Annotated in this window: 49 protein-coding genes and 3 pseudogenes (1 of these 52 running past the window's edge); 20 read left to right on the top strand and 32 right to left on the bottom strand. The window is 55.2% G+C overall.

From position 1 onward, the window contains the following. Window positions 1-233, top strand: the 3' end of a protein-coding gene (locus tag JQF37_RS28585) for a DUF2868 domain-containing protein (RefSeq protein ID WP_130205827.1). Its footprint begins 1138 nt before the window's first position; the window shows 233 of its 1371 coding nt (coding positions 1139-1371); its start codon lies beyond the left edge, outside the window; it ends in the stop codon at window positions 231-233. Then, window positions 226-1590, top strand: a complete 1365-nt coding sequence (locus JQF37_RS28580; protein ID WP_130205825.1) for a GTPase/DUF3482 domain-containing protein — start codon at window positions 226-228, stop codon at window positions 1588-1590. Before JQF37_RS28585 ends, JQF37_RS28580 begins: the two co-directional genes overlap by 8 nt. Window positions 1591-1704: 114 nt before the next feature. On the opposite strand, the gene JQF37_RS28575 is transcribed toward JQF37_RS28580, so the two are convergent. From JQF37_RS28575 to JQF37_RS28545, 7 genes are all read right to left on the bottom strand, one after another. Next, window positions 1705-2262, bottom strand: coding sequence for a phosphonate degradation HD-domain oxygenase (locus JQF37_RS28575; RefSeq protein WP_130205823.1), 558 nt, complete (start codon window positions 2260-2262; stop codon window positions 1705-1707). Beyond that, window positions 2262-3395, bottom strand: coding sequence for a TIGR03364 family FAD-dependent oxidoreductase (locus JQF37_RS28570; protein WP_130205821.1), 1134 nt, complete (start codon window positions 3393-3395; stop codon window positions 2262-2264). Before JQF37_RS28570 ends, JQF37_RS28575 begins: the two co-directional genes overlap by 1 nt. Window positions 3396-3510: 115 nt before the next feature. After that, window positions 3511-4536, bottom strand: a complete 1026-nt coding sequence (locus JQF37_RS28565) for a putative 2-aminoethylphosphonate ABC transporter substrate-binding protein (protein ID WP_130205819.1) — start codon at window positions 4534-4536, stop codon at window positions 3511-3513. Window positions 4537-4575: 39 nt separating this feature from the next. Beyond that, window positions 4576-6300, bottom strand: coding sequence for a putative 2-aminoethylphosphonate ABC transporter permease subunit (locus JQF37_RS28560; protein WP_130205817.1), 1725 nt, complete (start codon window positions 6298-6300; stop codon window positions 4576-4578). Then, window positions 6300-7376 carry a putative 2-aminoethylphosphonate ABC transporter ATP-binding protein gene (locus JQF37_RS28555; RefSeq protein ID WP_130205815.1) on the bottom strand — a complete coding sequence of 359 codons (1077 nt, stop codon included), beginning with the start codon at window positions 7374-7376 and terminating at the stop codon, window positions 6300-6302. Before JQF37_RS28555 ends, JQF37_RS28560 begins: the two co-directional genes overlap by 1 nt. 249 nt (window positions 7377-7625) lie before the next feature. Beyond that, the gene (locus JQF37_RS28550) at window positions 7626-8489 is read right to left on the bottom strand and encodes a LysR family transcriptional regulator (protein ID WP_130205813.1); all 864 of its coding nucleotides are present in this window, start codon (window positions 8487-8489) and stop codon (window positions 7626-7628) included. Between the two features lie 16 nt (window positions 8490-8505). After that, a complete protein-coding gene (locus JQF37_RS28545) occupies window positions 8506-10809 on the bottom strand; it encodes a heavy metal translocating P-type ATPase (protein ID WP_204149902.1) in 2304 nt (767 codons plus the stop codon). Between the two features lie 85 nt (window positions 10810-10894). Between JQF37_RS28545 and cadR the strand changes: the two genes are divergently transcribed. Continuing rightward, the gene (gene cadR, locus JQF37_RS28540; RefSeq protein WP_090466519.1) at window positions 10895-11344 is read left to right on the top strand and encodes a Cd(II)/Pb(II)-responsive transcriptional regulator; all 450 of its coding nucleotides are present in this window, start codon (window positions 10895-10897) and stop codon (window positions 11342-11344) included. Between the two features lie 149 nt (window positions 11345-11493). Here cadR and JQF37_RS28535 read toward each other — a convergent pair. The 10 genes and pseudogenes from JQF37_RS28535 to JQF37_RS28490 all read right to left on the bottom strand — a co-directional run. Continuing rightward, a pseudogene (locus JQF37_RS28535) lies at window positions 11494-11808 on the bottom strand (thymidylate synthase); the annotation flags it as partial. 472 nt (window positions 11809-12280) lie between these two features. Continuing rightward, window positions 12281-13573 (bottom strand): DUF1566 domain-containing protein, encoded by a 1293-nt coding sequence (locus JQF37_RS28530; RefSeq protein ID WP_204149901.1) that lies wholly within the window; start codon window positions 13571-13573, stop codon window positions 12281-12283. A 77-nt stretch (window positions 13574-13650) separates the two neighbouring features. Beyond that, window positions 13651-15318 (bottom strand): DUF262 domain-containing protein, encoded by a 1668-nt coding sequence (locus JQF37_RS28525; RefSeq protein ID WP_204149900.1) that lies wholly within the window; start codon window positions 15316-15318, stop codon window positions 13651-13653. Between the two features lie 62 nt (window positions 15319-15380). Beyond that, entirely contained in the window at window positions 15381-15746 is a 366-nt protein-coding gene (locus JQF37_RS28520) for a histone-like nucleoid-structuring protein, MvaT/MvaU family (protein WP_204149899.1), read from the bottom strand. Window positions 15747-16498: 752 nt separating this feature from the next. Then, window positions 16499-19732 carry a hypothetical protein gene (locus JQF37_RS28515; RefSeq protein WP_204149898.1) on the bottom strand — a complete coding sequence of 1078 codons (3234 nt, stop codon included), beginning with the start codon at window positions 19730-19732 and terminating at the stop codon, window positions 16499-16501. A 187-nt stretch (window positions 19733-19919) separates the two neighbouring features. Beyond that, window positions 19920-20633 carry a hypothetical protein gene (locus tag JQF37_RS28510; RefSeq protein WP_204149897.1) on the bottom strand — a complete coding sequence of 238 codons (714 nt, stop codon included), beginning with the start codon at window positions 20631-20633 and terminating at the stop codon, window positions 19920-19922. A 150-nt stretch (window positions 20634-20783) separates the two neighbouring features. Further along, complete coding sequence (locus JQF37_RS28505) at window positions 20784-21899, bottom strand: hypothetical protein (protein ID WP_204149896.1); 1116 nt, start codon at window positions 21897-21899, stop codon at window positions 20784-20786. Between the two features lie 54 nt (window positions 21900-21953). After that, entirely contained in the window at window positions 21954-22754 is an 801-nt protein-coding gene (locus tag JQF37_RS28500) for an abortive infection family protein (protein ID WP_204149895.1), read from the bottom strand. Between the two features lie 175 nt (window positions 22755-22929). Continuing rightward, window positions 22930-26235, bottom strand: coding sequence for a UvrD-helicase domain-containing protein (locus JQF37_RS28495; protein ID WP_204149894.1), 3306 nt, complete (start codon window positions 26233-26235; stop codon window positions 22930-22932). A 2-nt stretch (window positions 26236-26237) separates the two neighbouring features. Beyond that, window positions 26238-27203: a hypothetical protein gene (locus tag JQF37_RS28490; protein ID WP_204149893.1), complete on the bottom strand. Its 966-nt coding sequence runs from the start codon at window positions 27201-27203 to the stop codon at window positions 26238-26240. A 144-nt stretch (window positions 27204-27347) separates the two neighbouring features. On the opposite strand from JQF37_RS28490, the gene JQF37_RS28485 reads away from it, so the two are divergent. Beyond that, window positions 27348-28439, top strand: coding sequence for a TauD/TfdA family dioxygenase (locus tag JQF37_RS28485; protein ID WP_204149892.1), 1092 nt, complete (start codon window positions 27348-27350; stop codon window positions 28437-28439). Window positions 28440-29111: 672 nt separating this feature from the next. On the opposite strand, the gene JQF37_RS28480 is transcribed toward JQF37_RS28485, so the two are convergent. After that, window positions 29112-29579, bottom strand: coding sequence for a transcriptional regulator (locus tag JQF37_RS28480; protein ID WP_007897758.1), 468 nt, complete (start codon window positions 29577-29579; stop codon window positions 29112-29114). A 192-nt stretch (window positions 29580-29771) separates the two neighbouring features. Between JQF37_RS28480 and JQF37_RS28475 the strand changes: the two genes are divergently transcribed. From JQF37_RS28475 to JQF37_RS28455, 5 genes are all read left to right on the top strand, one after another. Then, window positions 29772-30500 carry a metallophosphoesterase family protein gene (locus tag JQF37_RS28475; RefSeq protein WP_204149891.1) on the top strand — a complete coding sequence of 243 codons (729 nt, stop codon included), beginning with the start codon at window positions 29772-29774 and terminating at the stop codon, window positions 30498-30500. 539 nt (window positions 30501-31039) lie between these two features. Then, entirely contained in the window at window positions 31040-31717 is a 678-nt protein-coding gene (locus JQF37_RS28470; RefSeq protein WP_239142542.1) for a hypothetical protein, read from the top strand. Window positions 31718-31799: 82 nt separating this feature from the next. Then, the gene (locus tag JQF37_RS31580; protein ID WP_239142541.1) at window positions 31800-32156 is read left to right on the top strand and encodes a hypothetical protein; all 357 of its coding nucleotides are present in this window, start codon (window positions 31800-31802) and stop codon (window positions 32154-32156) included. 81 nt (window positions 32157-32237) lie between these two features. Next, window positions 32238-33515 carry a serine--tRNA ligase gene (gene serS, locus JQF37_RS28460; protein ID WP_204149890.1) on the top strand — a complete coding sequence of 426 codons (1278 nt, stop codon included), beginning with the start codon at window positions 32238-32240 and terminating at the stop codon, window positions 33513-33515. Window positions 33516-33557: 42 nt separating this feature from the next. After that, window positions 33558-33908 (top strand): antitoxin Xre/MbcA/ParS toxin-binding domain-containing protein, encoded by a 351-nt coding sequence (locus JQF37_RS28455; protein WP_204149889.1) that lies wholly within the window; start codon window positions 33558-33560, stop codon window positions 33906-33908. 277 nt (window positions 33909-34185) lie between these two features. Here JQF37_RS28455 and JQF37_RS28450 read toward each other — a convergent pair whose 3' ends face one another. Together JQF37_RS28450 and thyA are read right to left on the bottom strand one after the other, a co-directional pair. Further along, the gene (locus tag JQF37_RS28450; protein WP_204149888.1) at window positions 34186-34377 is read right to left on the bottom strand and encodes an MbcA/ParS/Xre antitoxin family protein; all 192 of its coding nucleotides are present in this window, start codon (window positions 34375-34377) and stop codon (window positions 34186-34188) included. Between the two features lie 210 nt (window positions 34378-34587). Further along, window positions 34588-34869, bottom strand: a pseudogene (thyA, locus tag JQF37_RS28445) (thymidylate synthase); the annotation flags it as partial. Window positions 34870-35173: 304 nt separating this feature from the next. Here thyA and JQF37_RS28440 point away from each other — a divergent pair. Both JQF37_RS28440 and JQF37_RS28435 read left to right on the top strand, forming a co-directional pair. Further along, window positions 35174-36232: a hypothetical protein gene (locus JQF37_RS28440; protein WP_033897013.1), complete on the top strand. Its 1059-nt coding sequence runs from the start codon at window positions 35174-35176 to the stop codon at window positions 36230-36232. A gap of 250 nt (window positions 36233-36482) precedes the next feature. Further along, a complete protein-coding gene (locus JQF37_RS28435; protein WP_078473494.1) occupies window positions 36483-37547 on the top strand; it encodes a hypothetical protein in 1065 nt (354 codons plus the stop codon). On the opposite strand, the gene JQF37_RS28430 is transcribed toward JQF37_RS28435, so the two are convergent. Continuing rightward, the gene (locus tag JQF37_RS28430) at window positions 37544-38089 is read right to left on the bottom strand and encodes a sce7726 family protein (RefSeq protein WP_033897012.1); all 546 of its coding nucleotides are present in this window, start codon (window positions 38087-38089) and stop codon (window positions 37544-37546) included. The genes JQF37_RS28435 and JQF37_RS28430 overlap by 4 nt on opposite strands. 736 nt (window positions 38090-38825) lie before the next feature. On the opposite strand from JQF37_RS28430, the gene JQF37_RS28425 reads away from it, so the two are divergent. From JQF37_RS28425 to JQF37_RS28410, 4 genes are all read left to right on the top strand, one after another. After that, window positions 38826-39089: a hypothetical protein gene (locus JQF37_RS28425; RefSeq protein ID WP_110725006.1), complete on the top strand. Its 264-nt coding sequence runs from the start codon at window positions 38826-38828 to the stop codon at window positions 39087-39089. Then, window positions 39086-39838: a hypothetical protein gene (locus JQF37_RS28420; RefSeq protein WP_204149887.1), complete on the top strand. Its 753-nt coding sequence runs from the start codon at window positions 39086-39088 to the stop codon at window positions 39836-39838. Before JQF37_RS28425 ends, JQF37_RS28420 begins: the two co-directional genes overlap by 4 nt. Before the next feature lie 99 nt (window positions 39839-39937). Beyond that, entirely contained in the window at window positions 39938-41536 is a 1599-nt protein-coding gene (locus JQF37_RS28415; RefSeq protein ID WP_204149886.1) for an AAA family ATPase, read from the top strand. Next, window positions 41529-42617, top strand: coding sequence for a UvrD-helicase domain-containing protein (locus tag JQF37_RS28410; RefSeq protein ID WP_204149885.1), 1089 nt, complete (start codon window positions 41529-41531; stop codon window positions 42615-42617). Before JQF37_RS28415 ends, JQF37_RS28410 begins: the two co-directional genes overlap by 8 nt. Before the next feature lie 850 nt (window positions 42618-43467). On the opposite strand, the gene JQF37_RS28400 is transcribed toward JQF37_RS28410, so the two are convergent. The 4 genes from JQF37_RS28400 to JQF37_RS28385 form a co-directional block, all read right to left on the bottom strand. Continuing rightward, window positions 43468-44181, bottom strand: a complete 714-nt coding sequence (locus JQF37_RS28400) for a hypothetical protein (protein ID WP_204149883.1) — start codon at window positions 44179-44181, stop codon at window positions 43468-43470. A 537-nt stretch (window positions 44182-44718) separates the two neighbouring features. Further along, entirely contained in the window at window positions 44719-45504 is a 786-nt protein-coding gene (locus tag JQF37_RS28395) for a phosphoribosyltransferase (protein ID WP_239142540.1), read from the bottom strand. Window positions 45505-45689: 185 nt separating this feature from the next. Next, window positions 45690-46493, bottom strand: a complete 804-nt coding sequence (locus tag JQF37_RS28390; RefSeq protein ID WP_204149882.1) for a hypothetical protein — start codon at window positions 46491-46493, stop codon at window positions 45690-45692. Between the two features lie 142 nt (window positions 46494-46635). Continuing rightward, window positions 46636-47781 carry an HNH endonuclease signature motif containing protein gene (locus JQF37_RS28385; protein WP_204149881.1) on the bottom strand — a complete coding sequence of 382 codons (1146 nt, stop codon included), beginning with the start codon at window positions 47779-47781 and terminating at the stop codon, window positions 46636-46638. A gap of 1435 nt (window positions 47782-49216) precedes the next feature. Between JQF37_RS28385 and JQF37_RS28380 the strand changes: the two genes are divergently transcribed. Continuing rightward, the gene (locus JQF37_RS28380) at window positions 49217-49777 is read left to right on the top strand and encodes an arsinothricin resistance N-acetyltransferase ArsN1 family B (protein ID WP_153331634.1); all 561 of its coding nucleotides are present in this window, start codon (window positions 49217-49219) and stop codon (window positions 49775-49777) included. A gap of 26 nt (window positions 49778-49803) precedes the next feature. On the opposite strand, the gene JQF37_RS28375 is transcribed toward JQF37_RS28380, so the two are convergent. From JQF37_RS28375 to JQF37_RS28345, 7 genes are read right to left on the bottom strand one after another with little or no spacing between them, the layout of a single operon-like run. Then, entirely contained in the window at window positions 49804-50877 is a 1074-nt protein-coding gene (locus JQF37_RS28375; protein ID WP_204149880.1) for an ArsO family NAD(P)H-dependent flavin-containing monooxygenase, read from the bottom strand. A gap of 29 nt (window positions 50878-50906) precedes the next feature. After that, window positions 50907-51329 (bottom strand): arsenate reductase (glutaredoxin), encoded by a 423-nt coding sequence (gene arsC, locus JQF37_RS28370; protein WP_204149879.1) that lies wholly within the window; start codon window positions 51327-51329, stop codon window positions 50907-50909. A 20-nt stretch (window positions 51330-51349) separates the two neighbouring features. Beyond that, complete coding sequence (gene arsH / locus JQF37_RS28365; protein ID WP_204149878.1) at window positions 51350-52063, bottom strand: arsenical resistance protein ArsH; 714 nt, start codon at window positions 52061-52063, stop codon at window positions 51350-51352. Between the two features lie 47 nt (window positions 52064-52110). Beyond that, window positions 52111-52581, bottom strand: a complete 471-nt coding sequence (locus tag JQF37_RS28360; protein ID WP_033902850.1) for an arsenate reductase ArsC — start codon at window positions 52579-52581, stop codon at window positions 52111-52113. 16 nt (window positions 52582-52597) lie between these two features. Continuing rightward, window positions 52598-53881: an arsenic transporter gene (locus JQF37_RS28355; protein ID WP_033902851.1), complete on the bottom strand. Its 1284-nt coding sequence runs from the start codon at window positions 53879-53881 to the stop codon at window positions 52598-52600. A gap of 24 nt (window positions 53882-53905) precedes the next feature. Beyond that, entirely contained in the window at window positions 53906-54262 is a 357-nt protein-coding gene (locus JQF37_RS28350) for a metalloregulator ArsR/SmtB family transcription factor (RefSeq protein ID WP_032856860.1), read from the bottom strand. Beyond that, window positions 54259-54681, bottom strand: a complete 423-nt coding sequence (locus tag JQF37_RS28345) for an arsenate reductase ArsC (RefSeq protein ID WP_033902852.1) — start codon at window positions 54679-54681, stop codon at window positions 54259-54261. The genes JQF37_RS28350 and JQF37_RS28345 overlap by 4 nt, the downstream gene beginning before the upstream one ends. Before the next feature lie 129 nt (window positions 54682-54810). Here JQF37_RS28345 and arsN2 point away from each other — a divergent pair, with 129 nt between their 5' ends. The 4 genes and pseudogenes from arsN2 to JQF37_RS28325 all read left to right on the top strand — a co-directional run. Next, window positions 54811-55272: an arsenic resistance N-acetyltransferase ArsN2 gene (gene arsN2, locus JQF37_RS28340; protein ID WP_054895963.1), complete on the top strand. Its 462-nt coding sequence runs from the start codon at window positions 54811-54813 to the stop codon at window positions 55270-55272. Between the two features lie 180 nt (window positions 55273-55452). After that, window positions 55453-55800, top strand: a complete 348-nt coding sequence (locus JQF37_RS28335) for a metalloregulator ArsR/SmtB family transcription factor (protein WP_032856864.1) — start codon at window positions 55453-55455, stop codon at window positions 55798-55800. A gap of 38 nt (window positions 55801-55838) precedes the next feature. Then, window positions 55839-56924 (top strand): NAD(P)/FAD-dependent oxidoreductase, encoded by a 1086-nt coding sequence (locus JQF37_RS28330; protein WP_153368000.1) that lies wholly within the window; start codon window positions 55839-55841, stop codon window positions 56922-56924. Window positions 56925-56960: 36 nt separating this feature from the next. Then, window positions 56961-57515: pseudogene (locus JQF37_RS28325) on the top strand (MFS transporter); the annotation flags it as partial. Window positions 57516-57671 lie beyond the last annotated feature (156 nt).

Below are 57671 nucleotides of genomic sequence, written 5' to 3'. Positions count from 1 at the left end.
CGCGCCTGGCCATCGCCTGCGATCCACGGCGCTCGCCGGATCGCGGCAGTCTTGCGCTGATCGCCGAACTGGCCCGCAGCGCCAGCGCCACCCGCGTCTGGTTGCTGCAAGCACCACCCGGTGAAGCGCTGGACGCCGAGCGCCTTGGCGACTGGCACGTGGCGTTGCAACAACTGGAGCTGCCGTTTGCCGATTGCGCACCGCTCAATTGGCTGGAGACGGGTCATGACTAAACCGCTGAAGCTCGCCGTCGTCGGCCACACCAATGTCGGCAAGACCTCGTTGCTACGCACCCTGACCCGTGACGTCGGCTTTGGTGAAGTGTCCCATCGCCCCAGCACCACGCGACACGTCGAAGGCGCGCGCTTGTCAGTCGACGGCGAGCCGTTGCTCGACCTCTACGACACCCCCGGCCTGGAAGACGCCATCGCCCTGCTCGATTACCTCGAACGCCTGGAGCGCCCCGGCGAACGCCTCGACGGCCCGGCCCGGCTGGCTCGCTTCCTCGAGGGCAGCGAAGCACGACAGCGTTTCGAGCAGGAAGCCAAGGTGCTGCGGCAATTGCTCGCCTGCGACGCCGGCCTCTATGTGATCGATGCCCGCGAGCCGGTGCTGGCCAAGTACCGCGATGAACTGGAAGTGCTGGCCGGTTGTGGCAAACCGTTGCTGCCGGTGCTGAATTTTGTCAGCAGCGCCAACCACCGCGAACCGGCCTGGCGCGAAGCCCTGGCGCGCCTCGGCCTGCATGCGCTGGTGCGTTTCGACAGCGTCGCACCGCCCGAGGATGGCGAACGCCGACTCTATGAAAGCCTCGCGCTGCTGCTCGAACATGCCCGTCCGCAGCTGGAGCGTTTGATTGCCGACCAACAGGCTCAACGCCGGGCGCGTCAGCAGAGTGCGCTGCGTTTGATCGCCGAGTTGTTGATCGACTGCGCTGCGTGCCGGCGCAGCGTGGCCAGTGATGCCGAGCAGGAACAACAGGCCATCGGCGAATTGCGCAAAGCCGTGCGTCAACGGGAGCAGCGCTGCGTCGAAGCCTTGCTCACGCTCTACGCTTTCCGCCCGCAGGATGCGGCGGCCAGTGATCTGCCGCTGCTCGATGGTCGCTGGGGCGATGACCTGTTCAACCCCGAGACCCTCAAGCAACTGGGCGTGCGGGTCGGCGGTGGAATCGCGGCCGGCGCCGCCGCCGGGGCTGGCGTCGATTTGCTGGTCGGCGGCCTGACCCTAGGCGCAGCGGCACTGGCCGGGGCCATCGCGGGTGGTGCCCTGCAAACCGCGCGCAGTTACGGTAGCCGGTTGTTGGGCAAGATCAAGGGGCAGCGCGAACTGACTGTCGATGACAGCGTGTTGCGGTTATTGGCGCTACGCCAACGGCAACTGCTGCACGCGCTGGACGCGCGAGGGCACGCGGCGATGGACAGCATTCAAGTGGCCACGCCCCAGGACAAGACTTGGCGCGAAGGCAAACTGCCGGAAGCCTTGAACAAGGCGCGGGCGTATCCGCAATGGTCGTCGCTCAATCCCCATGCGAAGTTGAATCAGGCGGAGCGGCAGGAACAGATCGAAGTCTTGGCAAAAGATTTATAGCGTCTGGTCTGACGCCATCGCGAGCAGGCTCGCTCCCACAGGGGATTGGTGCCAGTCACAGATCCAATGTGGGAGCGAGCCTGCTCGCGATGGCCGCGACTCGGTGCCAGCGGTTTACGCCGCCAACAGCCGCGATGCCTTGTCCTTCAATACCGCCAGATCAATGACCGGCACATGCATCTCTTTGGCCTGTTCATCCCAGTGGCGCATGCGCAGACTGACCGCGCACAACGGATCCTGTTCGAACACCTGGGCCTGCGCCTCGGTCATCACCCCGCCCTGATACTCCAGGGTCCGGCGACTGGCTTCACTCAAGCGTTCGTAATACCCCGGCTCCCTGAGCGTCAGATAACGCTTGGCCTGAACGTGATACTCCACCAGACGCGCCATGCGTTCGCTGAAGCCAACGCTGCGCAGGTAGTCGGCGCCCAGCCGCTCATGACTGACCACGCCGAAACCACCCATGTTCTCCGCGCCTTCGCTGCAGATATGCCCGATATCGTGAAAGAACGCCGCCAGCACCACTTCGTCATCGAAGCCTTCGGCCAGCGCACACTGCGCGGCCTGGGACATGTGCTCGATCTGCGACACCGGCTCGCCGATGTAATCGCTGTCGCCAAAGCGCTCGTACAACCCGAACACTTCGGCGATCACTTGCTCATGACGCGCCATCAGATTTCTCCCAGAACAGTGGCCACGTTGCGCTCGGCCATCGCCGGCCCGACGCTCATGCCGACGCCGGTGTGCATCAACGCCACACTCAGACCATCAGCCGGGCGCAGGAACGAAAACGGCCCCGGCCCCCGTGAACCATAGACACCCTGCCAGCGCTCAACCACTTGCACCTTGCAGCCCAGCGTCTGTTCGGCCAGCTCGATCATCCAGTCGTCGACCTGTTCGGCATTGAAGGGCGATGGATCGCGGCCGTAATGGTGGGAGTCACCGATGATCAGCTCGCCATAGGGCGTCGGGCTGATCAGCAGGTGAATGCCGTTTTCGTGCAGATGCGGCGCGTCCCGCAGGATCTCCGCCCGCACCGCCGCCGCTTCCGGCAAATTGGAGAAGGCGCCGTAATGCACGCAACTCAAACCGGTGAGCAAGGCGTGTTGCAGGTTCAGCTTGATTTGCGGTCGGGCGCGGAGCATTTGCAGGCGGCAGATTTGCGGATCGAGTTCAGCGATCTGCTCGGCCAGCAAGGTCTGATAATCGTGGCCGGAACAGACAATGATCTGCCCGGCGCTGAAACTGCCGGCCGTGCTGTGCAAGCGACCCGGCTCGATATCGCGCACCAGCGTGGAAAAGTGGAACTCGACGCCCAGGTCGCGGCGCAGGAAATCGATCAGCGCCGGAATCGCTTCGCGCGAATACAGCTGCTGGTCGTCCATGCCGTGCAACGCGGCGCGGTGGTGGCGAAATTGGCCGTCGTACAGATCGCGCAATGCAGCGCCGCGCAGCAAGTCGACGCGGTAGCCGTGTTCAACGGCGCGGCCCTGGCAGAAGGCTTCAAGCAACTGTTCTTCGGCCTCGGTGCGGGCGAACAGGTACGAGCCATTGCGCTTGAGTTGCAAGCCGGCGAGTTGCGCCCAGTCGCCCCAGATGCCGCGACTGGCGCGGGCCAGCTCCAGCATCGGACCCGGCGGTTGGCCGGTGACCAGCGCCTGGCCGAAGTTACGCACCGAAGCGCCGACGGGCGTTTCGCTGCGTTCGAAAACCGTGACCTTGAGACCGCGTTTGGCGGCGGCATACGCGTGGGACAAACCCAGGATGCCGGCGCCGACGATCAGCATGTCGTTGTGTTGTGTCATTAAGAGATACCTTAAATTCGAGACCGCTTTCGCGAGCAGGCTCGCTCCCACAGGAGAGCGCATTCCAATGTGGGAGCGAGCCTGCTCGCGAAGAGGCCCTGTCAGCCGATGAAGATTACTTGGCCACGACTTTCTCGGACTTGCCGTCATAGCGCTTGCGCCATTCGGTCAGGATCTCGTCGCGGTTTTTCGAAGCCCAGGCGAAGTCGTTCTTGATCAGGCGCTGCTCATAATCGGCCGGCAACTCGGTCTGCGGCTTGGCGATGCCCGGTTGTGCAAGGACGGCGAAGTTCTCTTTGTAGAGCTCCATGGCCTCCGGGCTGGCCGAGAAGTCCGCGAGTTTCTTCGCTGCGTCTTCGTGTGGCGTGCCTTTGATCACGGCGGTGGCTTCAATTTCCCAGCCCAGGCCTTCTTTCGGCAGGATGATGTCCAGCGGCGCGCCTTGGCGCTTGAGCTGTACGGCCGGGTACTCGAAGGAAATACCAATCGGGAACTCGCCGGCGGCCGCCAGTTTGCACGGCTTGGAACCGGAGTGAACGTACTGGCCGATGTTCTGGTGCAGGCCGTCCATGTAGGCCCAGCCCTGCTTCTCGCCAAAGGTTTGCAGCCAGGCGCTGACGTCGAGGAAACCGGTGCCGGACGAAGCCGGGTTCGGCATCACGATCTTGCCTTTGTACTCAGGCTTGGTCAGGTCTTGCCAGCTCACTGGCTTGCTCAGGCCCTGCTTCTCGGCTTCGACGGTGTTGAAGCAGATGGTTGCAGCCCAGACGTCCATGCCGACCCAGGCAGGCGGGTTGGCGGCGTCGCGGTAGTTGCCGCCGATCTTGCCCAGATCCTTTGGCGCGTAGCTTTGCAGCATGCCTTGCTGATCGAGGATCGCCAGGCTGGAAGCAGCCAGACCCCAGACCGCGTCAGCTTGTGGGCGGGCTTTTTCGGCGAGCAGTTTGGCGGTGATGATCCCGGTGGAGTCACGCACCCACTTGATTTCAACGTCCGGGTTGGTCTTTTCGAACGCTGCCTTGTAGGCGGTCAGCTGTTCAGCTTCGAGGGCGGTGTACACCGTCAACTCGGTTTTCGCCGCATAGGCGTTCAGGCTGAAAGCGGTGAGGACAGCAGCGGCCAGGGCCATAGGCTTGAACATGATCTTTTCCTGTTTTTGAGTTGACGGGGTTGTACGCAATCAATGACCGGGCGCGGTCTGCCGCCAGGCCTGGGAGCGGCGCAGCAAGCCGCGCGAAGCCCAGGCCAGCAGCAGCGACACGCCCGCCGAGGTGAACAGAATCAGGGTCGACATCGCCGCTGCGCCGCCGACGTTGCCGGCGTCATCCATGTTCAGCACCGCCACCGCCGCGAGGATGGTGTCGGGGCTGTAGAGGAAGATCGCCGCCGAGACGGTGGTCATGGCCGAGACGAACAGGTAGCGCACGATGTCCAGCAGCGCCGGCAGGCAGATCGGCACGGTGACGCGCAGGTAGTGCCGGTACAGCGGCGCCTTGAGCGACAGCGCGGCGGCTTCGAACTCGGCGTCGAGTTGGCGCAGCGCGGTGGTGGCGGTCATTTGCGCGGTGGTCAAATAGTGAGCAATGGTGCAGACGATCAGCAGCGTCATGGTCCCGTAGAGCACATGCAGCGGGTTGCCGGTGAGGTTGAAGAAGAAGACGTACCCCAACCCCAGCACCAGGCCCGGCACGGCCATCGGCACGAAACTGAGCATGCGCAGGGTCAGGTTGAGGCCGCGCTGCCCCTTGGTCTTTTCCATCAGGTAGGCGCCGGTGAAGATCAGCAGGCTGCCGATCAATGCCGTGCCCAGGGCCATCTTCAGGCTGTTGCCATAGGCCAGCCAGCCACCGCCGGCGGTTTCGTTGAACTGGTAATGATTGAGCGACAGCGACAGGTTGTACGGCCAGAATTTCACCAGCGAGGAGAACACCGCCATGCCGAACACCAGCAACAGCGCGGCACTGATCAGCAGGACGATGGCCAGGTAGCAACCGTCGCGCCGCTTCGATGGCGCCGGCTTGAACACCTGGGCCCGCCCGCTCATGGAGTCGCCGTGGCGACGGCGCAACCAGGCATCGACACCGAAGCTGAACAGCGCCGGCAGCAGCAACACCATGCCAATCAGCGCACCGCGACCAAACTGTTGCTGACCGACGACGGCCTTGTAGGCTTCCAGCGCCAGCACTTGATAGTCGCCACCGACCACCACGGGCACGCCGAAGTCGGTGATGGTCAGGGTGAAGACCAGGCAGAACGCGGCGAATACGGCTTGGCGGGTCGCCGGCCAGGTGATGCTGCGGAAGGCTTTCGCCGGACTGGCGCCCATGCTGGAGGCGGCATCGAACAGCCGCGCATCCGCCAGGGACAAGGCCGACAGCAGAATCATCAGGGCGTGTGGGAAGGTGTAGATGACTTCACCGAGCACAATGCCCCAGAAGCCATAGATGTTGTCCGAGAGCAGGCCACGCAACAGGCCCTGGTTACCGAACAGGTAAACCAGCGCGATCCCCGGCAGCATCGATGGCGCCATCAAGGGCAGCAGGGAAATGCCACGCCAGATGCCCTTGGCCGGGATCAAGGTGCGTTGCAGGGCATAGGCAAACAGGTAGGCCAGCGGTACGACGATGGCCGCGACGCTGAGGGAAACTTTCAGGCTATTGCCCAGCAACCAGTGGAAATTCTCGCTGGTCACCAGCTCCCTGGCGGCGATCCAGCCACCGCCCTGCCCGGCTTCAGAACTGAACCCGCGCCAGAAAATCGCCAGCAACGGCATCAACACCGCGACGCCCAACAACACCAACAGAAGGACTTTGCCGCCGACCACGAACAACCGATCGCCGATCTCGGCACGGGAGGTCTGCCGCACCTGCTTGTGTGGCAGAGGCAGCGCGATATTGGCGCTCATCAGGCGAAGACCTGCAGGCTGCGCGGTGGCAAGGCGACCATGATCTGTTGCGACCCCAGACGCGGCATGGCTTCCGGTGCCAGTTCGGCCAGCAGTGCGTGCCCTGGCAGTTGATCGAGTTCGAAGCTCATGCGGCAGCGATTGCCGAGAAAGGTGATTTCGCGAACCTTGGCCGGGAACAGGTTTTCTTCATGCACCGGCGGGTTGACGTTGATCGCTTCAGGGCGACAGAACAAACGCCCCGAAGCACTTTTGGCGCTGCCATCGGCCAGGCGCACGTTCATGCCGCCGACCCGGGCGTGACTGTCACCGCTGCGATGGAAGGGCAGCCAGTTACCCTGGCCGACGAACTCCGCCACGAATGGCGTGGCCGGGCGGTTGTAGATTTCCTGTGGGGTGGCGTATTGCTCGACCTTGCCGTTATTCATCACGGCAATGCGGTCGGCCATCAGCATGGCCTCGTCCTGATTGTGGGTGACCATCAGGGTGGTGATGCCGAGGTTGCGTTGCAGCTGACGCAGCTCCGTGCACAGATGCTCGCGGACCCGAGCGTCGAGAGCCGACATCGGCTCATCCAGCAGCAACAGCGAAGGTGCCGGTGCCAGGGCGCGCGCCAGGGCAACCCGTTGCTGCTGACCACCGGACAACTGGCCTGGGTACTTTTTCTCACTGCCGCTCAGGCCGACCAGTTCCAGCATCTGAGCGACCCGGCGGCGCATTTCATCGCGACCACTGCCGGCGAGGCCGTAGGCAATGTTCGCTTCGACCGTCAGATTGGGAAACAGTGCGTAGGACTGAAACAGAATGCCGTAGTCCCGTGCCTGGGGCGCCAGGTGGGAAACGTCGCGATCACCCAGGTACAACTCGCCGCTGTCCTGCTTTTCCAGCCCGGCGATGCAGCGCAGCAAGGTGGTTTTGCCACAGCCCGACGGGCCGAGCAGACACACCAGCTCACCGGCCGCCACGTCGAGGGAAACGTTATCCAGCGCAGTGAACGCGCCAAAGCGTTTCTGGACGCCACGCACTTTCATGGGTGCGCCCGGGTTGGTCAGGGCAGTTGCGATCGAGTTGTTCATGGACGGGCCTCATCTGGCAGATGAGAGCCATCCTAGAATTGTAATGAGTCCGTCATGTGGCAGTAGGGCAAAAACGGCCGATAGTGGTATTCGAGGATTTTGGTTCAGGTGATGTGTTGTCCGGGCCGACGCCTTCGCGGGCAAGCCCGCTCCCACAGGGTTCTCCAGTGAACACAGATCTTATGAACACCAACGACACCTGTGGGAGCTGGCTTGCCAGCGAAGAGGCCAGCACAGGCAACACAACTCTCAGGCCGGCGCCATTTCCTGCGCCAGCCCCAGAAACGCCGCTGGCAGCCGTGCGTTTTTCCGCTCTTTAAGGCAGTACAAATACTCGGGGATCTGCGGTGCATTCTCGATGGTCAGCACCCGCAGCTGCGGGTCATGGGGGACTTCCTGGCGGGCAATGATGCTGATGCCGATGTTGCGCAGCACCGCCTCACGGATCGACTCGCGACTGCCAATCTCCAGCAACGGCCCGAAACACACGCCTGCGCCAGCGAGCAGTTCCTCGGTCAGGCGACGGGTGGTCGAGCCCGGTTCTCGCATCAGCAAAGTGTGCCCCGCCAGTGCCCTGAGCGGCACATGATCGTGCACCGCCAGCGGATGATTGCGATGCACCGCCAGCACCAGCGGATCGCTGCCAAGCACCCGGCGAATCAACCGCGCATCCTCCAGCAGTTGCGAGGATGCCGCGACATCGACCCGATACTCCTCTAGCGCTTCGAGCACTTGTTGCGAGTTGCCGATTTCCACCGACACTTCCACCTGGGGCAGACGCTCGCGAAAGGTCTTCACCAGATCGAGGATGTAATACGGCGCCGTGGCCGCGATGCGCAGCGCGCCTTGAACCTGGCCGCTGTTGCGCAGGAAAAACTCGATGTCGGCTTCCTGCTGCATCAGCGCCTTGACCATCGGCAACAGCCGCGCGCCCTCGTCGCTGACGCTGAGGCGGCGGCCGCCACGGTAGAACAGTTCTACCGAGTACTGACTCTCGAGGTTGCGAATCTGCGTCGTCACCGTCGGTTGGCTCAGGCCGAGCTTTTTCGCCGCCAGGGTAATGCTGCCCAGGCGGGCCACCATGTAAAAAGCCTTAAGCTCGGCACTCAGCACACCCGCCCCTCTTCTTCTACTTGCGCAACAGGCGCAAACCGTTGAACACCACCAACAGGCTCACGCCCATGTCGGCGAACACCGCCATCCACATGGTAGCGAGCCCGGCGAAGGTTACCCCAAGAAAGACCGCTTTGATGACCAACGCCAACGCGATGTTCTGTTTGAGGATGCTCGAGGTTTGCCGTGACAGGCTAATGAACGCCGGGATTTTGCGCAGATCGTCGTCCATCAGGGCGACATCGGCGGTCTCGATGGCGGTGTCGGTACCAGCGGCGGCCATGGCGAAACCGATTTCCGCGCGGGCCAGTGCTGGCGCATCGTTGATGCCGTCGCCGACCATTGCGACGCGGTGGCCCTGTGCATAAAGCGCTTCGATGGCTTGCAGTTTGTCGGTCGGCAACAGATCGCCTTTGGCCGCGTCGATACCGACTTGAGCCGCAATGGCCTGAGCGGTGTGCACGTTGTCGCCAGTGAGCATCAGGGTTTTGATGCCCAGGTCATGCAGTTGCTGGATCGCTTCACGGCTGGAGTCCTTCACCGTGTCTGCCACGGCAAACAGCGCCAATGGGCCGGTCTGATCCAGTAACAGCACCACGGATTTGCCCTGTTTTTCCAGCGCGAACAGTTTTTCTTCCAATTCAGGCGAGCAGAGGTTCAGCTCTTCCACCAGCCGGTGGTTACCCAGGTAATAGACCTGTCCGCCCACCTCCCCGCGCACCCCGCGCCCGGCCAGGGCCTCGAAGTTATCCACAGTCAGCGGCGCGAGCTGTTTATCCACAGCCGCATTGGCGATGGCCAGAGACACCGGGTGATCCGAGCGACCGGCCAGCGCTGCGGCAAGGGCCGGGGCCAACGTTGCGGCAACGGGATCGAGAGACAGGTAATCGGTCTGTACCGGTTTGCCATGAGTGATGGTGCCGGTCTTGTCCAGGGCCAGGTAATCGAGCTTGTGACCACCCTCCAGATAAACGCCGCCCTTCACCAGAATGCCTTTGCGCGCCGCGGCGGCGAGGCCACTGACGATGGTCACCGGCGTCGAAATCACCAGCGCGCACGGGCAGGCCACCACCAGCAATACCAGTGCGCGGTAGATCCAGTCGAACCACAACGCGCCCATGAACAACGGCGGGATGACGGCCACCGCCAGGGCCAGGATGAACACGGCCGGTGTGTAGATTTTCGAGAACTGGTCAACGAATCGTTGGGTCGGCGCCCGCGCGCCCTGGGCCTGTTCGACGGCGTGGATGATCCGCGCCAGGGTCGAATGATTCGCGGCGGCCGTCACGGCGTACTCCAGGGAACCGGCCTGGTTGATGGTGCCGGCGAACACTTTATCGCCGACGGTTTTCTCCACCGGCAGGCTTTCGCCAGTGATCGGCGCCTGATCGATGGTCGACGTGCCGGACAGCACCTCGCCGTCCAGGCCGATGCGCTCACCGGGGCGTACGCGCACCCGTGCACCGAGTTCAATGGTTTTGACGTCCTGTTCGATCCATGTGCCGTCGGCCTGCTGCACCGTGGCCCGCTCCGGGGCCATCTGCATCAAACCACCGATGGCGTTACGCGCGCGGTCGAGGGACTTGGCTTCGATCAACTCGGCCACGGTGAACAGGAACATCACCATGGCCGCTTCCGGCCACTGCCCGATGAGGATCGCGCCGGTCACCGCGATACTCATCAACGCGTTGATGTTCAGGTTGAGGTTCTTCAGGGCGATCCAGCCCTTTTTGTAAGTACCCAGCCCGCCGCTGAGGATCGACACCAGCGCAATGATCGCTACCACCCAGTTCGGCGCGGCACTGGTGAAATGAATGACTTCGGCCAGCAATGCGCCCACGCCGGACAGCGCCAAGGGCCACCAGGGCTTTTTCTCGACGGCCGGGGCTGGCGCTTCAACGCCCTGCTCCAGCGGCTCGGCCTGCATGCCGAGGGACTTGATGGCATCGATGATCGGTGCGGTGTTCGGCAGGTCGTGGGTCACGCCCAACACCCGGTTGATCAGATTGAATTCCAGCTGCTGCACACCCGCCAGCTTGCCGAGCCTGTTCTGGATCAGCGTTTGCTCGGTCGGGCAGTCCATGGCCTCGATGCGGAAACTGCTCAGCCGCGCGCCAGCGGTCGGCGTTTCGCTCAATTTGACCAGCGACGGCGCCGCCACTTTGGCGGAACAGCAGGAATCGCCGTGACCGCCATGTTCATGCTTCTGTACAGGCTGCAGCTTGTGGCTGTGATCGTGATCGTGATCGTGATCGTGATCGTGATCGTGATCGTGATCGTGATCAGTCTCGGGTTTGTGGGTGTGAAGGGAATCGCTCATTGGGTCGCGTCCATGAAGGTGCCTGTTGCCAAGTAAAGACCCTGTAGCCACTATAGGGTCAAGCACCCATTTGGAGATTGCCGTCATGAAGATTGGAGAGTTGGCGAAACTCACCGACTGCGCCGTGGAAACCATCCGCTATTACGAGCGCGAAAACCTGCTGCCGGAGCCGGCCCGCAGCGACGGCAACTACCGCGTCTACACCCAGGCCCACGCCGAGCGCCTGACCTTCATCCGCAATTGCCGCACCCTCGACATGACCCTCGAAGAAATCCGCAGCCTGCTGGCTTTGCGCGACAGTCCGCAGGATCAGTGCGAAAGCGTGAATGCGTTGATCGACGAACACATCCACCACGTCAAGGCGCGGATCGACGGGCTGCTCGCGCTACAGGCACAACTGCTCGACCTGCGCCAACGCTGTGGCGAAGGGCCGGACATCGATCAGTGCGGGATTTTGCAGCGGCTGGAAGTGAGTGGCGGGGTGGTGGCGACGGAGGTTGAGCATTCACATGTGGGTCGTAGTCACGGCCACTGAACACACCGCTTACCCCCTGTAGGAGCGAGCCTGCTCGCGATGGACGTGAACGATAACGCGTATTGCCTGAAAGAATGCGTCGTCATTGAGTTCATCGTCGGAACGCCGCCCGGAGCAGGCTCGCTCCTACAGGGGTACAGCGTACGGCTTCAGACCGCCATCGGCGCCGTCATCGGCGGATGGTGCTCGTAGCCTTCCAGCGAGAAATCGCCCGGCTCGACCAATTCCAGCCATTCCGGCTGGTACACACCCGTCCTGGCAAACTCCGGCACACGATCACTGATCACCAGTTTCGGCATCGGGAACGGCTCGCGCTTGAGCTGCTCGTTGAGCATGTCCAGGTGGTTTTCGTAGACGTGAGCGTCACCGATGAAATAGGTGAACCAGCGCGGCGTGTAGCCGGTCAGGCGACCGATCAGGCTCAGCAGCGCGGCGCCTTCGGTGAGGTTGAACGGCGTGCCCACGGTGTTCATCCTACGGCTTTTTTGCACACTACGGCGTATTCAGGAGTTTCTATAGGACTTTACTGACTGTGCAATTATAATATTGCATAGTACGTAAAAAATTGCAAGCAACTCACGAGCCACTGGGCAAAACTGGTCGAGCCCCTTGCATACCTGGGGTTCAGCAACCTCTCGTAGCCCCGAAATCGCCACTCCCTACAGCAAGACGGCCATCAACTCTCACACCAGTAAGTGCTCTGACCTAGCACGTGCGGATCTAGGGTGTGGCCATTCAATGAGCTCACGGAACTTGAGCCGGCTGCCCAGGCTACCCCACCGCAGGAGGCTAGGTAGGCCCTGGCGGGAATGAGCGACTCTGTCCGACTGATCCTCATCAAGGCTGAAGTGCTTGACAGGCGTGAGGCTCAGGGGCTTTCATGAGCTCGAATGGATGCACTCATAGCCATCGATTTGGGCTTGTGAACTAATTTGTCTATGCAACTTTTACCTTGTTGCTCGCGGTGTCTTTGACCAATCCAAAATCTTCATATTTCATATATGAGAGCAACGACAAGTCTCCACCGTTTTCAACAAAGCCCTGAAGAAGCTCTGCAGCGGCCAGGTCATTTACTACCGATTGCCTTAAATCCAAGACCAAAGTTTTTAGATTAGAAAGCTGATTTAAGCATTCGGGCAATTTGGTTACAGCGCCGTGCAGAGCCAAATGTTCAATAGTTGGTGAGATTACAACCATTGAGAGATCTCCGCTGGCTGAGATATCTAAACGTTTCAGATTAGGGAAAGTCCATATAAATTTAGGAATGATCTCTGCATCAACGTAAATTAATATTTCTTCTAGGTGGACAAGCTGAGATAACTCAAAAGGAATAAACTCAACCTTAAGATATTTAGCGCCAATTATATGCAACTTGCGCAACGATTTTAAGCTTTCCGGCTCAACTGGTATTCGTACATCATACTTCATGGCCCAATCAAGCACAGGGTTTAGTGCAATTTCCTCGCACGCTGTAAAATTCCCCCTAACGCTAAGATCGTAAGCATACACTGTATTATCTTTATAGTAATAATCTATCAATGTTTCTAGGCTTGAGAAATCGAAGGCATACTTGTCATCATCGGTAGATTTCGTCCAGATAGGCCCTAGCGTCATAGCAGACAGAGGCGACTTTATATGCTTGCCTCTTGAAACATCTTCAGTTACTAATGTTTTGAGCTCCGCTATTGTTGGCAATCTCCAGTCATCGTAACCTGCATACTTTATTTTGTTTAGCATTCCTGGAGGATTGTCAGTAGAGCTTTTCCCCTTATTGCAGATCCTTCCTGCATCCCACATTAATCCTGTACTGTTATCGTGCCATGCCAAAACTCCATGCTCAGGTTCGATTACTTGTAACTGATCAAAGGAAACTGGAGTATATTTATCTAGATAGGTGATTAATTCAAGTATGATTGATGGATCGATTTCAGGCGAATACCAGGTAGGGGGAAATAGATTTACTGGCCTAAACAATACCTTTTCGCCTTCAGAGGAAATCCACTTACTTGCGAAATACCTAGCGGTAGAGCTATTAAAATTAAAATCCCAAGATGCGAACTCATTGTCAATGAGCCATTGCGATAGGGGAATGGAAGTTCCATTTTTATCTGTTACTACCGCCATAGAACTAATAGAAAAAACATCCAAAGAATCATTGGCGCTAGTGACAAAGCCTGACGCAAATAGTCGATCTAGAATTCTGTCTGCTTGGGTATTCGCTGAGTGCATATGCGCTTGACCTTGAGCAATAAATATTAACTACTGCCGGATACAAATGTTTAATCCGGCAATCTGGGCCACTTGACTTAATCACGCGACCAACGCGCGAGTGCCATATCGGACAAAGTTCTGGCCCGCTCCTCAATCTGGCTGGCATCCCATGTATCCTGAGAGTTTATCCAGCGGGTCAGTTCAAAGTGTGTGTTTTTTAGCAGGTTCTTCTTTTCCTCAAATGGCATGTTGCCTAGCTCAGAGTTGTAGCTAGTAAGGGTAAGATTACCAATAGTGTCTGACCATTTATCATGTATTGCGGTGTAGTCACCTTGGATGGCCACCTTCCATTCATCGCTAAGGGTCTGGGGCATCACGTGCTCGATCGTAGCTGACGTGGTGTCCACTACCTCCTTGTGCATAAATGCTTCTTCCAAGGCGATAAGAACATACCTGGCTATGCGAGGGCGCTCGTAGATCTTCTGGTTGACGATCGCGTCGGCAAACTCATCGTTTGTAGGCCATCGGCGATTGCCAGACCATTTAAGGAGCGTTTCACGAAGCCAGATGTGGGGATCGTGTGCTGGCAAATCCTGGCAAAGCTCCAAAATGAGTTTGTTCAAGCTGTTTGCTGGAACGGCGCATACCGAACGGCGTACAAAGAATGATTCCAGTAGATCCAAACACTGGATCATGGCTGCATCGCCAAAGACTTGCTGCTCCCAACTTCGGTACAGCCGAAGCAGGAAGGGATACGCAGCTTTTTGGTCAAGGTCTTGGATGCCTTGAAATCGCTTGCCTAGGTTGCTATTGCTCTCCTCATCGGGGCTCAGGAACTTGCAGTAGGCCATAGCGTAGCGTTTCATTTCTATAAGCTTTTCCCGGACTTCCTCTGATGAATTAGAGTTTAGGAACTCTCTCTTGGAAGAAATATATATCTCGCCCTTTCGGACATTGCTGCCATTACGCATGGCATAGTGCCTAAGGAAATCAGTCATCGATTCATTGAGGCTTGTTTCCATAGGATGCCATAGGTCGAAATACACAGCTTCCTGCTCGCCGCCCGATACCGTTGAATGCCGAAAACGCATCAACACGTAGTTACGTACCAAGTCAGCTTGATTTAGCGGTTTGCCTTTATGGTTAAGGCTCTCAAAAATAAGATAAGGGTCATCGCTTTCGCTCAAGTTTATCATTACCACCTGAAGCGTCTGCTGAATTGTCTGCAAGATTTTTACAGGCGAGAGCGGCAGGTTTTCTTCGTCAAAACCTTCTAGTTTCTTCAGGAAAAAGCGATATGCCTGAATAACTTTCGACTCTTCATAATCCGTCAGGTCTTTCTGATGAATCAGTGCGTTATATGCAGCACGATCTGCCTGGGTCGGAACCAATTTCAAATCATCAGGATTTTTATAGTGCCTATTTACAAGCAAATCCCCAATAATTCCTTCAGTGGAGCTGTCTGATGCTTTGTTTGCCTTATCTCGAATCGCAGCCAAAAATATAGAGATTGTGGTTAAGCGCTGTTGTCCATCAATCACCAGATGCTTGGTCACCCCAACTGGAACCGACTTGACGGGAACCGTAACCAAGGCGCCCATAAAGTGGGAGGATGGTTCCTGCTCATCGTATTGAGCCATGACATCATCCCACAACGTCTGCCAGTTATCTGGAACCCATGAATACGGGCGCTGAAATAGCGGAATAACGCCTTGTTTCGATCCATCAAAATACTGGACGATATTAACTGGAGCGGCTTCCATTTTAATCCCTTATGTAAAGTCAACTATCTATGGCGTATCGCTTTCTTGGCCCAATTAGACGCTTATTGGAGCCAGCTTTCGACAGTGTCTGAGCCGTGCTCTGTTTTCCAGGCCTTCAGGGTCTTGTGATTGCCGCCTTTGGTTTCAACAACCTCGCCCGTGTTTGGGTTGTTGTAGCGCTTGAGGGCACGAGGCGCCCGAGTGCCTTTCTGCGAACCTGCGACAGCTGTGGTCAGACGGGAAGCGTGTGGGCCTAGGATGTTGATGATGTTGCGCAGGCTGACCCCGTACTCCCCCATCAGCGCCCGAAGCTTTTCCTCAAACTCGATTTCTTTCTTGAGCGAGTCGCTATTCTTCATCTCTTCGAGCTGCTGCAGTTGAATGGCCAACTGGGCTTCCAGCTCGCGATAGCGATTCAGTTGGGACATCTGTCGTCTTCCATGCGTGTTGTAGGGGGATGAGCGTTCAGCTTCCAGTATGCCAGCGCAGCCTCTTCGGAGCATATGAGATGGCATAATGAATAACGACGACAACGGCCCAACGAATGTCGGGTTCCAACTGTCCCCCTGCTTGCGTTCGACTTGACCGTCACCAGACACCAAACTCAGAGTTGAGCCGTCGTAATGCCAGTCCCCTCCCCAAGTCACCTGGGGAGATTTATTGAGGCTAGCCGGAACGTGCAATCAGCGGGATCGTGAACGCGCATGCATTTCCAGCGCTTTTTGTATCACAAGCTCTTCCGCTCGCGCGCGCTCCGGGTCACCGTGCGTCCATATACGAACCTCAGTGATCATGTGTAACTCGACCTGACCGGGGAACCCGACTTCCACATGAGGGGCTACGCTTCGATGGGTATGCTCTTTCCAGCCCGTCCAATCCAGCAATTTGTCATGATGCTCCGTTCCGAGAAACATAACGACGGCGGGATCATCGTGATGGATCACCTTGTTGGGTTCGCAGCACCGGTGAAATTTCCTCCATTCCTTGGTCTCGTGCTGCCTGTAATCGAAAAAGGACACACATCCTATTGATCGGAAGTATCCATCCGCCGCGTCCCCCAGCGGAGACGGTGAGCTGCACTATGAATGAGGCCTAGAGCAAAGCGCATCCGTGACTGCGACAAGTACAGAATGCCCCCAGGCGCCGCTCGTGCACACCTGGGTTAACCAACCTCAGGTGTCTATGCCTTCCAGTCTTCTGATGAACGAATCCTCGCCAAAGCCCGGCTGATCGGGGGATTATCCATACCCTCCGGTATCAACACATCGTCATCAGGTTGGATAGCCGAAATCTCTAGGTGGTTATCATCAATTTCCCAGGCATTTATAACTACAACTCCTGAAGTTGACAAATGATGCGTGGGTTTCCCCTGAGCATTTACTGTGATGACATAGCACCTTTTGTAGATTTCATAATCATTCAAGAACCTGTCAAGATTCAAGGAAGAATCCGGTGTCACTGTAAGAATTCTGGACAAGGCCGAATGAATACTCGATGAGTCATCATCATTCCGGTCAAGATTATTTGTAACCACTACTCGATAGTGCGCAGGGTTCTGTTTGCTAATTCCGCGTATGAGTGCAATACGCAGTTTATTGTTAGGATCTTTGTCACCAACAGTTTTAGCGATGTTTGAAAAAATCCTTCCCCCAACCTCAGGGTTTTCAAATAGGAATACAATGGCAGGAATCTCCCGTCCGCCTCCTTGAAAACCCACTCCCCTCCACCCAGCTTGATTCCATAGGCTGACCTGAATGATAGATGAAATCTTCAACTCTCTATGTTTAAGGGTTGAAAATTGGAAAGGATGTTTTGGACGCTCCTCGGACACATCAGATTTAGGGCGCCAATCCATAGGCTCAATTTTGTGATGTTCAAACCAAGTCACGCGCCGGGTTGGCTTGTGCAATTCGAATGTAGCATCCTGATGAGATCCGATCCCTGGGACAGAATCACGCCCCATGAAATAACCATCCAACCCTATATTACAATTGAAGACAACTGCTCGCTCCAAGGCTTTATCGTCGCGAAGCATTTCTTCGAGTTTCGACCAGCCAATTTGAGGACAAATTATAGTAACAAAACGAAGGCAGAACTCATTATAAAACTGCCTGACTGCATCTCGTTGCTCGTCGGTTAAATTGGCAATGCTGAACGGCGAGCAGAGAATCTCAGCAGAAGTCACCACTGCAGCGGTATCAAAACTGTGCTGCAGTATGAAGTCATCTTCATCTTCCAATAAGATATCAATGTTCACGGCGGGCAGAGTAGCTGCTGCATGGTCTGCCATCATCGGTGCGCAGAAGCTTTCCAGTACAGCCAGCAATTGCTGCGCTAACTCAATGCAAGGGGATTTCACCGGGAAGGATACGGACACCTTACAACCCAGGATGTAGGAGCTTATGGTCGTCCAGCGCTCTAGATAGAGGTCGAGCGGAGCCACCGGAGCGCCCATATCAATACTGCGCCACATGTTCATAAAATGAAGGTCAATTGGCTCACCCTCGGGCCCCGCTTTATCTTCATGACCTAAGCAAACCAATAGCGCATCGGCACTAAGCCCCAGATCCAACTGATTCAGCTTGTCCGGCAGCCAGGCTAGTCTTTCAATGTCTGAAAAATTGGCATTGAGAAATAGCTTACCAATCAGAGCCTCATAACTCATTTTCTGATTTTCTGTCCACGGATCTCCATCCAGCGTGTGAGAGATCAGTTGAGCGAGGTGGTACCAAGTTAATGATTGACCCAAGCGACCCAGCTGACCTTCAATCCACATGAGTCGTTGGTAAATTGCGGCTTGCTTGTCATTGCTTCGTTGCTCCTTCAAAGCATCAGCGGTGACAAGGTAAGCTGCCATCAGCGCTGCTCCTCGCGCAGCCCAGAGCAGGCCCTGCTTCTCGTATGCATGGGACAACATATAAAGGGCAGCGAACATTTCCTTCTTGCTTTCACTGCTATACAGCCCATACAGGGACAACCCGAAGCACTTGATCGCCCTGTAATAATCCTGTTTATCGCTGCTCAGCGCTCCTCGCCTCAGGTACTTATCCGCCTTTATCCGGCTGTTCTCCCGTGCACCGGTATCATCGATGAGCTTATCCATTAGATCCTCATAGGCCTTGAGATCTCCGAAGGCCACATCGAGAGCTTCCAGTAAGTTAACGAGGCGAGCCATAGGGTAACCAATCAGCTTATGAGCGCTATCAGCGATGGTGCCCAAAGACCTGAAGATATTATTGATCTGCTCCTCGTTTTCAGCAGCCAATAAATCCAGTAGTGCTAAAGAGGTCTTGGCTTGCAATGCGCCGCTGATCATATCCGCGTCGTCGGCTATCGAGTTCAGCTTCTCTCGAATGGTGGCTTCAATTGAGTCCACATCGAGGGTGCACTTGCCGTCCCTATGAGTGGTGACAACCAGATTAAACAACGTTACGACCTTCTCCCATACCTCAACGTTGCCGGTCTCTTGGGCCACGCCGAGTGTTTTCTCAAAGGTTTCCTCAAAGAGCTCGGCATTTTCCAGCCACCAGTACGCGGCCCATGTCAGCTGATAGAGGGCATCGAAGTGCTGCCTCTGGGTACCAAATTTTTTCGCTGTCCTCACAGCGATATTGAACTGATGCTCCACAGCAATGGCATCGCGTTCCAGCTCTTTGTAGATGATGGCACGCTTGGTGTAGAGGTCGACCTGGGAGAGCGTCAAACGGCCCAGATCTTCAATCTGTTGGATCTGGCGTTCGATATCTGCCAGCTGGATCTGCTTGTCAGCGTCGAATGGGCCAATCTGAATTTTGCTATCAAGGCTGCCTGTAAGACCTAGGTGATCGATGGCAAGTTGCTGATTCTCGGGCTGCAGTGTTTTATCAAGCAGCCAAGTACGATCGAGGATTGTGACCTTGACGTCATACTTTTCGGAAAGCTCGTCTTGAAGCTCTGCTCTGGAGCTGTTCTTGATGAAACGGCTGGTGACACAGAAGATTCGCACGTAGCCACGTCCTGTCGACATGATGCTCTCGACGTCCTTTCTGCATTTTGTCCTCCAATCTTTCTGCGTACTGACACCGAATGCCCATCGCTCGGACTCCGGGGTCTCGTTTAACCCCCAGAAAAAGGCGATTTGACTAGCTACAGGATACGTCTCGGTATCGGTTTTACCGTCTCCCCCCGCAGTGGGGCCGGTCTGGGCAACCAAGTTGGGACAAATTTCTCGCTCACAAAGCTTCCTTACGAATATCTCGAACTCAAGCTCTTGGCTCCGATTGTTCAGGGTCTCGAAGTGGTACTCCAGCATGGAGCGATCGATAGTCGCCTCCTGTAGCTTTACAGAGTCCGAGAACTGCTCCGGACGTCTCGCTCGCAGGAAGTCTTGCGGCTTGGGGGCAGTTATCTTGGTAGCCGATTGTTCCTTGTCCATCATCCACTCCTGAAATGACCACTGGCATCGCCCGGCTACGATCAACGCTCTGGCCCTAGGTCAACGCAGGGCTCGACGTCATCGTGATGGTGTGCGGTACACGATGCTTGGGAACGTCCGCGTATACTGGGTGAGCGGACGGTCGTTTACACCAGCCCTAGTTAACGAGGCTGATGCTTGCTCGAATTTATGGTGCTGGCCTCTCGGGCTGCCAAAAATTGCAGCTGAAGTTATTCAATCCCCCACCATAGGGACTAGGTCTCACCGCGAACACCTCAGGCACAGCATCACCGTCGCCGCCATCGCGGAAGAACTCCCTCATAGAGAAGAGGGCCTGAGCCTTCAAGCGCTCCCATTCATGGTACAGACTTTCTTCGAGATCCCTCGCTGCCTTGGCGGCGCTGGGTTTGCGCTTGGGCAGCGGCAAGGTATAGCTGGGCAGAGGGGAGAAATCGTAGACGAACGTCAGGTGCCCGTGCTTCCAGTCCGCAGACGTAGATGCTCGCCAGCGACACGACACTTGCACAGATAGTCGCTTGGTGAGATGGAAAGGCGGCCTGATCTGATCGTCAATGAAGAACAGCTCGCCCTCTTTACGCTCAGTTTCGAGCCGCCCTTTCATTTGCTGCAAGGCGAGAATGAGGTCATTGCCGGCATACAGCGCATCCTGCCGAGTGCGTTCGCGCTTGGCATGGGCCTTGGCCTTGCTGTACTCAGCGATCGCTTGTTGAAACCCATGGAGCTTGTTACCCACGTAGGGCCCACAGTAACTGAGACCGAGGCCATGAATCGGCCCTATGCGCTCTTCATCAAGGCACTTGCGTACCGCCGACCGAAGAACCGTCTCATCAACGTCGCTGATTGCAGCTTGCTGATCACTGGGCAAGTTAATGCACGTCATAAACACAACTTTCCTTGTGTAATAGGCCTAGCTACCGCCTCATCTCGGGCCAAAGCCCCTGGCAACTTTCCGCCTATGCCCCACCTCAGAGGGTGGCCGGTTGTAATGCCAACATAACGTGAGGGCATTTAGATTTATCTGCACGAGACTTCAGAACGGCCAGCGCAGCCAGTCTTCATTGCGCACACCAAATTTAATGTTTGACCACTCATCCGTCATTTCACAGATTTTCTGATAGTGCTCGTGATTCGCAGGGAGGTCAGCCGTCATCCGCCAAGAAACGAAGCCCTTATCACCAGCGGCAAATATCAACTTCTCAGTATAATTCTTTATACCAATTTGCATGCCGAGGTACATTTGTTGGTTACCACCACACAACTGATGCTCAAGGGAGGTAGCCTCAATGCTTTGCAGTCTGAAAAGATGAGAGGGGTAATCATCTTCTTGGGTATCATTTCGCATTGGCCGCTGGAAGCTTAACGCCCAGAACAAGGAAGCAACCATATAGATGCACATACCAAAGTTCAGGGCGCGCAGCGCACCCTCATCGCGATCAGCATACTCCGACTCCGGAAGCAAACATTCCCTGAGCTCTACAAGCATGAACTGAAACGCGTAAGTATCGGCGATCACTTCACGAGTGTGTGTAGCTAGCCTATCGGCCTCACTCATCGCCTCACCGCCACCCAGTGCTTCGTGCACAAAGATTTCATCAGTGCTTGAAGAAGAGGAAGGAGGTGCAGATTTTGAATTCCCGGCTCGTCTGTCCCCATGTAAATTATGGAGATGTCCTATTTCATGCAGCACAAGGAATACAAATAAGCCTTCGGCAAGAATTTCGAAAGCGCTTCTATAATCGTCCCGATGAAGCCACCAATACCTTTCATCCGACCAATCGAATTCCGCGTTCTTAAACCAGCAGCTGAGATTGTTTCTCCAGGGCTCGTAGAATTCATCCTCTGGAAACTTCTGACGTCGCTCTGCCCCAACCATCATAGCAGATGTACGAAATATCAGATCAAGCATACCCTTACAAACTAAAACCGCCTGATGGCCGTGAACAGCTGCGGCTTGGACTCGCACGCTATCTAATAGATAGAAGCTCGAATCACCCTCTATATACTTCTGACATAGCATTCGACCGACGAAATCAAACTCAGAATATATTACATCTTCTTGAATCGAAAGATCGAGAAACGCCTCGCCAGTTTCCGAGAAGATGTGCCTCTTAATGTAATCTTCAACCGTATCTTTATAGCTTTGCATAACAATCCTTTGTGCAAGTGATATTTCGGGCTTGAGCATTGGGAAAATCAGATTTTATTTATAAGCCTGGTCATTTAAGAACACCATGGCGGAAGCTGTCGCGTTGAGCGCGTACTTTGCCACATGCTCGGGAACCACCTTCGCCTTCTCTCCTGCTCCGTGAGCAGAGCCAAGCTTGTTACGGAGAGTGCCCACAATCAGCAGTGGTGACTCCCAGAAGCTATCCATTTGAGTCTGCCCCATGATCGTTCTCAAGAGCTTTGAGGTGGTGTCGCCTTGGGTATACCCGAAGCCCTTCTGGCCACAGATCACTTTCATCACGCTTTCGTAACTGGAGTTGCACTTGGTGACACAGTCTCCAAATTTCTGGTGCCTGTAGTCCTCTAGCGCAGCCATGAATTCAGTATTGGCATGGCGGAAGGCGGGCTGCCGAAGCAGCTGAAGAGCCGGCTCAATCGCTGTCTCATGAATCACCTGGCTGTCTTTCGGAATCACCTTGGACTCTTCGAGCAACCGAATGGATTGGCCGCGAAAGTCGTCACTCTGCCAAGGCTCCCAAATCTGCTTGGTGATGAAATAAGGCAGATCGTCAACACTCAAAAACTCGTTGAGCCTATCCACGACCTTCTCTTGCTGACCGCCCAAGCAACGGTGTGCGTCTGAATGGACAATGTATTCAACAGCATCGAGAAAGTGGGCGTCACTGCACGTACGGAGGAACTCCATGGCGTCCTCCACAATGGAGTCAACCTTGGTCTGAGTCAGCGGAACTCGCCCAACCAAATAGGCCAGTTTCCCGTGAAGAAACTCAAGGGTTTCATACAGGCTTCCACCATTTGCGTCGCGCAGCAACATGAGCGTCCGACGCCTGAATCCCTCCGTCAGTGGTTTTCTCACCACCGACTGGTTTTCCTTCCTTCGAGAAAAAACGTTGAAAATTTTGCCTATCACATCGTCATCCTATGGCCAGGTAAACAGGAAACCAGCCTCTTCAAGCCGGCCACTCAAGACCGGAGTCACGGGAGGTCAATCAGGGGATGTGGGCACAGATGCTCAGATACGCGCAGCGCCCACAATGCCGACCTCTGGAGGCAGATCGATCACCTGCGGCAAAACGTTGAGCCATCTTGTACACGGACGTGCTTGCGACCTGCTTGGAAGGGCCATCCATCACGTGCTGGTCAGTGATAATGGAATAGATCTTCGCACTCGGCCTTCGAGATCCATCGATATCCAGCATCATGGGCCGTAGGTGACTCAGGGTGTACTGGATCCCCGTCTGAGCTCGAATCCAGTGCAGCTGCCCTTTATCGGCGAGCATCCAGGGGAGCTCAATGCGCACACCGTTGACTTCGGAAACCATCCCTTCTTCGACGGCACCGCCGACGCTGTTAACCACTACCAGCCCGCGCTTGGCTGCGGCAATTGCATCATCCATCAAGCCAGGATCTTCTGTCCTATCTGGTAGACCGTGTAACGTCCATGCGGATTGAAATGCTGTATTGGGGTCAGTGCCGTCCCTCGCCACTGCCAACAGCATGTCCATAATCGCCCAGCGAGCACGGATCGAGACATCGATTTCCTGCTCGGCAGTGAGCGCTAGCTCATAGCGATAGTGGAACTGAAGGGGACAGCTCATGTAGGCCTGGAACGCCTCATAGCTCACAGTGGGCAACACGGTGCTGCTAGCTAATGGCACCGGTCTGAGGGGTGCGGGCGGTACCTTCACCCCTGAGCGCTTAACCAGACTCGTGGCAGCAGCGCGATTGAGCGGAACTGGGCGTGGCCACCCGCTGATCTCATAGAGATACAGGTAATCACGGGCCCGAGACAGAGCGACATAGAGCAGGTTATTGCGCTCTACCCGCTCTTCGAACATGAACTCTGACCCGGTGCTGTTCAGCACTTCCGGAGGGATGAGATCCAACCCCCGCACATCGTATGCAAAGGGCCGATTGGCGCCGTATGACGCGTCGTCAACATCGGTGACGTGAACTGCTGGGTACTCAAGCCCCTTGCTGGAATGCACAGTCATGACGCTCACCGCATCCAGGACTCGCGCTTCAGGCGGTAAACCACGATCCCCTAGCTTTTCTCCGATCCTGCGGCGTAGCTCCTCACGAAGCAGGAACTGGGAAAGCCGTGCCTGGCGGATATCTCCGTCACCATTGCGTACGGCGTAGACGAATAGCCATGTTGCCAAGCGCTGAGTGTGGGCCTGTATGGTCTGATCAGCAGGGTTTGGTAGACCGTAGCGCTGATCGAGCAGTACTTTGGAGACAAAATCCCAAGGCCTTGAATTCCGCTTGAGCCCTCTCAACAGCAGCGCCAAATTTGACTTGGCTTGCTGGCCAGCGGGCGAGAGGCCGGGCGTAGGCAACCATAGCCACCGGCCTCGCTGCATGCTCAAGCCTGCGCCTTTGCGGGTCAGGAATATGAGGTGCTCAATGTCTTGGGGGGGCATTCGAAACGCTGGCTCAGAGATCAGCCCGACCAGTGAGCGAGGCTGTCGCATGCACAGCAGTTCCATCAGGCACAGCAGCTTCTTTATCTCAGGGCGCTGGCAGACATCGCCGATGTGCAGCACTGGCACATTCAGGTTTTCAAGTGCTTCAACAATTTGCTCAACGTTTGCCGATTTACGGCTGATCACGACTTGATCCCTGTACGGGACACCCCTCTGCACCAGCCCATCGATGCGCTGAGCGATCGTGACGGCTTGGGAAGGCTTGGAGTCGCATTCATACAGGGTAGGTATGACCCCGATCGAGGGACGATACGCCGTGACTGGCTCCAGAGGCATCCGGTCATTCAGTGCATGATGGATGCCTGCGCAGGAAAATAACTCCAGGATCTCAGGGGTGCTTCGCCGGTTCAGGTCGAGAGCGTAACGGCGCACCGTGGCTCCGGGAATGGTGCTCAGGAACGTGGCGTCGAAGTGCATCAAGCTACGGATCGATGCGCCTCGCCAATGGTGGATGGCTTGGCGCACGTCGCCAACGACCCAGAATGATTGAGCATTGTGAGCCAATTGCCGAAGGAGGTCGACCATCACCTCGGTAACATCCTGATACTCGTCCACCAGCACGTGCGAGAAATGATCGATGTACTGAGCAACGCTTGTTCGATCCCGCTTGGCCTGGGATGCAAGGAGGGCAATGAGGTCAACGTAGTCGACCAAATGCTCAGCCCGCATTGCTGTTTCGTAGGCTTCAAACAGGGTGGCGATGTCTTCGCGCTCATTGGCTATATCCGGCTCGCAGGGCGGCAGTGCGGCCAGGCGTGCTCTGTAGTCGGCAACGGTGAGGCATTCTTCCTTGAGTCGTTTGATATGGCCCAGGACGCCAGGTAGCCAATCGTACGGGTTCTGTAGCCTCAGATAGTACTTGAGCCGCACCTTGGGCAGCGTGCTCACCATCAAGCGAACTTGCATCAGCGGATCTGCGAGCCGAACGTCGGACTCCAGGCCGAAAATCTGATGATATTTGCGAAGAAATTCGAGCCCGAATGCATGGAAAGTCCCGGCCCACACGTCGGCGGCTCCGGCGATGCCAGATACCTTCAGGCGCTCAACCAATTCATGAGCCGCCTTGTTCGTGAAAGTCAGCACCAAGATTTGGCTGGGAGGGATACCGCGCTCGACCAGGTGTTTGATGCGATGGATCAGTGTCGTCGTTTTACCAGTACCCGGCCCGGCAACAACGTTGACGAAGGTTTCGGACGCGGTAGCAGCATCGTGCTGCCCCTGCGTCATAAGCGGCAGAGGAGGAGGTGGAGCAGGAGGCAATATGGGGAGCAAAATGCCGTCGAATAGCTGAAGACGAACGATCTCCAGCGGTACCTCCAGAGTGGCCGCGATGACCGTGGCACCACTACCGCTATGGAACAGTTGGCTTGCGACACCACGGGGTAGCAGAAGCTCACGGGCAAACACGTTGGCTTGAAGCTCCAAGCGCTCACGAGCACCGTATGCTTCCACCGCCACCGTAGCCTGACTCCCATAGGAATCCGTCATGCTAGTCAGATGAGCGACCGTCTGTGCAGGGCGATCGCCGTCGAGGTACCAGTGACCCAACTCATGGGCGATGAGATAGGCCGTTTCTCCTGGAGACACGTCGTTGCGGATGTAGATGGTTTGAATTTCCCGCTTGAGCACCCCGCTGCCACCACCCAGCTCTGGGTGTCCAAAAGGCAACCGCTCGATTGCGATTTCGAGCGTGTCCTCAACATGAGCCAGAAGCTCAGAGGATCTGACCCCACCTAGAGAGGCGGCCAATCCGACCAGGGCTTCTCGGGTTTCGAATGCTTGCCGACGTGCCCGGTCGAATGGATTCACACTTAGCCCTCTAGATTCAGGAGACGCTCTTGCTCCTCAGCCGGCAGCTGAAGCTCTTTGACTGCAACACTCCAAGCCTTGCGTTCCGCTTGCACGGTAGGTTTCCCGTCAGTCGCTTTGAAAGCTGGAACGCATTGGGTGGCGAACCGACGTTCCAAGGCTACCGACACAACGTCCAAAGGCTTCTTCAAAACGACGGCCAGCTTCGCAAGGACTCGCGTAGGCGCCAGTACCGAACCACCAAGGATCATGTTGGTCAGGCCGCGTTGCTCACCTAGATCGATCTGAGGAGCGAGAGCACGAGCTTTGACCCCACTGACCTGCTCGATGGCCTTGATAGCCTCTACGACAGCCTCATCACCAGTATTCGAACCTGTCGTTGCCTCACGCACAGCGGCAGCGTGAGGGCAATGGCTCAACGCGTTGGCGAGAAGGAAGTTGGTGAATGATGACAACGAGCGTTCATATTCACCTGCGCGTAAACGCGTTCTCATCACCAGACGCCTGTCAGCCCGGATAATCCAACTCTCCGAATCGGCGCCTTCGTAATCATTGGCAGTGCGCTCGTAATCAGTCAGCAGCTCCGAAGGGGCTACTGTCCTTGATTCCTTGTCGAATCGAGTCAACCCGTCCTGCAACAGATCTCGCGCAGCGATCGACAGCGATACGCCACGGCGTTGTGCTACGCCTCTTACCAACTGGTGAAGCGACACCTTGGTAGTTAAACCAATTTGCAAGCGGGCAGCTTGGGTTCGTTCATCGGTGATTTTGGTAGTAGTGGTAGGTTGCATGGTCGTCTCCAAAGTCTGCTTATCTGCAGGCGCTGTGCGTGAGACAGGTGGCATAGCTGACCGTTCGTCAGCTGGAACTTGAGGAATCAGTTCGACGAGTACAGACATCAAGCCAAGCAGCAGGTGCGGCTCGTCCTTGCCAGTGACCACCACAGGCTGGCCATTAGCCAGAGTCATCTCGCACTCAATACCCTGGGAGGTCTCCCGCAGGTGCATGAATGGCTTAAGGCTGGCTAGGAAACTAGCGCACCCTTGGAGATAATCGGCAGGCTGAAGCTTGGGCATTTTCATAGACGGATTTGGTCGCTGGTGGGATCGTGCGTGAGAATCACGCCGGCGTACATCACTTTTATATCACTCGCGCGTGTAGGGACACAATTGATCCAGGCAATCTTTTCAGAAGCAGTGCGTGTCGCAGTCGGCGAATGGCGAGCTAACGTGACCTTTGAGCAAGTGCTTGAGTACTTGGCGCGCCCTGGCGATCTGGGGCGTGAGCTGCAGCCTGCGATCGAACGCGAGCTCAATAGCCGGGGGAGCAGCTGTGCAGAGGTGCAAGCCTTTGCATGGGCACAGCCATGCCTGAAGCTGGAGGCTATTTTCCAGCCAGGTGACCTACCCGACACCCCCATTGATTTTTGCCCGGTGCCCGAAGCAGAGGGAACTGTCCTGGCCCGAGTAACTTCGATCGCGTGCCTTGCGGCTATAAATTCCGCCACGGTTTCCTACGGCTCCGAGAACGAAGGCGACCTGTTCGTGAACTTGGTGGTGTTCCCGCCTGGCCGAGGTAAATTCACAGTCAAATCGGCGGACAAGATGAGCGGGCACACGGATGGCGTGACCTTCCCGTTGCGGGGGTACCGCGACCCTCTGAATGACCGCATTGCACCCTCTCCAGACTTCGTGTGCTTGTCGGCACTGCGTAACCCGAAGCAAGTTCCGACTACGGTGATGCCCCTCGACCACCTCATGACGCGATTGAGCCAAGAGCATATCGATGAGCTTCAGAAGCCCCAGTACATCATTGGTTCACAGCTGACCTTCCGTGATGGAATGGTAGACATCCTGGGCGACGAGCTTGATGTCGATGATGCGCAGCTTCTCTTCCAAATGAATGGGAGCTGGTGGATCCGGTTCAGCCACAGCACCACGCAGATTGCTGACATCGGCCAGAAATCCGCGCAGGAGGCAATGGACGCCCTGAAGCACGCATGCGCTGACTGTGCGATCGCTGTAGCTCTGCAACCAGGTGATATCGCCCTCGTAAACAATCGGATCGCGCTTCACGGTCGCAGTGAGCCTGGAAGTGATCACGGCCAGCAAACACGCTGGCTGCTACGTACCTACGGACTAGACATCACGGATATCGATCCTAGCCAGTGGCATGAAGGCAGCGCTTTCATGCTGTATCCCTAGGTATTGGAAAGAAGGCATCTCTGCAGGGTTGTCCGGTTTCGCGGGGGATTTACCTCTCTAGCACCTCAGGTCATGATGGTTCAAAGGCCGAGGTGAAGTATGGAAAAGCCTGGGGTAGACGAGATCGATCGCGATGAGCGCCAGTCGTCGAGTGAGCTCATCCAAGGAGCAGCTCGACATGATTTACCGCTGTGTCCAAATCGCTTGATCACTGTAATTGAAGCTGTCCGGGGCGCAGGCTTTGCCCTGGAGTTGCTGCGCGAGCGTCTGCATCTTCGTCCGTCTGCTGGGCTCGCCTACTCTGCATATGCGTAATGCTATTTCCTACAGCTAGACGACGTCGATCGCTTTGAGAACAAAAAAGTTGTAATGCTCGATGCGGTGTCGACGATGCCTTTTCGCTCAAGCGAAATTTTTAGGCAAGAGATTTCGACTTGGACACCATCGGATATCTCTAGGGTTGTAGAGGCGGAGGAAGTGAAGGCGCTGATTGAGCTCGGGCTTGTTTCTCCAGCAGCTTGAGTGTCCGTTAAGCGTGAGCTCCGGCGGTGATCATCGAGTGCCGATGTCGATCTTGGCAGACCTCCAGCGCGCCCCGTATTCGATCATGCTTACATCTTTGCGTTTATCTAACGCCGTAAAGATAGTCCGGTAGCGCCTCAAATCATTCAATCATTTTTGCCAGTAGCGATGCACTGTTGATTTCGATAATCCAAGAATCCGGCAGGTTTCTGCTTGGCTTAACCCTTCAGATTTTAATTTTTTGACCGCGTCAGCATTTTCGTTATTGGTCGGTTTCCCAGAGCGGCGCTTGACCAGTTCGCTTCCGGCATATTCGCTCTCCAGCTGCTTGATACCTCCCAAGTGTTTGAAGTCACTCAGTTGGGCATGGGCGCGTTCGAGTGCTTGATCGGGAGTATTGCCATCTCGCAAGGCAACGCATATCGCCAATAGAGCCACGGGATCAAAGTCTAAAGCGGCGGCAAGACTCATCAGCTTGCCAAGGCTGGGGTTGGCACTGCCCTGCTCCAACGCACTGATATGGCGTTGCACGCTGACGTCGGCCAGATCCTCATACCCGAGTCCACGTTGCCTGCGGATCACTCTGATCGCTGCGGCAAGCTGTTTAGTGAGCGACATGTTCGTCCCAAAAGACAAGGATGGGGCCACATCGCAGCTGTTCCGATAAATGCAATTTAGTGCTAGTATCGGAATTTCTGGCTTTTTAACCCTGCGCATCTGCTCCGTTAGGAAGGCAGGTCGCACTCACCACGCGTGAAGCTGTGCCTAGGGTCTAATCAATATAGGTTTAAATCGAGATCGAGCGAGCCCATGAGGATTCGAATTTACTCAGACCTGCACAACGAGTTCGCCCCGTTCTCCCCACCTGCAACGGATGCTGACATTGTCGTTTTGGCCGGGGACATCGACGTCCTGGCGAGAGGTGTGAAATGGGCGAACGAAACGTTCAGCCAACCCGTCATTTACGTCTGCGGGAATCACGAATTTTACAAAGGCCACATCGACCACACGCTCCACAAAATGCGGGAGGTAGCTGCACCGCATGTGCACGTACTGGAAAACCAGGTTTGGATTTGCAACCAAACGCGGTTTTTGGTGACAACGTCGTGGACGGATTTTTCCTCTACCGGCGATGCGGTGGCAGCGATGGTGACATGCGGAATGTGGATGAATGACTTTCAGGTGATCAGAGCCGAAGAGCACTTTCGCCGGCTGCGTCCTGCAGACGTGATTGAGAAAAATCGCGAGGCTTTTGATTTTTTGGTAGCTGAGCTCAACAAGCCATTCGATGGGAAAACCATCGTTGTCACACATCATTGCCCAGTCCCCGAAGTAGCCGGGGAGAAGCATGACGGTCATTTAAGTGCGGCTTACACAAACCGGTGGCATTCACTTTTACCGATGGCTGACGTTTGGATTTTTGGACATACACATCGCGCTGTTGATATCGAGTTGGATGGGTGCCGAATTATTTCAAATCCAAGAGGTTATCCCCGGGAAGACACAGGATTCATTCCGGGTTTCACGATTGAAATCTGACCCAGTTGAGAAAGGTAACCGGGGTGTACTGGATCAAAACATTTGGTGCAACGTTGTCTGACTTCAGGTTGCACAGATTGCCGACGGTGATAGAGAAAGCCCGAGCTGCCATCGCTGACCCCGATGTTTTCGGATACCTCCTGTGCGCCTTGGAGCGTCCGCCGCGCATGACTGGGCTGCTGTTTTGTGATTACACCAGGAGCTTTCCGGAAGGGCTTCCCATCCGTACACAGGCTATTGCTGAGCGATGCCAGCGCGCGGGATATGAGGTCGTTACTACGACCGATGGCGGGATATTTGTCGTCGCCCATTGGCTACACGAAAACGGTGCGTTAGACAGTTTCGACCGAGTTCATTGATGTCGCCTTTGATGGCGTTTGCAGGCAAAAAAGGCAGAAAAATGGGGCTTCCACAATGTGTGCTGGACGCAAAGGAAGTCGATTTTGGCGTCCCGATTACTGGTTACTTATGCTGCGCAGAATTCCATCCCCCATGTGTGACTGGAGTCGTTTTTTCTGAAGCGAGAGGGCGTTTTGCGGATGGGAAGACAATCCGTACTTCCTTGGTCGAAAGAGTATATGAGCTTCGGGGGTATCAGCTTTGCGAGACGTACAACGGCAGTCGGTACGTTGTTTGCCATTGGTGGTATGAAAATGGCGCCATTCCCGAGTTCAACTTGCTCCACTGACGAAGCCCAAGCCTTTCGATCTGTAGGCAAAGCTAAATCAATACTCACGATGCGAGACCAGCAGATAGCTGGATGGCTTTCGTGCAGCTTTAAAATTTCCAAAGAACTAGGCAGCAGTGTGCAAACCGAATTGATTGAAGATGTGCTTTATGGCCCGGCAAGGATGATAGGGGGATCGCGATTAGGGGATGAAGAGCTGATCAAATTGGCCCAGGAGGAGTTTGCGGAGCAGCGGTTTTGTATCGTCCGGAACTGGGTAGTGCTGGACATCTTGCTCCCAGATACTCAGGAAAAGGATGTTCAAACACAGGGCCTGGAGCCTTCTGTGCTGTTCTTCCACGACGCAGTATTCGACAGCGAAGGGCGAATTGCAGCCCGAGACAGTTTCATCACTGGATTTCAAAAAGACTTCCACGGATGTTTTTTTGAAAGCGAAGAAGCCCTATACATCTTGGCCGGCAGAGGCTTTCGGAAGCATGTGAGCTTGCCGGCTTTTCAAGCGCTGAATGCATGCAGTAAGGCACGCTGATCGTAACCGTAACTGCCTCCTGTGTCCCGGTTCGCGAACGCTCTGCAGAGTCTTCCCCATTATTCATCCTCGGATAACGTGAATGTTTGATCCACGCAACGAGCTCCCCTTGTGCGCTAGCCACTACATAAACGCGGTTGAGGCTGTCCGAGGACAGGGTGCCGCTCTGCAACTGCTAAGGGAGTTTTTATGCCTGAACGCTCACGCCGAAATGATTTACGCGGTAGACATCAACGCCTATTTTCTTCGCCTGGACGACCTCGACCGGTGGAGCAACAAACGCGTCGGAATGCTCGATGGCGTGGCCACTATGCCGTTTAAATCGGTGGAGGTGTTCCGATCTGAAATTGCGACGTGGACGCCACAGGATTACGCACACGTCCATGACAGCACGGGCTTAAACGCTTTGATCGAACTGGGATTGCTTCTGGGCAACTGATCGCTATTTCACATCAAGTTCGAATTATCGATCAACCCAGTCCTATGCGAAGCGACGTGCTCTAAACTGCGAGATAACAATATGCTCGATCCCAAGCTGTTACGTAGCAACCTTCAGGAAGTGGCGGATCGCCTGGCTTCCCGTGGCTTTGCCCTGGACGTCGCGCGCATCGAAGCGCTGGAAGAACAGCGCAAGACCGTCCAGACCCGCACCGAAGCACTGCAGGCTGAACGTAACGCGTGCTCCAAGTCCATCGGTCAGGCCAAGCAGCGCGGCGAAGACATCGCACCGCTGATGGCGGGCGTCGAGCGCATGGCGGGCGAATTGAGCGCCGGTAAAGTCGAGCTCGACGCGATCCGGAGCGAACTGGACTCGATCCTGCTGGGCATCCCGAACCTACCGCATGAGTCCGTTCCGGTCGGCGTAGACGAAGACGATAACGTCGAAGTGCGCCGATGGGGCGCTCCACGACTCTTCGATTTCGAGATCAAAGACCACGTCGCCCTAGGCGAGAAGTTCGGTTGGCTGGACTTTGAAACTGCCGCCAAGCTGTCCGGCGCGCGCTTCATCCTGCTGCGCGGCCCGATCGCCCGTCTGCACCGCGCCCTAGCGCAATTCATGATCAACCTGCACACCAGCGAGCACGACTACGAAGAAGCCTACACGCCGTATCTGGTTCAGGCCCCGGCGCTGCAAGGCACCGGCCAGTTGCCGAAGTTCGAGGAAGACCTGTTCAAGATCGCTCGTGAAGGCGAAGCCGATCTGTATCTGATCCCGGCTGCCGAAGTCCCACTGACCAATCTGGCGGCAGGGCAAATTCTCGATGCAAAACGATTGCCCCTCAAGTTTGTCGCCCATAGCCCATGCTTTGGTAGTGAAGCCGGCGCGTCGGGTCGTGACGCTCGTGGCTCGCTCCGACAGCACCAGTTCGACAAGGTCGAGATGGTACAGATCGTCGAGCCGTCGAAGTCGATGCAAGCGCTGGAAAGCCTGACCGCCAACGCCGAGAGAGTCCTGCAGCTGCTGGGCCTGCCTTACCGCACCCTGGCGCTGTGCACCGGCGACGTGGGCTTCAGCGCGGTCAAGACCTACGACCTGGAAGTTTGGATTCCGAGCCAGGACAAATACCGCGAAATCTCGTCGTGCTCCAATTGTGGCGACTTCCAAGCCCGTCGCATGCAGGCGCGTTTCCGCAACCCGGAAACCGGCAAGCCGGAACTGGTGCACACCCTGAACGGTTCCGGCCTGGCGGTCGGTCGTACGCTGGTGGCGGTACTGGAGAACTATCAGCAGGTTGATGGTTCAATCCGTGTACCGGACGTACTGAAGCAGTACATGGGCGTCGACATCATTCGATGAAGGCCTTCAACCTTCCTTTGGCAGATGCAGAGGTCAACGATTTTGAAGATCACTGTCTGTCATTCAGTTTGTTCGAGCAACTGGCCGGGGGTATTGCCTTTGGACGGCGAAATATTAGGTAAGTACCTGGCTATACCAAAATGCACGCTTTCGAGGGCGGCTGGTGCAGGGTATTTTTCTGTGAGCGAAAGCCGGAACCTGGCGGCGTTGATCCGCGTTCTAATCGCGGCCAATGAACTCTTCGAAGGCGATGTCCAGGCAGCGAAGCTATTTCTGACTTCATCATCGTTCGGTTTGAATTCAAAGACCCCAATGGAGGTGCTCAATACTGAGTGCGGCGTCATTGCCGTCACCGACCTCATCGGCCGTCTTGAACACGGTATTCCCGCTTGATGAGCCGCCCTCCGCCAAGTGAATTGCACTGTGTGCGTTTTGAATGGCGCAAAGCTCGACGACGCCGAGTTGATTCGAGCATCACATGAGGCTTTTGGCGGGCGGCCTTTTTGCGTCGTTCGGCATTGGATGCTGTTGAATGTCATGCTCCCAGCATCCCAGGAGCAAGAACTCATAACGCAGGGGCTTAAGTCATGTGTTTTGTATGCCCAAGCGACTGGGTGCGACAGTCATGGGCGTCGCGACGGCTCCTGTGCATGGCCGGGCGTGGTGGTGATTAGCTGGCATATCCATGGTCGATTCGCTCAAGTGCATCCTTGGCCATCAGATAACCGGCTTCATTGCGGGCGAGCTCGATCGGTGATTGATCACCCAAAGCGACTTTGGGCTGAGTCAGCCAGGCATTTGCTTTCGTTTTGTTGCCAAAAACCTGCTCGGCTTGAAGCTGAATCAGCTCAACATTATTCACTTCGGCCTCGCAAGAAGTTTACCGGTGTGCGACTGATTTTAGCTGGGTGCTGGGGCTTTGGCGCAATTTGTCGACCAGATCCATCTCATAAAAATCCTTATACGCTAGGCAGAGCTGGCAATCGAAGCAGAAGGGCAATAAGCCGGGGGGGGGGCACACCTCAAGCGTTTGAAACGCTCGCTCCACCAGGCTCAATGCCCCCTCGACAGATCAGATCGACACGGGCGCAGGAATGTGAGGATGCGGGTCGTAGCCTACGATTTCAAAGTCCTCAAACTTGTAGTCGTAAATGCTGTCTGGCTTACGCTTTAGCACCAACTTTGGAAGAGGGCGAGACTCACGACCAAGCTGCAACTTAACTTGCTCGATATGATTAAGATATATATGAGCATCACCCATAGTAACCACAACTTCACCGACACCCAAATCACATTGCTGAGCAAGCATGTGAGTTAGGAAACTTACGCCAGCCAGGTTGTACGGATTCCCAAGCAATTTCACCCCCCACTTTTACTGCACATTACGCTGACTTGTAATGCCTTCCAAGCAACTTGGTATATGTGCATTATAGCTTTTGCACATTACCTGCGCAACCCCTAATACTGGATAAACCACCAGTTTTCTAAAGTCCTTTCCAAAGCTCATCTTCTCCTGAAGCCCCCGAAATACGGGGCCTCTAGCCAAGAAATTGACTCATCCTGGCAATGTGCTATCCATGGTGTCGGGGAAATCAATCGCCCTAGGATCAGCTCCAGCGCTTCCGCAGACGCTAAGACGCAAACAGCAGGGAGAATCGATGCGCCTAGATCAGATGCCATACCACTCAATGCCCACCTTGGCAGTTCTTCCGTTCCGGCAATTCCGCATCGGATGGACGTGGCAGCTGCGAGCACTAAAGCTCTTCCCCGAGTCCCAGCTGTCCTGGAAGCGTTACTTCTACGATAACGGCAGTGGCCATGCGAGGGCGGCTGTTTTCGCCTCCTACGAGGAGGCCATGGAAGCGGCAGACGAGTTCAACAGCCGCACCAATGAACTGGTGGCTCAGGCGGTACCAGATCCTGTGCTTCAGAGCTCAACCACCCTGAAAGTCGAGAAAGCACTGACGGCGGCGCGCCGCATCCAGGGAGAAGAGGAGCTCATGGAGCGCGAGGCGATCAAGCGGAACGCCAATCTGCCCCGGCTCCCCGCGCAAGAGCTGAAATTGCACAATACGATGGAGAGCTTGCTGCAACCGCTCCACGAGGAGCTTGAGCGTGCGCCTTACCTAGAAATAGTCGCCATACCGAGATTCAACATGTGCCTTCGCCGTGTCGATGACCAGACATGGGAACAGATCGGAGCCTTGTCTCCCAAACGCTCGCAGATCTGTCTGCGCGAAGTGACAGCCAAAGGGTTTGGTCTTTCGGGAGCCGACCACTGGGGAAGAACCAAAGCGCAGATACGCGCACTCTTACTGCCCCGAGCCAATCAGTTGCTGCAGTTAGCGAGCGTCAAGCAAATGCTCGCCGAGGCAAGGATGCGCGGCCAGAGGGTGCTGGTCTGCGGTGGCTTCGTGTTCTGGTATGAGGACGATGGGGTACCACGGTGGGTGGTGAAAAACACGGGTGGCGAGTCCAGTAGCGATGAAGGAAACACCTTGTGGCACGAGGGCACGATCCTATCCAGGAACCATGGCCGGATCGTCGTGCTTCCCTACATCAAGGAGAACGGGGAAAAAGTTCAAGGGCACACAAAGAATGCACCACACGATGGAAAGGCCATACCTCGGCACCCTGACCAGTACGTCACCCTGCCTTTTGAGATCCTGGATGGTGACCTCATGATCGGACTGTTTGGTGAACTCCACTATGAGTAACCCACAGACTAATCGGACATACGCGCACCCCACATCCCAGAAACAACGCATTAAGGCTTCTATTGAGTGGCCAAGTGCTATCTTACCAATCTCGACCTGCCGTCTCGCTGGGAGCATGACGTCGGCCAGTGGCAGTGGGCAAAACCGACATGTTCCGTATGTCGACGCTCGCTGATTGCCGGGGCCTGTGACTCGCCATGCCTTCAGCATTACGGCGAAACCGGTTTTCACAACATGCAAGGAGTGCAAGATGCAGTACGTGGCTTGTTTACGAGTTGGTCAGAATGACGTTAAGGCGCTGATAAATCTGGAAGACCACAGGCGGGAAGTCGTGGCTCCGCTGTTGGACATGCGAGGTGACGACGACAGACACCTTCAAACATTCCTAGCGAGTTGGACTGAGCATCCTTTTTTCCTAGACGTTTCAAGAATAACGAAGGACGTTGGTGAAGAATTCATTACTACCAACGACCTGCACAATCCTCATGGCGCGTTTGAGAACAAACGTCGATTTTTCTCCGATGTGGCAGGCATCAACCAGAACGTCATACCAGTGGTTTCCTGGGTTGATGACGACCCCCAACGAGCAGTCATCCAAAGTGCACTGGCTCTCCAGAGCGATTTCCCACATATAGCTATCAGGGTTACCTGCCCGGAAAACCCCACTTCCACTTCATGGAACAGATTGCTGTCAATCCTGGATGCTCTTGAAAACCCGGACACCGCGACGGTGATTTTGGACTTCGGTGCCACAGCTCCGGCCAACACTGCCTCGGGGTCGGATTTCAATGTATCCCTGCGTCAACTCAACAGCTATCAGATACGAAATCTGGTTCTGATGAGCACCTCCTTCCCTATCGATAAGCCGGCCTCAAACACCTCACGTTCCTCCGCCTGCTACGACGTTGCGTGGCAAGCAAGGGTCGATACCAGTGGCATAGAGTCGGATATTGTCTACGGGGATTACGCCGCCACCAACCCAACCGCCTCGATGGAATACATACGAGGCATGCCTGTGCTTCCTTTTGCCTGCTATTACACGCCAACGGAATGGTGGCAACGACGCAAAGGTTCGGACAAGGAATTTGTGCGGTACATCGAAATTGCCCAGGAGATTAGAGGTTTGCCGGGTTATCACGGCGACGACTTTTGCTGGGCCACTCGCGAGTACAGCAGAATTGTCGCCACATCTACCGGCTACGGGAACAACGGAACATGGAACGGATTCAGGATCAATCAGCATATCTGCGCCATGATCCAGTCCATAGTAGATACTGACGGCTTCGATGACCTCGATGCCGATGACTTACTCTAACGGTAACGTTGTTTCAGGCTGACCAATACATGTGACCTGATCACATTCATGGGAAGGGCGTCGCTGAGCTGGCGGCGCACTTCTTTTATGAGGTCGCGACTTTTCGTTGGCACCCCATGCTGGTTCGCGAGTGCATCCAACTCGCTACGCCACAAAAATCCCGTAAGGTGGAATTTATCCTGGAGCTTGTTGGGCTTCGCCTTTCGAATCATCGCCATGCCGGAATAGTCATCGACGACGAGTACGCCAACATTCGGCAGACATGACTCAAGAGCCTTCACCAAGTGCTTTGAATGGCAGCATAGCCAGACTTCGTCAAAGCACGCCATATACGCCTGCTGCTGGCCCTCCCAGCGAGTCAAGGTGTCGGCATGGGACTTGATCTCAAAAGCGGTTAGCTTCCCATTGGCATGAACGAGATCGGCGCGTCTGGCCTTATCGATGAAGCACAGCTCCTCGATGAAGACGTCACTCTCTTCATGGGACATCGCTTTCGCGACCCACTGCTTGAGGATTGGGCGGATTTCGGTTGGATTCAACATGCGCGGATTATAGACAGACAGTTGAGGCTTCTCACGCTAAAAAAGCGCCCAGTCGTCGATCACCACAGGGCCCGCACGTGCGTGATACCTGTCCGGCACGGCGTGAAGACGATGACGCAAAGCCAAGCTTGGGCTAGGTAATTCCTGGCTTGACCAGCTTACCCCTGGCCGACCTCAGCCCCTAACGGTGGTCGATTCATAAGGCAGGCGACGCCTGCGAGCACGTGGTGAGTGGACGATCGTTTATTCCAACTGTAGCCGCCGAAACAGCTGGCTTGCCGAGCCAGCCGGTGCTTCCAGTATGAGTCACAACCTCATATGGCCATTGATTCGAGAGCAATTGCCATCATAATGACAGCGCTACGGCGGGCAGCCAAAAGGCCTGCTTGTACCCTGCTGTAGAAGCCTGTTATCTAGCCCTCGCTGCCGACTTTTGCATCCAGGGAACGACATCGAACAAGGACGCTTTATGAATGCAGATCAACAACTAGCGCATGCCCTGCGTATGCGATTTGGCCTTCCACCTGCCCAGCCTACTGACGCTCAGCTTGCGAACATCACAGCTGCAATCAAGCGGATAAAGGACTTTGGAAGGACAGCCACTCAGTCTGATTGGGCTGAAGCGGTTAAAAACTACTGCCCTGGGGTTGGAGAGTGGATCTACCGGGGTGCAGATAACTCAGACCTCAATACGTTGCTCGCGTTGGCGCTAGCTGAGGCAAGGAGGGGGTAACACATGAATACGACCAAACTGGCGACATTCAAAGCCAAAATCGAAAGCATCCTACATCCATGGCAATGGCATCCGACGGCAGACCAACTGGCTCGCTTGGCACAAGAGTTCGTTCAAAAAGAGCCTAAAACTCAAATCCAAGCTTTGACGATCTTCCTAAGACATTTTCCGGGTCAGAAATTTTTAACTTTTGATGGGGTTGATAATTCGGACTACAGCACCCTGCTGACCTTAGCACTTGCCGATGCCAAGGCGGCATCAAAATGACAAGAGAGCAAAATGTAGTTGAAATCCGTACAAAACTCAGCAATTTGCGGAGCGATGTACTTACTTCACTACATCGTTTTCTTTCAATAGATCGAGCGGACAAGACCAAAAAACGCGATGCTCTTTTGACTTATCAGAGAACCGCTACCGCCTATTTTAATAGCGCTGAAACCTTTGTAGGCGATAGCGAGCTTTTGGGTGCAAGAGACAGCAAGCATTGGGCTCAGGGCTTTGCCGAAGACTGCTTTGCGATACTCGAATCAATACCCCAGCATTTGGAGCTTCTTAAGACTGAGTTTAATAACCTTGGAGTTCATGATCTTTCCAGCATAGAGCCAACTCCAACAGCTTATGCAAATATGCAACGAATGGTTTGTCTTTACCTTACCCCTGAAAAGAGGGAAGGCATCTATCATAAGTTCAAAGAAAACCAACTCCCGATATACGGCTTCGAACAAAAGGCAAAAAACTTTATTATGGTAGACAAACTTCTGGCATTTATTTTTGGCGCCATCTTTCTAACAGCCATCCTAGTGATCGCATTATTTGTGCCCTCACCGTCAGACTTCCAGTACAACGTATTCAGGACAATTTTGGCCTTGGCAGGCGCAGGTATCGGTGCAGTAATTCCCGGCTTTATGGAGGTTCGATTTCAAAAATGGCTACGTGCTGGTGGCGCGCTCGCTGTTTTCGCCGTGCTGTACTTCTTTAGTCCAGCAAACTTGGTTGTCCAAGCAGCAGCTCCGTAAGCCCACCTTTTGAACGTTGTGCGAAACACATGGGAAGATTAGAGTTCCAAAGAAACAAAACACGACCCTAAGTCTCTACTCTCCACCTAAGGACAGCAGATGATCACGAAGATCAAAATACAGGGCTATCGGATCTACGGCGATTTCACGCTGCTGCCCAATAGGGATCTCAACATCCTTGTGGGCGGTAATGACGCGGGGAAGTCGACCCTGATGGAGGCAATTGGTCTCGCGCTCAACGGGCGTATCGGTGGTCGCTCCGCTCAGGAGGAGCTGAACCCGTACTGGTTCAACAAAGAGCTGGTTAATCAATTTCTGGAAGACTGCGCCTGGGATGAAAAATCGGCGCTACCAGAGATCCTGATTGAGCTATTTCTAGAAAATCGGCCAGAGTTGCAGTTTCTCTGCGGGGCGATCAACAGCGATAGGAAGACGAATGCCTGCCCTGGTATCTCGTTCAAGGTCATCCCCAACCCTGAGTATGACGAGGAGCTGACCCAATGGCGTATCAACCCCACCGCGCTGATACCCGTTGAGTACTACAAGATTGAATGGCGTACCTTTGGGGATGAGGTACTGACTCGGCGCCCCCGGCAGCTCGCCGTTGCGACTATCGATTCCCGTACCGTCCGCTCAACCTCAGGCGTCGACTATCACCTACGCCAGATCCTCAGTGACCATTTGGAGCCGAGCGAGAAAGCCAAGATCTCCCAGCATTACCGCGAGATCAAAGAGTCCATGACCTCTAACTCCCTGGGTGGCGTGAATGATCGCCTCAAGGATATTCGAGCGCCACTGGATAACCAGGTGATGGCCCTGGCCATGGATCAAAGCGCTCAATCCTCCTGGGAGGGGTCGGTCACACCACATGTGGATCATGTGCCTTTCGCGCTGGCAGGCCAAGGGCAGCAAGCCTCAATCAAGATTTCGCTGGCCATGCAGCGCCTGTCCGAGCACACCAGCATCGTGATGATCGAAGAGCCAGAAAACCATCTGTCGCATACGAGTTTGACCACGCTGCTGTCGCGCATCGAGGAAGCTGCAGGCGAGCGTCAGCTGTTCATCTCGACTCACAGTGCCTATGTGCTAAATCGGCTCGGCCTGAGCTCCTTGCTCCTCCTGCATCGCGGCAAGGCATCTCACATCGAGACGCTTGATCCGGACACCGTCGGCTATTTCCAAAAGCTGCCAGGCTTCGACACGTTGCGTATGGTACTGGCTCACAAGCTCGTCCTGGTGGAAGGCCCCTCGGACGAGATCTTGTTTGAGCGCTTCTTCAAAGACCTCTACGGTAAGCACCCGATGGAGCTGGGGATTGATGTGATGAGCATGCACGGACTGACATTGAAGCGCTGCCTGGAACTGTGTACTGCCATCGATCGCCCAGTTGCAGTGCTTCGAGACAACGACGGGGAAGACCCAGAAACCCTTAAGGAAACTGTCAGCGAACTGCTCGAAACAGGAAAGCGCGAGCTCTTCATTGGTGCAAAGGAAGCGGGCAGGACATTGGAGCCACAATTGAGGGCGTGCAACAGCGAAGAGTCTCTGCGCAAGATTCTCGGGGCCACTGATCGGGCCAGCCTTGAGAAATGGATGTCGAGAGAGAAAACGGAAGCAGCACTTCTCATCGCCAAATCCAAGGAGGCGGTCACACCACCACCGTATATGGCTGCGGCTGCGGCGTTCATTCATGGCTAACAATTACCTGACCCTGGCAGTTGCGGGCGCTCGCAAGACACAAGGCCTGGTGGAGCATTGCAAGGCGTTACCAGCCGATCGCAAAGTTCTGCTCATCACCTTCGCACAGGCGAACCAAATCGAGCTGCGCGAGCGTGTAAGGCGGTATGCCGGTGACCGACCCGGCTTGGAAGTCTCTGGCTGGTTCAGCTTTTTGCTGCGTCATTTCGTCAAACCCTTCGTCCCATTCGCATTCCCCGGCAAGCGCTGCAGAGGCTTCAACTTCGAAGGTGATCCAGGACGATATGCCAGCGGTGAGAATCGATTTTTCGATTCGTCGGACAGTGTATATGCGAAGGAATTAGCACGCTTGGCCCACCAACTGATTTGCCAAAGCGGCGGGGCCTTGATTCAACGCCTCGAATGCCTTTACGACGAAATACTCATTGACGAGGTTCAGGATCTTTCAGGTTACGACTGGGACATTCTGGAGGCTCTGTTCGGCACATGCATAGAGATTAGGCTCGTTGGGGACGTCCGTCAGGCAGTTTTGTCCACCAATCCTCGTGGCCAAATGAAGAAGGCCTTCGCCTACTCGAAATCCATTGCATGGTTCAAAAAACAGCAGAAAGCTGGCCGGCTGGAAATCAACTTCAGCTCTGTCACATGGAGGTGCTGCCAGACAATCGCTACCTTTTCCGACACTATCTTCGAGGCGAGCTGGGAGTTTCCGGAAACGACCTCACAGAATCACGTCATCACACCCCACGACGGCGTTTTCCTCGTGAGAAAGACTCACGTCCGTCAGTACGTTGAGACATTCCAACCCCAGTGCCTGCGCAATAGCATCAGCTCGGGCAAGGAGTTCGATCTCGACTACATGAACTTCGGGGTGTCCAAAGGACAGACCTTCAACCGCGTGCTGATCTATCCGACCGAGCCCATCGGCAAGTTCATCAGCAAAGGGGAGCATCTCCTGCCCCTTTCCGCAGCCGATTTCTATGTGGCGGTCACACGGGCCGAGCAAAGCGTGGCGATTATCTTGGATAAGCCAGGGGCCTCACAGATCCCCTATTGGCATCCAACTGTTGCCGCTGAGTGATTGCATGGACTTAACCACCCATTCGCATTCGACTTGACCAGTCGTTTGCGTCGGATTTGAGCAGTCAGCTGGCCGACCTGATCGGCCATGAGCCGACGTTTTTGGGCTACCCTCGCTCGGTAGATATCTGCATGAGACGCTTCGATCTCTGCAGACCTATTCCTACCGTGCGGCGTAACCCGCTCGCAATAGACATGCTCAGTGCGAATCGGGTAGTGTGTTAGACGAATTTTTTAATCGTCATGCACAATTTTACCCCAGAAAATGAGTGAAGAAATTAGAAATTGGTATATCTATATTTTGAAACTTGAATTGAACTCATGGTACGTGGGCACAGCTAAGGGATTGAGATCAAGACTGCGAAGCCATGGCAAGAAAAGCCCTTACTCTAAATTAAATAGAAAGGGTACTCTCGAATATATGGAGAGTGGCCTTACGGGAAAGAGAAAAGCAACTCATCTACATGCCGCCTTCAGGTCAATTGGCGATTGTTTCTGGGTTACAGAAATAGAAAACACCATCACCGTAGCCCTGGGACAAAAGTATGGCTTCGACAAAGTTAGAGGCGGCTCTATAATTCAGCCCTGGAGCTACGAACTAAGTGATATCGAAGTGGAAAATCTAATTCGACAATTTAGCTGTAGTGATATCAGGCTTAAATACAAGCTACACGAAATAAATTTAACTCAAGAAAAGCCATTTGTCTTCCCGATTACTCGGCGAAGGAATGCATAACAAGGCATTCTCAGTCGAAGCTCGAACCCCCTAATGCTCCTCGGCCCATGCAGACTTGGTACCCGAGCGATTACTCACATCGGCCGTAGCAACCTAGGCTGATGCCTGCTCGAATTTAGAGTGCCGGCCTCTCGGGCTGCCAAAAATTACAGCTGAAGTTATTCAGGCCCCCGCCATAGGGACTAGGCCTCACCGCGAACACCTCAGGCACAGCATCCCCATCGCCCCCATCGCGGAAGAACTCTCTCATAGAAAAGAGCGCCTGGGCCTTCAAGCGTTCCCATTCTCGGTACCGACTGTCTTCAAGATCCCTGGCTGCCTGCGCTGCGCTGGGTTTGCGCTTGGGTTGCGGCAGGGTGTAGCTGGGCTGAGGGGAGAAATCGTAGACGAACGTCAGGTGCCCATGCTTCCAGTCCATAGACGGCGACGCTCGCCAGCGGAATGACACTTGCACTGACAGTCGCTTGCTGAAATGGAAAGGCGGTCTGATCTGATCATCAATGAAGAACAGTTCGCCCTCTTGGCGCTCAGTTTCGAGCCGACCCTTCATCTGCTGCACAGCGTGAATGAGGTCATTGCTTGCATACAGTGCGTCCTGTCGAGTGCGTTCGCGCTTGGCATGGGCCTTGGCCTTGCTGTACTCAGCAATCGCTTGTTGGAATGCGTGAAGCTTGGTGCCCACGTAGGGGCCACAGTCACTGAGCCCAAGGCCATGAATCGGCCCCACACGCTCTTCATCAAGACACTTGCGCACTGCTGCCCGAAGCACCGTCTCGTCGATGTCGCTGATTGCAGCTTGCTGAATATCGGGCAAGTTAATGTATGTCATGGCCAAAACTATCCTTGTGTAATGCGCCTTGCTACCGCCTCATCCAGGCAGACGCATGGTGGCGGGATGACACCATATAGCATGGCTGAAGGCCGAGGCGAAGCCCCTTTTGAAAGGTCGCCAGAAGCTTTCGCCAAAACCGTGCGCAGGTAGATCAGAGCCAATAGCGCAGCTTTGTGCGCCCCGGAGGTTCGGCTACGGAGCACCAGCATTCCAGCTCGAACCTTGAGTTCTTTAGAGGTCGGAGGGGCCTGATGGAGACTACATCTCAGGGCGACGTAGGCCGGAGGGCGCGTGTATAGCGCCAAAGAAAAAGCCGAGCATGAGCTCGGCTTTGAAAGAGGTAGGGCCGGAGCCCTATGACGCTTCAACAACCTAGAAGGTTGAGGGGTTAGCCGCTGCCTAACCATCCCATTATTTGCCCTTTACGGACTGACCCTGGGAGGTGCTACGCGGGCCTCATCTGGATTTAACGAGCGGGGAGGCTCATGCACACTCGTAATCAATAGTAGCGAAGGGGCTATCCCTTGTAAAGCATCACACGTCGCTGAACAGGCACACGGCTTCCACCGAAGTAACGCCATTCATCGCCTGGACGATCTCTTTGGCCACCGTGAGCGTTCGCCCCGTGGCCAGCAGGTCGTCAACCAACACGACGCGTCCACTAACGTTACCACGAAAAGCTGGGTTGCGCTGGAGAGGCGTGAACAGGTGGCGATACTCCACTGGGATCACCTTCAGGGGAAAGCCATCAGCTTTTTTCAGCCTGAACTGTAGGCCTTTGCGTTCATCGCCAGTGATTTCACCGTTGTCCTCTGCCCTTCGGATCATGTCAAAGGCTTCCAGCTTGGTCGACTTTTGGAAGACATCATGGGCCAATTCAGCATTGAGCACGGATGCGCATCGCGAGGCCACGATGCGACTCAAACTGTAGCCTGACGGCATATACACCACCGTGTCGGCTTGGGTTTGTGCGGCAATCACCGCCAGGATCTCGCTACCGCTCTGTGCCAGGCGTTTGATGGAGGTAATATTGGTCGTAAGGCCGTCTTTGCCTTTGAGAGCGTACAGGAGCGGGCAGTTATCGCCGATCACACTGGCCTTCCGATCCCGGCTTCGCTTAGCGGAAGACTTGATCCGTGTGAACAAGGACGTGACCTTTAGCCCGCACTCCCGGATGTCCGTTTTAGGGTTGCCATCCACAGTGGTGATCAAATGCTCTCTGACGGCGTGGTCAACCGTGACCAGGTTCTGCGTGACGACAAGTCCCAAAGGTCTACCCCGAACAAGTGAACAAATGATGGCGGCAAAGCCCGCCATCATAATGCCGGGCCAGCTTGCCGGCTAGCACGCTCCGGCTTCGATCAAGTGAAACGCCTGGGGCCCTGACCAACGCCTTTGCAACCGATGCTGGTCTTGCTGCGACGGAAAAAATCGCGGCCACCGTCATCCAACATCCCCGCGACATACTCGCGAGACCTCGCCCGAGGGCCGAACAACGATTCCCGTCACTTCGATTTTTTGATCAGGTAGCTGCTGACAGAGGCGCACAGGCCAACAATGAGTTCAGCGTCCTCGAAGGACGGTTCGCGCCCTTCCTGGATGTGTCGTCCGAACTCCGACGCGTACGCCCACGTTTTGATAACGGCCTGATCCAATGGTGCTGGTATCAGCGTTCGGCAATCGTTCATGATCCTGCCCAGGGTTGCCTGTTGATCCCCAGTGACCTGCCGAGCGACGCACTCCAGCGAGGCCATGGCGTGCTGTATCGCTCCCGTCGGGTCTGGGAAGGGACGACGTGAGAGGTCAGCTATCGCCTGGTGCAGTTCTTTGCTGGCCGTGACATGACCATGTTGATGCTCAGTTTCTTTCGCAGAGGTCAAAACCTGCTCAAAGGATTCAGAGCCACGCATTTCGATGCGGCCATCGATCAGCTTCCAGCCTATGCCGTGCTCGATGAAGAACTCGTTCAGCTCAGTTGTAAAGTGCTCGTACACGTCGCCGTCGTAATTGCGGTTGCCGAAGTAGTCATCGAGTCGCTCAATGACGTCGTACACCTTGAACCACTTGCATTGCTCAAGCAGCAGAACGTTCTCCTCATGGATATTGGGTGTCTCGCTCCAATTCCCCCTGTCAGGCAATACTTTTAAGGTCTGGCAGATGATTTCGCGCAGCCCTGAAGGTTTGAGCCCACATTCGTAGCTCAATTGAATCAGATACTCCTGCAGCGCTTGCGGTGCATCCTCCCGGACGGTGATTTCGGCCTCCTCGACCTGGGAGAAACCGTGACGCTTTGAGAATGAATCCTTCATATTGACCCTCCAGTCGAGCTAGCCAAGTGGCATATCGCCACCTCGATTTGGCTCGATAATGCCTGACATTTCGTGGTCGGAATAGGACAGAGGCATCGACGGAGGGGACTCGCCTGAGAGTGTGTCCCCGCTTCTGCTATCTTCATTCATCGTCATCAGGTTCGGAATCGTCCCACTCCTCGTCTTCAACCTCATGACCTATCAGGCCGCTTCTGTAGAGGCCAATCTCATACATCCTCGTCTTTAACTCTTCATGGGCACTGCGAATCGCCAGGACGGTGGCTTCGATATGCAGGATGCCCTTGATGTCTCTTTCTAGCTTGTTCGCACGTAGGAGACAGCCCAAAGAGCGCACGCCAAGAAGCCACTCGGTACGTGCTGAGCCCGACGTTCCTTCGTTTCTGTCGAAGACGAACGTGATTTCGACTTTGTTGACGCTTCGTCGCCCCCGAACCATATCCGCCCCGGAGCCGTCAGGGATATCCGTAAAGTGGTAGGAGCCCTGCACAAACACCAAGTCGCCAGGGGTAACCAAGATATCTAGTGTCCCTCGATCCAGCTCATCCGAAATGTTACGCACGAAGGCATGGCCTATGGCTGCCTTCAGCATGCTGCTCATGAAGCGGTATAGCGAGAGCGACCGAGCCTGACCTACGTACAAGAGGCCCTCAGTGGGGCAAAGGTAACCTTCGCCGTCACACGCTCCATTGCTTAGGGCGCCCTGAAACCCCTTGAGCTGGGTAATCTCCACTCCGACGTGTTCGGCAATTTCGAAAACCCTGAGGTGGTTGAAGTACCACCATTGGCAACTCATGAGCTGGGTGGATTTGAATATGGCCAGCTGGTCGTCACGGCTAACGCTTTGCTCCCAAGCGCCTTTCATCGCTTTGAGCCGGTCAGCGGTGAGCGTAAGCTCCAGAGCATGCGTGGAGTGCGCCTCCCCATGATGGATAGAGCACAGGACTGCGAGGTTAGCCGGGGAGTGATCGCGACTTTCCGCCCATGACTTGATGTGGTGAACGACGACCGGGCGCTCAGCGTCTCGACAGACACAGCAAAGCCAGCGATTGTCATACAGCGTCTTGATGAGGAGATCGGTTGGTATAGGCGGCCTGCCTTTCCCGAGGATCTTGGGCACGACGGATTCACTGAGCCCAAGCTCCAGCAGTTTCTCAGGACGTTGCATTCGTAGCTTCGCGAGCGTCCACTTCTCTTCCCTCAGCTTCCTAGCCAACGCACTGTCTATCCCTCGCGTCATGAGGGCCCGCTCAACTGGATTTCTAGTCACGAGCTCGATTCCGTTTTGAGATCAGTGGAAGATTAACCCATGGCAATGCGCGCCACTGCTTGAGCTATCGAAGGTCATTTGCAGTACAAGAAAGCCCCCTCCCTGACATTCATGGAGTTCGCGAAGATGATGCAAGACTTCAGCGAAGCGGGTGTATCGATCAAACAGCTGCGATCGAAATCGGACAGAGGGGCTGCCACAACTGATAACGACCAGCACCGCCATGGCTCGATGCGCGACTAGTCGCGTCACCAGGACAAACTCAAAGTCCCAAGTCTCCCGCAAAACACTGATCACGGATTGAAGCAGGGGCCTGCCCATCGATTATCAGCCTATGCTGCAGATGGCGTACGAGATGCCACGCCAGAGGCTCACGGATCTCCAAGCAGCCTTCGAGCTGATGGAAGCTAGAGCGCTGTGTAGTAAGGGCCTCTCGGAGCGCTGTAAAGCCATCAACGCCGATAACCGACCTGTGAACACGGATAGGATTGTTCAGCCCCGGACGACGCTCGTAGGCGCTCACAATCGATCCAAGGATTTCAGGAAGATCATCCCCATAGGCTTTGCAGGCAAGAGACCAGAGCTGACCATCAGACAGTAGGGTCATTGGGCTCGCATTATCAATAAATTGGCAAAATAGCCCCAAGCGCGGCCAGAATCCAGATCAACCTGTAAACCAATTTTTTGACGTGTTAACCGCCGAGGTTTACAGATCAAAAATTTAGTTTACAGATCCGAATTTCGAGGCGCCTAGTAGGTCACCGAGTGCGTCTTGCTGGAACATTGAAGGCGACGGACGCCAGCCAAGCCTGTTGTACGAGACGGGTGAAATTTCAGACAGACTGATCCCAGCAAAAGAGCCTTATTGGTTTGACGTCAAAGCGTAAGCAGCAGCCTGCGGCTGCAAAGGAAAGCGATTCCTCCTCCGCCCCCAGCCCACCATTCCAACCTAAAATTCACCTTCAGTCCTCAAAACCGTGTGATCTAGAAGCCGTAAATATCAGATGTAAAAGCCGGCGAAATCCTGTGAGAAAAGCGGTGCCTGGGCCACTGCCGCTTTTATCTTGCTCTCAAATATAAGAACTCCGTCTCGCTTAAAAATTTTCAAGAGGGGGGGGGTGAAAATAAAATGGACATTGCCGACGAACGGTAAATAAATTGCCTATTTGTCAATCTGAGTTTTCACTCAAAAATCCTCGAAAACCTATAAAAAATGCTTTAAAGCAGGCGAAAACGCTAACATTTATGAGTTTCGATTCACCAAATGCGAATTTTGATCGCCTACGAGCGCGCCCAACAGCTACATTGGCCATGCCGGTCGTTTCTGCCTCTAAGTCATACCAGTCACCGGCTTCAGTCAGAAATGCATCGCTGCGGCGAGTGTAGTTAGATTCCGAGTGCCGAACGACGGCTATTCAACGAGAGATCATTCACGATGGCTGTAAAGGGTTTGAAAATTCGTACGGCAGTAATCACCGACGCAGAAGCCATCCAGCGCATTTATGCTCCCATTGTTCTAAATACAGCGATCTCATTCGAAGAGACCCCGCCAAGCGTTGAGGAAATTGCTCAGCGGATAGCGACGACACTTCAGACATATCCCTACCTAGTGGCTGAAGATGATGGCGAGATCAAGGGCTACGCCTACGCAAGCCAGCACAGGGCTCGTCCGGCCTACCGATGGGCTGTTGACGTGACGGTTTATGTAGCTGAATCGGCTCGCCGGCAGGGCGTTGGCCGTGAGCTCTATGAGACCTTGCTTCCGACTCTTGATAAGCAGAGATTTCGCGCAGCGTACGCCGGAATTGCGCAGCCCAATGAAGGAAGTGTGGGCCTGCATGAGTCGCTGGCGTTCGTCCACATCGGCACATATCCGGAGGTAGGCTTCAAGCTTGGGAAATGGCACGACGTCGGCTACTGGCGACTCGGGCTGTGTCCGGCAACTCCTCCACTGGAGCCTATTCTCTTTCCTGAGTTTGAAGTCGCATCACAGTAGGCACACTCGATTTGCGTCGCGAGACATCAGGGTTCGCTAGTGAGATAGCTTTGGACTTGGTTGACTACATCCCGAGCGGTGCGGGTTACTCCGATCAATGTCGCAGAGGCGAGCCCCGTCCAATCGCCGTAACCCACCAGCCACAAATTGGGTGACGCAACACTTCGATTTTCGTCCACAGCCACTTTACCGTCCAGGCATACAACGCCCAGGCTGCTCAGGTGGTCGAGCGCGGGAGAAAATCCCGTGCACCAGATGACAACGTCCACCTTTGTTTCGTCTCCTGATGACCACACAACGCCTGTCGAAGTGAAGCGCTTGAATGGTCGTACGGCATTCAGCACGCCGCGTTCGCGAGCGTCCCTGACCGACGGAACCATAACGATGTCTCCGAGCCCTCCTGGCGGCTGCTGAGGTTCCAGGCCCTCCTGCTGCGCCTTCAATCGAGCAGTAGCTCGCTCGAACAGGACGCGGCCATCGACCTCACCAGGTAGAAACTTCGGGGCCTCTTGAGTTACCCAGGTTGCCTGAGCCACTTTGGAAACCTCGGCGTAAATCTGGGCTCCCGAGTTGCCACCACCGACGACAAGGACAGTTTTCCCCTCAAACTCATCCGGCCCAACGTAATGAGCGGAATGAAGCTGCTGCCCTAGAAACAACTCCTGTCCGGGATAGCTTGGGATAAATGGGCGGCTCCAGGTGCCTGTTGCACTGATAACCGCTTTGGCCTCCCAGGCTCTTCCCTCGGAGATAACCCGTAATCCGTCTTCGATTTTCTCGACACGGTTTACCCGCGTGGATCGGATGATGGGAAAGTCATATCGACGCTCGTACAGAGTTAGATAGTCGATAACATCGTCCCGCCCAGGAGTCCCCCCGGATACTGCTGGCATGGGCCAGCCGGCAATAGAGCTCCAAGCAGACGGCGAGAATAGTCGGAGAGAATCCCACCCATGCCGCCAGGCCCCTCCCGGTGCTGAATCGGCGTCGAGTAATACATAGGAAAGGCCTGTACGCCTCAAGAAATAGGCTACGGTGAGCGCGGATTGGCCACCGCCAATGACCACTACATCAAATTTCGAGTTTTGATTCACCAGCATCCCCCCAGGCCCATCTGCCTTACATCGGTTTAAACCCTGCGGCCATTCTCATCAATGACGACTTGTCCGTCTTCTTTGACGAAGCTGCCGCGCTGCTCTTGCGGCAGAAGGTTGAGGACTGCCTCTGACGGTCGACACAAGCGTGTGCCCAAGGGCGTCACGACGATGGGGCGATTGATCAGGATGGGGTGAGCCACCATGGCATCGATGAGCTGATCATCAGTAAGTGACGTATCGCCCAGTCCCAACTCCTCGTAAGGAGTGCCTTTGATGCGAAGCAGGGCCCGCACCTCAATACCCATATCCTTGATCAACCTGACAAGCGTGGTGCGGTCAGGTGGGGTCTGTAGGTACTCGATAACAGTCGGCTCTTCTCCGCTGTTGCGGATCAGCTCCAAGGTGTTGCGAGAGGTGCCACATTGCGGGTTGTGATAGATCGTGATCTGGCTCATACAGTTTCCTCGCACTGACGTTAGATGGAGCGCTGGTTGACGCGTTTGGAAAGCTCTTCGGCGGACTCTTTGCGCTCGGAGTACCGATCAACCAAATAATCCTGGCGATCCCGCAACAGCAGGGTGAACTTCATCAGCTCTTCCATCACATCCACGAGTCGGTCGTAGTACGAGGACGGCTTCATACGACCTGCCTCGTCGAACTCAGTGAATGCTTTGGCCACGGAAGACTGGTTAGGGATGGTGAACATCCGCATCCATCGGCCAAGTACCCGTAGTTGGTTAACCACGTTGAAGGATTGAGAACCACCACAGACCTGCATCACAGCAAGGGTTTTGCCTTGGGTAGGTCGTACAGCGCCCATCGCCAGCGGTACCCAGTCAATTTGGGCTTTGAATACTGCGCTCATGGAGCCGTGACGCTCAGGGGAGCACCACACCTGCCCCTCAGACCATTGCATCAGCTCGCGCAGCTCAGCGACCTTGGGATGTGTATCGGGAGCGTCATCCGGCAGCGGGAGACCTGATGGGTCAAAGATCTTGGTTTCGGCGCCAAACTCTTCCAACAAGCGGGCTGCTTCCTGAGTCACCAGCCGGCTGAAAGAGCGCTCTCGCGCCGATCCGTACAAAAGCAGAATTCGAGGCTTATGGAGCGAAGGCGTACGAGGTGCCAGTTGCTCCAACGAAGGAATGTCGATCAGGTCGGCGTGGACGTTCGGCAATGTGTCTTGCATATAAACTCCTACGGCGGCGCCTGGTTGGGTGCAGCCTCGGTTGATCTTTAAAGCGAACCGATGCGGTTCAGTTCAGCTTTCAACTGGTCAGTGCTGATGGTCTTCAGTGGCAGCGCAAGAAATGCGCTCACGCGTTCGTGAATTTTGGCTAGTGTGGTTTCAAACGCAGCGGTGATCTCGGCTTCCGACCCGCTAGCCTCAGACGGGTCGGCCAGCCCCCAATGCGCCTTCAAAGCTGGCCCGAAGAAGATTGGGCATGCCTCACCTGCAGCCCGGTCACAGACAGTGATCACGATGTCTGGCGGCGAGCCTTCAAAAGCGTCCGAAGCCTTGCTGCTTAAGCCCGCAGTAGAGATACCCGCCGCCTCCAGTGTCTGCAGTGCCCTTTGATTCACCCGGCCACTGGGAAAGCTTCCTGAGCTGACAGCTTCTACGCCCTCGGGCGCCAAGTGGTTGAAAAGCGCCTCGGACAGAATGCTGCGGCAGCTGTTGTGGGTGCACATGAACAAGACTTTCATCAGAAGATTCCTTGATTCAGAAACTGAGGCGCAATGCCAGGGCAGACAAGGTGGCGACGAGGATAGGCAAGGTCAGCACGATCCCAGTCTTGAAGTAGTAACCCCAACTGATCTTGATGTCCTTCTTGGCCAGCACATGCAGCCACAGCAGCGTGGCCAGACTGCCAATTGGAGTGATCTTCGGGCCTAGATCGCAGCCAATGATGTTGGCGTACACCATTGCTTGCTGTACGACGCCATCAACTTCGGCGGCTTGGATGGATAAGGCACCAACCAGAACCGTGGGCATGTTGTTCATGATCGAAGACAGCAATGCTGTTAGCAGCCCTGTACCCAGGGACGCGCCCCAAACGCCATAACCGGCGAACACGTTCAGGATCTGCGCGATGTGGTCGGTCAGGCCGGCGTTCTTCAGGCCATAGACGACCAGGTACATACCCAAAGAAAAAATCACTACTTGCCATGGGGCCTCTTTGAGCACCTTGCTTGTGTTGATGGCGTGACCACGAGCCGCGATGACATAGAGAATGAACGCACAGACCGCTGCAATGGCGCTGATTGGCACCCCCAACGGCTCAATGACAAAGAAGCCGATCAGGAGTAGTGCCAGCACCCACCAGCCGGCTACAAACGTGGCCCGGTCGTGGATTGCCTCGTCCGGATTGTTCAGTTGGTTGAGGTCATAGGTCTTTGGTAAATCTTTGCGGAAAAACCACAGCAGCATGGCTAATGTCGCTGCCACGCTGACGATGTTTACCGGCACCATGATCGAAGCATATTCGTTGAAGCCGATATCGAAGTAGTCGGCAGAAACAATGTTGACCAGGTTGGAAACCACCAGCGGTAAGCTCGCCGTGTCGGCGATAAAACCGGCTGCCATGACGAATGCCAAAGTAGCCGCAGGAGAAAAACGCAACGCCAGCAACATCGCGATCACAATGGGTGTGAGGATCAATGCTGCTCCGTCATTGGCGAACAGGGCCGACACCGCTGCGCCAAGCAGGACGATAAATGCGAACAGCTTGCGGGTGCTTCCGCCTCCCCATCGGGCCACATGCAGCGCAGCCCATTTAAAAAAGCCTGCCTCATCAAGCAGCAAACTGATGATGATGACCGCGATGAAAGTTCCGGTAGCATTCCAGACGATGCGCCAGACCTCGGGTATGTCTGCAAGAGTAACGACGCCTGCCAGCAACGCCACGATGGCACCCAACGTGGCACTCCAACCAACTCCGAGCCCTTTGGGCTGCCAGATGACGAGCACGATGGTGGCGATAAATATCAATACGGCAATCAGCATTTCGTTAATCCGGTTGGGCGTGAATCAGCTGCACACGGCCTGGTTGATCGGACGGTCGTTCATACCGCACAGGCGTTTAGTCTCGGTTTCCAGCCATTGCTGATTGGCGTCTACGACTTCTTTCAAAACCGCAGTTACCCACGCAGGCAAATCGGGGTTCAGGCGGTAGTACACCCACTGACCTTGCCGGCGATCCATCAACAAACCAGCAGAACGCAGCAGGGCCAAATGACGAGAAATCTTCGGCTGGTTCAGGTCGAGTGCCGCCGTCAGCTCGCAGACACACAGCTCGCCTTCGCTCACGACAAGCAGGGAAATTTTGGCTCGGGTGTCATCCGCCAAGCACTTGAATAACGTGGTGGGGTTCATGGGTTCTGTCATAGATCCTCCAGGTGTTTGGTCTTGACCAAAACGAAGAGCTTGATGCGCTCGTGGATGTCGTGGAGCGTGTGGCGAAATGCACCGGGATCATCGTTCGTTACTGGGTCAGGAAAGTCCCAGGCAATGACTTCACCTGCACTGGGCATTGGTAGGCACTCGCTGGCGGATTTATCGCAAAGAGTGATTACGTAATCGAATCGATCAGCTTGAAACTCGCTGATGGACTTGCTTCGCAGGCCCGTCGCATCGACTCCAACTGCCTCCAACGCCTGAATCGTGCGCGGATCAACCTCAGAGGGTTGGGATCCTCCGCTGAAGGCCTCGAAGCGCGGGTCGGTGTGACGCAGCAAAGCCTCTGCAAGCTGGGAGCGGGCTGAGTTGGCAACGCACACGAAAAGCACTTTGATAGCAGGGGTCATGACTAGACTCGATGCATATGGAAAATCGAATATACGCTTTGGCAGATATTCGGTAAAGCGAATATGATGACTACGGCTTCGGCTTGGGCCGTAACAGTCCATGCAAAGCAGCACAAAGGAGATGGAAGGATGGAGTGGGAGATGATGATCCAGGCAACGGAAATAGCCGGTGGGCAATGGCAGCGCTTTCGCGATGCACTGAAATCTGCTGACCTTCCATCAGACGTTATTGATCTTCCGGGCCGAACCTTTTTTGAGTTCACGCTGGACAGTAAGACGGTCGCATGGGGAGGATTCGAAACGCATGGTACGGACGGGTTGCTGCGTTCCCTGGTCGTGGAGCCGGCATGCAGATCGAAAGGGGTTGGAGCTGAAATGCTTCGAGTCATTGAAGCGATAGCCGCCGGGCAGGGAATCGCTCGATTTCATTTGCTGACAACAACAGCGCCAGGATTTTTTGAGCAGCAGGGGTACGCAGTGCATCAACGGGGCTCTGCGCCGCCTCTGATCTCACAGACGGAGCAGTTTAGGGGGCTTTGCCCTGGCTCGGCTTGTTACATATGCAAGGCGTTACCGCTGGACGATGGCTGATTGTCGACGCTACCGATAACCTAGCAGCAGAAGGTTGGCCGATCATCCCATTGAGAAGTTTGGCACCTGGATTGAGGTGTTGCTCGTCAGTAGATAGGCACGGCCCTCTGGAGTGCTGGCAGGTCGTGCTTTGTCGACCCGACCTTTACATGTGCACGTACATGCACATATAGTCGCTACATGACCTTATTACTGAACCGAACCCAGGCAATCGAGGCCGCCATAGAATCGCTGGACGGTGCATTCTTCAAAGCCCTCTGTGAGCCACCGCGAATCGCAGTGCTGAAGCGCGTAATGCTACTAGGCCGTGCTGATGTCACTGAAATTGCGGCTGACTTACCTCAAGAGCGTTCGGTTGTGTCTCGCCACCTTCAGGTGCTACTAGAGGCGGGGATCGTTAGAGCCACTAAGGTAGGGCGCCAGATGTTCTATGAAGTGGACGGCCCAGCCATTATCAAGCGTCTAGAGGCCATCCTCATCCACACCAAAAGCATCGTTCCACTGTGCTGTCCAGGCGAAAAGGTCTGAGCCTTTTTTTGCATAAATACGTGCATGAGTGCGCATACATGAACATAAGCAGTCAGATGTTGGATGTTATTGTCATTGGTGCTGGCCAAGCAGGGTTGGCTACCGGTTGGCACCTGAAGCAGCACGGCCTCAATTTCCGCATTTTTGATGAGCAATCGCAGCCTGGGGGGAACTGGCGTAATTACTACGACAGCCTTGAATTGTTCTCGCCAGCAGCATATTCCTCTCTTCCGGGGCTTCCATTTCCTGGAGCAGCAGGCCACTACCCTTCTCGGGATGAAGTAGTGCGTTATCTGGAAGGTTATGCCGACTTCTTCCGGTTACCTATCCTTCAAGGGATTAGGGTCGCGAACGTAGGTCAGGAAGGCGAAGGATTCCGGATCACTGCAGCGAACGGACAAAGCTTTTGTGCGAGAGCGGTGGTCGTGGCCTCAGGAGCCTTCAGTCGTCCCTACGTACCCGATATCCCTGGGCTCAAGAACTTCAGCGGCACTCAGCTTCACAGTGCTCATTATCGGAATGCAGAAGCATTTAGTGGGCAACGCATCGTCGTAGTTGGCGCTGCTAACTCGGCTGTACAAATCGCTTACGATTTATCCAAAGTTGCAACCGTGACTCTGGCCACGCGAGAGGCGATTCGATTCGCGCCACAACGGATATTAGGAGCAGATTTTCATACTTGGTTGAAATGGACAGGCCTAGAGAAAACTAAGTGGCTAAACGATCAAAGCACGCCTGTACTGGACGACGGTACGTACAGAAAGGCTCTGAGATCCGGACGCTTCAATCAAGCAGCAATGTTCTCCGAGGTCACTTCAACAGGCGTTATTTGGGCCGAAGGGCAGCATGAAACCGTTGATAGCCTGATTTTTGCCACTGGCTATCGTCCGAACCTGCCATTTCTCCAAGGCCTTCCAGTAATGGATGAGCAGGGACGAGTGGCGCAGCGCGACGGGCGAGCCGTTCATGTTCCAGGCTTGTACTTTGTAGGCTTGCCCAAACAACGCAACTTCGCTTCTGCAACCCTACGAGGAGTGGGGCCTGATGCCGAACAAATACTTCGGTATTTGCTAAAGCGAGTTCGTAAGTTAGAAGCCGCCCCGACGCTCGTAACGCAAAACTGAGCCGCTGGCGTCCGAAAAAACAAGAGTCCGTAGCTAGTGAAAAACCTAGAAAGCAGCCAACGACCTATCAACCGATTCAAGCTTGTGTGGGCATTAGGCATCGCACAAATCCTTGCTTGGAGTTCGACCTATTACCTGCCAGCAGTTCTTGCAACACCAATCACCAAAGAAACAGGATGGTCAGTTACGAGCGTAGTGATTGGATTATCTTGGGGACTGCTGGTCGCAGGAGCTTGCTCGCCCATGGTGGGACGATGGATCGATCAAAGTGGGGGACGCCCCGTGTTGGCAGCTAGCTCGTTATTTTTGGCGATGGGTATGCTGTTGATGGGCTTAGCCAGTCACTTGGCCGTTTATTACCTAGCATGGACGCTGATCGGCGCGGGCATGGCTGCTGGCCTTTATGACGCAGCGTTTTCGACTCTCGGACGACTACTTGGCGACCACGCACGTGCCTCGATGACTGGTCTAACCTTGCTAGGTGGGTTTGCCAGCACCTTAGGCTGGCCACTGATCGCAGGCCTAGAGCACCAGATCGGGTGGAGGTACAGTTGCTTTGCCTTAGCCGCAATGCACCTGGTAGTTGGACTACCAATCCATCTTCTGACAATTCCCAGCGAGAAAGGCCCCCCAGCCGAATCTGCACCTCTTACAAGTCCCTCGTCCATTCCTAGGCTTTGTACGAAAAGTATTGCCGCATGCAACGTAGGCTGCAGGCCAAGGTGACCATGGCTGCAAAGCTCTTGG

It is taken from the genome of Pseudomonas sp. MIL9 (assembly GCF_016887925.1).
Lineage (GTDB): Bacteria > Pseudomonadota > Gammaproteobacteria > Pseudomonadales > Pseudomonadaceae > Aquipseudomonas > Aquipseudomonas mohnii.
Note: the sequence above shows the minus strand (reverse complement) of the source record. Positions and strands in the feature narration are given on the sequence as shown.

What these genes read in the sequence shown, in the direction of transcription:
- JQF37_RS28580 (WP_130205825.1), top strand. Translation starts at nt 226, where the DNA reads ATGACTAAACCGCTGAAGCTCGCCGTCGTCGGCCACACCAATGTCGGC.
- JQF37_RS28575 (WP_130205823.1), bottom strand. Translation starts at nt 2,262, where the DNA reads ATGGCGCGTCATGAGCAAGTGATCGCCGAAGTGTTCGGGTTGTACGAG.
- JQF37_RS28570 (WP_130205821.1), bottom strand. Translation starts at nt 3,395, where the DNA reads ATGACACAACACAACGACATGCTGATCGTCGGCGCCGGCATCCTGGGT.
- JQF37_RS28565 (WP_130205819.1), bottom strand. Translation starts at nt 4,536, where the DNA reads ATGTTCAAGCCTATGGCCCTGGCCGCTGCTGTCCTCACCGCTTTCAGC.
- JQF37_RS28560 (WP_130205817.1), bottom strand. Translation starts at nt 6,300, where the DNA reads ATGAGCGCCAATATCGCGCTGCCTCTGCCACACAAGCAGGTGCGGCAG.
- JQF37_RS28555 (WP_130205815.1), bottom strand. Translation starts at nt 7,376, where the DNA reads ATGAACAACTCGATCGCAACTGCCCTGACCAACCCGGGCGCACCCATG.
- JQF37_RS28545 (WP_204149902.1), bottom strand. Translation starts at nt 10,809, where the DNA reads ATGAGCGATTCCCTTCACACCCACAAACCCGAGACTGATCACGATCAC.
- cadR (WP_090466519.1), top strand. Translation starts at nt 10,895, where the DNA reads ATGAAGATTGGAGAGTTGGCGAAACTCACCGACTGCGCCGTGGAAACC.
- JQF37_RS28530 (WP_204149901.1), bottom strand. Translation starts at nt 13,573, where the DNA reads ATGCACTCAGCGAATACCCAAGCAGACAGAATTCTAGATCGACTATTT.
- JQF37_RS28525 (WP_204149900.1), bottom strand. Translation starts at nt 15,318, where the DNA reads ATGGAAGCCGCTCCAGTTAATATCGTCCAGTATTTTGATGGATCGAAA.
- JQF37_RS28520 (WP_204149899.1), bottom strand. Translation starts at nt 15,746, where the DNA reads ATGTCCCAACTGAATCGCTATCGCGAGCTGGAAGCCCAGTTGGCCATT.
- JQF37_RS28515 (WP_204149898.1), bottom strand. Translation starts at nt 19,732, where the DNA reads ATGGACAAGGAACAATCGGCTACCAAGATAACTGCCCCCAAGCCGCAA.
- JQF37_RS28510 (WP_204149897.1), bottom strand. Translation starts at nt 20,633, where the DNA reads ATGACGTGCATTAACTTGCCCAGTGATCAGCAAGCTGCAATCAGCGAC.
- JQF37_RS28505 (WP_204149896.1), bottom strand. Translation starts at nt 21,899, where the DNA reads ATGCAAAGCTATAAAGATACGGTTGAAGATTACATTAAGAGGCACATC.
- JQF37_RS28500 (WP_204149895.1), bottom strand. Translation starts at nt 22,754, where the DNA reads ATGTTGCTGCGCGACGCAAATGGTGGAAGCCTGTATGAAACCCTTGAG.
- JQF37_RS28490 (WP_204149893.1), bottom strand. Translation starts at nt 27,203, where the DNA reads ATGACTCTGGCTAATGGCCAGCCTGTGGTGGTCACTGGCAAGGACGAG.
- JQF37_RS28480 (WP_007897758.1), bottom strand. Translation starts at nt 29,579, where the DNA reads ATGTCGCTCACTAAACAGCTTGCCGCAGCGATCAGAGTGATCCGCAGG.
- JQF37_RS28475 (WP_204149891.1), top strand. Translation starts at nt 29,772, where the DNA reads ATGAGGATTCGAATTTACTCAGACCTGCACAACGAGTTCGCCCCGTTC.
- JQF37_RS28470 (WP_239142542.1), top strand. Translation starts at nt 31,040, where the DNA reads ATGGGAAGACAATCCGTACTTCCTTGGTCGAAAGAGTATATGAGCTTC.
- JQF37_RS31580 (WP_239142541.1), top strand. Translation starts at nt 31,800, where the DNA reads ATGTTTGATCCACGCAACGAGCTCCCCTTGTGCGCTAGCCACTACATA.
- serS (WP_204149890.1), top strand. Translation starts at nt 32,238, where the DNA reads ATGCTCGATCCCAAGCTGTTACGTAGCAACCTTCAGGAAGTGGCGGAT.
- JQF37_RS28440 (WP_033897013.1), top strand. Translation starts at nt 35,174, where the DNA reads ATGCGCCTAGATCAGATGCCATACCACTCAATGCCCACCTTGGCAGTT.
- JQF37_RS28435 (WP_078473494.1), top strand. Translation starts at nt 36,483, where the DNA reads ATGCAGTACGTGGCTTGTTTACGAGTTGGTCAGAATGACGTTAAGGCG.
- JQF37_RS28430 (WP_033897012.1), bottom strand. Translation starts at nt 38,089, where the DNA reads ATGTTGAATCCAACCGAAATCCGCCCAATCCTCAAGCAGTGGGTCGCG.
- JQF37_RS28425 (WP_110725006.1), top strand. Translation starts at nt 38,826, where the DNA reads ATGAATACGACCAAACTGGCGACATTCAAAGCCAAAATCGAAAGCATC.
- JQF37_RS28420 (WP_204149887.1), top strand. Translation starts at nt 39,086, where the DNA reads ATGACAAGAGAGCAAAATGTAGTTGAAATCCGTACAAAACTCAGCAAT.
- JQF37_RS28415 (WP_204149886.1), top strand. Translation starts at nt 39,938, where the DNA reads ATGATCACGAAGATCAAAATACAGGGCTATCGGATCTACGGCGATTTC.
- JQF37_RS28410 (WP_204149885.1), top strand. Translation starts at nt 41,529, where the DNA reads ATGGCTAACAATTACCTGACCCTGGCAGTTGCGGGCGCTCGCAAGACA.
- JQF37_RS28400 (WP_204149883.1), bottom strand. Translation starts at nt 44,181, where the DNA reads ATGACATACATTAACTTGCCCGATATTCAGCAAGCTGCAATCAGCGAC.
- JQF37_RS28395 (WP_239142540.1), bottom strand. Translation starts at nt 45,504, where the DNA reads ATGATGGCGGGCTTTGCCGCCATCATTTGTTCACTTGTTCGGGGTAGA.
- JQF37_RS28390 (WP_204149882.1), bottom strand. Translation starts at nt 46,493, where the DNA reads ATGAAGGATTCATTCTCAAAGCGTCACGGTTTCTCCCAGGTCGAGGAG.
- JQF37_RS28380 (WP_153331634.1), top strand. Translation starts at nt 49,217, where the DNA reads ATGGCTGTAAAGGGTTTGAAAATTCGTACGGCAGTAATCACCGACGCA.
- JQF37_RS28375 (WP_204149880.1), bottom strand. Translation starts at nt 50,877, where the DNA reads ATGCTGGTGAATCAAAACTCGAAATTTGATGTAGTGGTCATTGGCGGT.
- arsC (WP_204149879.1), bottom strand. Translation starts at nt 51,329, where the DNA reads ATGAGCCAGATCACGATCTATCACAACCCGCAATGTGGCACCTCTCGC.
- arsH (WP_204149878.1), bottom strand. Translation starts at nt 52,063, where the DNA reads ATGCAAGACACATTGCCGAACGTCCACGCCGACCTGATCGACATTCCT.
- JQF37_RS28360 (WP_033902850.1), bottom strand. Translation starts at nt 52,581, where the DNA reads ATGAAAGTCTTGTTCATGTGCACCCACAACAGCTGCCGCAGCATTCTG.
- JQF37_RS28355 (WP_033902851.1), bottom strand. Translation starts at nt 53,881, where the DNA reads ATGCTGATTGCCGTATTGATATTTATCGCCACCATCGTGCTCGTCATC.
- JQF37_RS28350 (WP_032856860.1), bottom strand. Translation starts at nt 54,262, where the DNA reads ATGACAGAACCCATGAACCCCACCACGTTATTCAAGTGCTTGGCGGAT.
- JQF37_RS28345 (WP_033902852.1), bottom strand. Translation starts at nt 54,681, where the DNA reads ATGACCCCTGCTATCAAAGTGCTTTTCGTGTGCGTTGCCAACTCAGCC.
- arsN2 (WP_054895963.1), top strand. Translation starts at nt 54,811, where the DNA reads ATGGAGTGGGAGATGATGATCCAGGCAACGGAAATAGCCGGTGGGCAA.
- JQF37_RS28335 (WP_032856864.1), top strand. Translation starts at nt 55,453, where the DNA reads ATGACCTTATTACTGAACCGAACCCAGGCAATCGAGGCCGCCATAGAA.
- JQF37_RS28330 (WP_153368000.1), top strand. Translation starts at nt 55,839, where the DNA reads ATGAACATAAGCAGTCAGATGTTGGATGTTATTGTCATTGGTGCTGGC.